General features: G+C 60.8%; 46 protein-coding genes (1 of these 46 running past the window's edge). 28 read left to right on the plus strand and 18 right to left on the minus strand.

Annotation, left to right across the window (positions count from 1 at the left end; all coding sequences use genetic code 11):
• Positions 1–473: 473 nt before the first annotated feature.
• Positions 474–2306 (plus strand): AAA family ATPase, encoded by a 1833-nt coding sequence (locus tag WG78_RS10090; protein WP_053937699.1) that lies wholly within the window; start codon positions 474–476, stop codon positions 2304–2306.
• Positions 2307–2514: 208 nt separating this feature from the next.
• On the opposite strand, the gene WG78_RS10095 is transcribed toward WG78_RS10090, so the two are convergent.
• On the minus strand, positions 2515–3267 hold the full coding sequence (locus tag WG78_RS10095) for an NAD-dependent protein deacylase (protein ID WP_053937700.1): 753 nt from the start codon (positions 3265–3267) through the stop codon (positions 2515–2517).
• Positions 3268–3398: 131 nt separating this feature from the next.
• Between WG78_RS10095 and WG78_RS10100 the strand changes: the two genes are divergently transcribed.
• Positions 3399–3869: a hotdog fold domain-containing protein gene (locus tag WG78_RS10100; RefSeq protein ID WP_236692015.1), complete on the plus strand. Its 471-nt coding sequence runs from the start codon at positions 3399–3401 to the stop codon at positions 3867–3869.
• 9 nt (positions 3870–3878) lie between these two features.
• On the opposite strand, the gene WG78_RS10105 is transcribed toward WG78_RS10100, so the two are convergent.
• The 4 genes from WG78_RS10105 to WG78_RS10120 form a co-directional block, all read right to left on the minus strand.
• Positions 3879–5069: an MFS transporter gene (locus WG78_RS10105; protein ID WP_053937953.1), complete on the minus strand. Its 1191-nt coding sequence runs from the start codon at positions 5067–5069 to the stop codon at positions 3879–3881.
• Positions 5070–5227: 158 nt separating this feature from the next.
• Entirely contained in the window at positions 5228–6871 is a 1644-nt protein-coding gene (locus WG78_RS10110; protein WP_083458941.1) for an isovaleryl-CoA dehydrogenase, read from the minus strand.
• Between the two features lie 74 nt (positions 6872–6945).
• The gene (locus WG78_RS10115) at positions 6946–7218 is read right to left on the minus strand and encodes a hypothetical protein (RefSeq protein ID WP_053937702.1); all 273 of its coding nucleotides are present in this window, start codon (positions 7216–7218) and stop codon (positions 6946–6948) included.
• Between the two features lie 137 nt (positions 7219–7355).
• Complete coding sequence (locus tag WG78_RS10120) at positions 7356–9374, minus strand: NADPH-dependent 2,4-dienoyl-CoA reductase (protein ID WP_053937703.1); 2019 nt, start codon at positions 9372–9374, stop codon at positions 7356–7358.
• Positions 9375–9796: 422 nt separating this feature from the next.
• Here WG78_RS10120 and WG78_RS10125 point away from each other — a divergent pair, with 422 nt between their 5' ends.
• From WG78_RS10125 to WG78_RS10155, 7 genes are all read left to right on the plus strand, one after another.
• Complete coding sequence (locus tag WG78_RS10125; protein ID WP_053937704.1) at positions 9797–11281, plus strand: efflux transporter outer membrane subunit; 1485 nt, start codon at positions 9797–9799, stop codon at positions 11279–11281.
• A 102-nt stretch (positions 11282–11383) separates the two neighbouring features.
• Positions 11384–12517, plus strand: a complete 1134-nt coding sequence (locus WG78_RS10130) for an efflux RND transporter periplasmic adaptor subunit (RefSeq protein WP_053937705.1) — start codon at positions 11384–11386, stop codon at positions 12515–12517.
• 107 nt (positions 12518–12624) lie between these two features.
• Positions 12625–15735 (plus strand): efflux RND transporter permease subunit, encoded by a 3111-nt coding sequence (locus tag WG78_RS10135; RefSeq protein ID WP_053937706.1) that lies wholly within the window; start codon positions 12625–12627, stop codon positions 15733–15735.
• Between the two features lie 148 nt (positions 15736–15883).
• Positions 15884–16711: an alpha/beta hydrolase gene (locus WG78_RS10140; protein WP_201782412.1), complete on the plus strand. Its 828-nt coding sequence runs from the start codon at positions 15884–15886 to the stop codon at positions 16709–16711.
• Positions 16712–16980: 269 nt separating this feature from the next.
• Entirely contained in the window at positions 16981–17712 is a 732-nt protein-coding gene (locus WG78_RS10145) for a glutathione peroxidase (protein WP_053937708.1), read from the plus strand.
• 162 nt (positions 17713–17874) lie between these two features.
• Positions 17875–19269, plus strand: coding sequence for a dihydrolipoyl dehydrogenase (locus tag WG78_RS10150; RefSeq protein ID WP_053937709.1), 1395 nt, complete (start codon positions 17875–17877; stop codon positions 19267–19269).
• Between the two features lie 252 nt (positions 19270–19521).
• Positions 19522–20367 carry a hypothetical protein gene (locus WG78_RS10155; protein ID WP_201782413.1) on the plus strand — a complete coding sequence of 282 codons (846 nt, stop codon included), beginning with the start codon at positions 19522–19524 and terminating at the stop codon, positions 20365–20367.
• A gap of 132 nt (positions 20368–20499) precedes the next feature.
• On the opposite strand, the gene WG78_RS10160 is transcribed toward WG78_RS10155, so the two are convergent.
• On the minus strand, positions 20500–22131 hold the full coding sequence (locus tag WG78_RS10160; protein WP_083458907.1) for a phospholipase D family protein: 1632 nt from the start codon (positions 22129–22131) through the stop codon (positions 20500–20502).
• Between the two features lie 306 nt (positions 22132–22437).
• On the opposite strand from WG78_RS10160, the gene WG78_RS10165 reads away from it, so the two are divergent.
• Both WG78_RS10165 and WG78_RS22070 read left to right on the plus strand, forming a co-directional pair.
• Positions 22438–24348 carry a DUF3857 domain-containing transglutaminase family protein gene (locus WG78_RS10165; protein WP_053937712.1) on the plus strand — a complete coding sequence of 637 codons (1911 nt, stop codon included), beginning with the start codon at positions 22438–22440 and terminating at the stop codon, positions 24346–24348.
• A 164-nt stretch (positions 24349–24512) separates the two neighbouring features.
• Positions 24513–26039, plus strand: a complete 1527-nt coding sequence (locus tag WG78_RS22070) for a sensor histidine kinase (protein WP_152969145.1) — start codon at positions 24513–24515, stop codon at positions 26037–26039.
• A gap of 495 nt (positions 26040–26534) precedes the next feature.
• Here the strand turns inward: WG78_RS22070 and metG are convergent, their stop codons facing one another.
• A complete protein-coding gene (metG, locus tag WG78_RS10175; protein WP_053937713.1) occupies positions 26535–28577 on the minus strand; it encodes a methionine--tRNA ligase in 2043 nt (680 codons plus the stop codon).
• 149 nt (positions 28578–28726) lie between these two features.
• On the opposite strand from metG, the gene WG78_RS10180 reads away from it, so the two are divergent.
• Both WG78_RS10180 and WG78_RS10185 read left to right on the plus strand, forming a co-directional pair.
• Positions 28727–29347, plus strand: a complete 621-nt coding sequence (locus WG78_RS10180) for a trimeric intracellular cation channel family protein (protein ID WP_053937714.1) — start codon at positions 28727–28729, stop codon at positions 29345–29347.
• Entirely contained in the window at positions 29344–29991 is a 648-nt protein-coding gene (locus tag WG78_RS10185; protein WP_053937715.1) for a CoA pyrophosphatase, read from the plus strand. Before WG78_RS10180 ends, WG78_RS10185 begins: the two co-directional genes overlap by 4 nt.
• A gap of 83 nt (positions 29992–30074) precedes the next feature.
• Here WG78_RS10185 and WG78_RS10190 read toward each other — a convergent pair whose 3' ends face one another.
• From WG78_RS10190 to WG78_RS10220, 7 genes are all read right to left on the minus strand, one after another.
• On the minus strand, positions 30075–32069 hold the full coding sequence (locus WG78_RS10190) for an outer membrane protein assembly factor BamB family protein (protein WP_161805094.1): 1995 nt from the start codon (positions 32067–32069) through the stop codon (positions 30075–30077).
• A gap of 49 nt (positions 32070–32118) precedes the next feature.
• The gene (locus WG78_RS10195; protein ID WP_053937717.1) at positions 32119–34191 is read right to left on the minus strand and encodes a PQQ-binding-like beta-propeller repeat protein; all 2073 of its coding nucleotides are present in this window, start codon (positions 34189–34191) and stop codon (positions 32119–32121) included.
• Positions 34192–34392: 201 nt separating this feature from the next.
• Positions 34393–36600 carry a xanthine dehydrogenase family protein molybdopterin-binding subunit gene (locus WG78_RS10200; RefSeq protein ID WP_053937718.1) on the minus strand — a complete coding sequence of 736 codons (2208 nt, stop codon included), beginning with the start codon at positions 36598–36600 and terminating at the stop codon, positions 34393–34395.
• 12 nt (positions 36601–36612) lie between these two features.
• Positions 36613–37590, minus strand: coding sequence for an FAD binding domain-containing protein (locus WG78_RS10205; protein ID WP_053937719.1), 978 nt, complete (start codon positions 37588–37590; stop codon positions 36613–36615).
• Positions 37587–38273, minus strand: a complete 687-nt coding sequence (paoA, locus tag WG78_RS10210) for an aldehyde dehydrogenase iron-sulfur subunit PaoA (protein ID WP_236692016.1) — start codon at positions 38271–38273, stop codon at positions 37587–37589. The genes WG78_RS10205 and paoA overlap by 4 nt, the downstream gene beginning before the upstream one ends.
• Positions 38270–38971, minus strand: a complete 702-nt coding sequence (locus WG78_RS10215; RefSeq protein WP_083458909.1) for a nucleotidyltransferase family protein — start codon at positions 38969–38971, stop codon at positions 38270–38272. Before WG78_RS10215 ends, paoA begins: the two co-directional genes overlap by 4 nt.
• Positions 38968–40107 (minus strand): XdhC family protein, encoded by a 1140-nt coding sequence (locus WG78_RS10220; protein ID WP_053937720.1) that lies wholly within the window; start codon positions 40105–40107, stop codon positions 38968–38970. The genes WG78_RS10215 and WG78_RS10220 overlap by 4 nt, the downstream gene beginning before the upstream one ends.
• A 398-nt stretch (positions 40108–40505) precedes the next feature.
• On the opposite strand from WG78_RS10220, the gene WG78_RS10225 reads away from it, so the two are divergent.
• The 14 genes from WG78_RS10225 (at position 40506) to WG78_RS10285 (ending at position 51780) form a co-directional block, all read left to right on the plus strand.
• A complete protein-coding gene (locus WG78_RS10225; RefSeq protein WP_053937721.1) occupies positions 40506–41156 on the plus strand; it encodes a hypothetical protein in 651 nt (216 codons plus the stop codon).
• A 105-nt stretch (positions 41157–41261) separates the two neighbouring features.
• The gene (locus WG78_RS10230; protein ID WP_053937722.1) at positions 41262–42125 is read left to right on the plus strand and encodes an ATP-binding protein; all 864 of its coding nucleotides are present in this window, start codon (positions 41262–41264) and stop codon (positions 42123–42125) included.
• Positions 42122–42805 (plus strand): response regulator, encoded by a 684-nt coding sequence (locus tag WG78_RS10235; protein ID WP_053937723.1) that lies wholly within the window; start codon positions 42122–42124, stop codon positions 42803–42805. Before WG78_RS10230 ends, WG78_RS10235 begins: the two co-directional genes overlap by 4 nt.
• Before the next feature lie 257 nt (positions 42806–43062).
• A complete protein-coding gene (locus tag WG78_RS10240; protein ID WP_161805095.1) occupies positions 43063–44076 on the plus strand; it encodes a fimbrial protein in 1014 nt (337 codons plus the stop codon).
• 173 nt (positions 44077–44249) lie between these two features.
• Positions 44250–45497 (plus strand): serine hydroxymethyltransferase, encoded by a 1248-nt coding sequence (gene glyA / locus WG78_RS10245; RefSeq protein WP_053937725.1) that lies wholly within the window; start codon positions 44250–44252, stop codon positions 45495–45497.
• Between the two features lie 247 nt (positions 45498–45744).
• The gene (gene nrdR, locus WG78_RS10250) at positions 45745–46197 is read left to right on the plus strand and encodes a transcriptional regulator NrdR (protein ID WP_053937726.1); all 453 of its coding nucleotides are present in this window, start codon (positions 45745–45747) and stop codon (positions 46195–46197) included.
• On the plus strand, positions 46198–47331 hold the full coding sequence (ribD, locus tag WG78_RS10255; protein ID WP_053937727.1) for a bifunctional diaminohydroxyphosphoribosylaminopyrimidine deaminase/5-amino-6-(5-phosphoribosylamino)uracil reductase RibD: 1134 nt from the start codon (positions 46198–46200) through the stop codon (positions 47329–47331).
• 4 nt (positions 47332–47335) lie between these two features.
• A complete protein-coding gene (locus tag WG78_RS23380; RefSeq protein ID WP_083458911.1) occupies positions 47336–47509 on the plus strand; it encodes a YfgJ family double zinc ribbon protein in 174 nt (57 codons plus the stop codon).
• Positions 47510–48121 carry a riboflavin synthase gene (locus WG78_RS10260; RefSeq protein WP_053937728.1) on the plus strand — a complete coding sequence of 204 codons (612 nt, stop codon included), beginning with the start codon at positions 47510–47512 and terminating at the stop codon, positions 48119–48121.
• On the plus strand, positions 48121–49227 hold the full coding sequence (gene ribBA / locus WG78_RS10265; protein ID WP_053937729.1) for a bifunctional 3,4-dihydroxy-2-butanone-4-phosphate synthase/GTP cyclohydrolase II: 1107 nt from the start codon (positions 48121–48123) through the stop codon (positions 49225–49227). The genes WG78_RS10260 and ribBA overlap by 1 nt, the downstream gene beginning before the upstream one ends.
• Positions 49228–49258: 31 nt before the next feature.
• Positions 49259–49732 (plus strand): 6,7-dimethyl-8-ribityllumazine synthase, encoded by a 474-nt coding sequence (gene ribH, locus WG78_RS10270; RefSeq protein WP_053937730.1) that lies wholly within the window; start codon positions 49259–49261, stop codon positions 49730–49732.
• The gene (gene nusB / locus WG78_RS10275) at positions 49729–50238 is read left to right on the plus strand and encodes a transcription antitermination factor NusB (RefSeq protein WP_053937731.1); all 510 of its coding nucleotides are present in this window, start codon (positions 49729–49731) and stop codon (positions 50236–50238) included. Before ribH ends, nusB begins: the two co-directional genes overlap by 4 nt.
• A gap of 11 nt (positions 50239–50249) precedes the next feature.
• Positions 50250–51203, plus strand: coding sequence for a thiamine-phosphate kinase (gene thiL / locus WG78_RS10280; RefSeq protein ID WP_053937732.1), 954 nt, complete (start codon positions 50250–50252; stop codon positions 51201–51203).
• 34 nt (positions 51204–51237) lie between these two features.
• On the plus strand, positions 51238–51780 hold the full coding sequence (locus WG78_RS10285; protein WP_053937733.1) for a phosphatidylglycerophosphatase A family protein: 543 nt from the start codon (positions 51238–51240) through the stop codon (positions 51778–51780).
• A gap of 69 nt (positions 51781–51849) precedes the next feature.
• Here the strand turns inward: WG78_RS10285 and bamC are convergent, their stop codons facing one another.
• The 3 genes from bamC to WG78_RS10300 all read right to left on the minus strand — a co-directional run bounded on the left by bamC (position 51850) and on the right by WG78_RS10300 (position 54285).
• Complete coding sequence (gene bamC / locus WG78_RS10290) at positions 51850–53031, minus strand: NlpB/DapX family lipoprotein (RefSeq protein ID WP_161805096.1); 1182 nt, start codon at positions 53029–53031, stop codon at positions 51850–51852.
• Positions 53032–53066: 35 nt separating this feature from the next.
• A complete protein-coding gene (gene dapA / locus WG78_RS10295) occupies positions 53067–53942 on the minus strand; it encodes a 4-hydroxy-tetrahydrodipicolinate synthase (protein ID WP_053937735.1) in 876 nt (291 codons plus the stop codon).
• 121 nt (positions 53943–54063) lie between these two features.
• A complete protein-coding gene (locus WG78_RS10300; protein ID WP_053937736.1) occupies positions 54064–54285 on the minus strand; it encodes a hypothetical protein in 222 nt (73 codons plus the stop codon).
• Positions 54286–54582: 297 nt separating this feature from the next.
• Here WG78_RS10300 and nagE point away from each other — a divergent pair, with 297 nt between their 5' ends.
• The gene (nagE, locus tag WG78_RS10305; protein WP_053937737.1) at positions 54583–56655 is read left to right on the plus strand and encodes an N-acetylglucosamine-specific PTS transporter subunit IIBC; all 2073 of its coding nucleotides are present in this window, start codon (positions 54583–54585) and stop codon (positions 56653–56655) included.
• Positions 56656–57229: 574 nt separating this feature from the next.
• Here the strand turns inward: nagE and WG78_RS10310 are convergent.
• Positions 57230–57671, minus strand: partial view of a malate dehydrogenase gene (locus WG78_RS10310; protein ID WP_053937738.1) — the end only. It continues 539 nt past the right edge of the window; only the last 442 of its 981 coding nucleotides appear in the window; its start codon lies beyond the right edge, outside the window — the gene reads right to left on this strand; it ends in the stop codon at positions 57230–57232.

Consider the following 57671-nt stretch of genomic DNA (forward strand, 5'->3'; position numbering starts at 1 on the left):
CCCAAACCCCCAAACCCCCAAACCTGCCCTCGCCACCCCCATACACTCTTCCCCCACCCGCAGCCCCACCCGCCGGATCACAACCATCCCCCGATAAAAAACTCCACCACATCCACCTCCAACAGCCGGAAAACGCAGTACCCCACTAGTAGACCACCGGGTTTTCACCCGCACGCCAAAGGCATACATTGCGTATCAGCACTTATCTGGGTGTGACGTAAGCAAGACACTGTCAGCGCTTTCCCACAACCGATAACCTCACTCGCAAAATGGCTTTCCAGCGCTGTTACGGAGCTGCCATTTTTTGCTCAAGCAGTTGATCACCAAAGTTACATGCCCTTGAAGTTAAAGCGTTTATGGTTCCGCCCATCGGTAAAACGTACATTTGGCCGGGAACCACTTCGACGTCAGAAAAATCTGAGGCATGGTGTAGGCGAAACGGCATCTGGTATGCCTGATCCACGAGGGTAAACATGGAAAGTCTGGAAAGTCTGAAAGAACAATGGAAGTTGATCCTGGCCGCAGTCGTAATTGGCGCCGCCGTGATCTTTGCGTTGGTGGCCGCGCCGTGGAAAGGCACGTCGGTCAGCACCACGGGCCAGTCGGTGGCGTTTGCGCAGATGCGCGACGAACCGGCGCTATGGACCGCCAATGAGCGCGATGTGTCCACACTGCTTAATGATATGGAATCGCACCAGATTGCCGCCGCCGGCGTCACCGCTGCCGGCATCCTGGTCAGCACCCAGGCCGGCGACCATTACTATGTGGCCGACAAGGCCGGTCGCTTTACCCCGGTGGTGCTCAATGCTTATGGCAAGGACGCGACTTTTCCGCTGATGTCGCTGGAAAAATCCACGTTCTGGAACTTCCAGTGGAGCGATCTGGCGGCGCTGGGCATTTTTGCCTTTATGGGCGTGGCGATTTACCGCCAGTTCCAGGGCGGCTTCAGGCTGCTGGGCAAAAAGACCGACGTGACGTTTGCCGATGTGATTGGCGCGGGCGAAGCCAAAGCCGCCTTCAACGATGTGATCAGCTACCTCAAAGATCCGGATTCGTTTGCTGAAATCGGTGCGCGTCCGCCCAAGGGCATCTTGTTGTCCGGCGCGCCCGGCACCGGTAAAACCCGGCTGGCGCAAGCGGTGGCAGGCGAGTGCGGCGTTAATTTTATCGCCACCACCGGCAGCGATTTCACCGCCATGTTCTACGGCGTGGGCGTGCAGCGTGTTAAATCGCTGTTTCGCAAAGCGCGCAAGAATGCACCGTGCGTGTTGTTCATCGATGAAATCGACGGTATCGGCAAACGCACCTCAACCGCCCATGGCGGCGCGGTGGAAGCCGAAGCCAACCGCATCATCAACGCAATCCTGGCCGAAATGGATGGCTTTGCGAACAACAGCGGCGTGATTGTGATTGGCGCGACCAACTTTGCCGATCATGTGGACGAAGCGCTGCGTCGCGAAGGCCGCTTTGACCGCAAGATTCAAGTGCGTCTGCCAGATCTGAAAGACCGTGAGGCGCTGTTTGATTTGTATTCGAAGAAAATCAAAGCCGCGCCGGAACTCGATTTCGCCCAGATGGCACGCCTGACCACCGGCCTGACGCCCGCTGCGATTGCCTATATCGTCAACCACAGCGCCCTGGTGGCGGCTCGCGCCAACAAGCATTCGGTTGAACAAGAACACATGATGGAAGCGCTGGAAGTGTGCCGTATCGGTGAAGACACCGGTGGCGGCGACGCGATGACGCCGGACGAGCGCGAACGCATTGCCGTGCACGAAGCGGGTCATGCCATCCTGGCCAAGGTGTTGAACACCGGCCGCCTGGAAAAAGTAACCATCCTGCCGCGTGGCCCGGCGCTGGGGATTACGCTGGTGACGCCGGAGCAAGACAAGCATCTGCATCGCCGCAGCGAGCTGGAAAACCGCATCAAGATGTTGCTGGGTGGGCGTTGTGCCGAGTTGCTGCTGGCACACGAAGCGTCCAGCGGTGCATCGTCCGATTTGAAAGAAGCCAGCAAACTGGCGCTGACCATGGTGGCCACGCTGGGCCTGGGCGATACCGGCCGCTTGCTGAATTACGAAGCCGTGGGCGAGATGCGCTTGCCGTTTAACAGCGACCGCGCGCTGGATGAAGCCAACGATCTGCTGGAACGCCTGCACGGCGAAACGGAAGCGCTGCTGCTGCATTACTCGGCGGCGCTGAAAGCGGTGACGCGGGAATTGCTGGAACATGAAACCATCGCAGGCGATGTGGTAATCCGCGCAGTTGAAGAAGTCGATGCCGGCGTAGAACTGCAAGCCGCCTGATGACCAGAGTGACGCTCACGCTGCGTTAGCAACAAAAATGGCACGCCACATGGCGTGCCATTTTGCTTTGCAAGGGCCAGGAAGCGGCCGCGTATAGGGTGGGTCATGACCCACCACTCAAAGCCCAGTAGCAAAACGCAATATGGGCGGGTCTCGTCATTGGCGTTGCCGGGCGGGTCGTCACTCACCCATGAAGCGGCTTTTACCGCTAATCCAGCGCCCCGAGCGCGCGCAGCTTGTCGCACGTTGCCCCAATGCGGTCGTGCACCAGCAGCTCAAACACATAATCCAGATGCGTGGGTTCAAGATTGATCAAGGCGCAGGTGACGCCAGCGCGTCGTGCTTCACGCGGGATCAGATTAACCGGGCCCACTTCCAGCGACGAACCCAGCACCAGCATCAGATCGGCTTGCACCGCCAGCTCAAAAGCGGGTTCCACCAGTGGCACCGCCTCGCCGTACAACACCACATCGGGCTTCAGAATCTCATCGCACTGACGGCATTGCGGCACGTCGTGTTGCTGCAGATAGTCCAGATCATGCGGCGTGCCGCATTGCAGGCAGGTGGCTTTAACCAGCGTGCCATGCAATTCCAGTACTTCCGAGCTACCGGCTTTATGGTGCAAACCATCGATGTTCTGCGTCAGCACACTGACGCGTTTGCCGCCTTGCTCCAGTTCGGCCAGAAAGCGGTGGCCGCCGTTGGGCTCGTAATTGCCCGCCAGCTTGAGCTTGAAAATCTCTTTAAACGCCGCCCAGAAGCCTGCCGGGTCGGCATAGAAATAATCGATATTCACCACATCGGCAAAGCTGCGGTCGCGCGTAAACAGCCCGTTGGCCGAGCGGAAATCCGGGATGCCCGATTCCGTGCTCATCCCCGCGCCGCTGAGCACGGCAATGTGTTGCGCTTGCTGGATGGTGTGGGCGAGGGCGGACAGGTGTTCGTGTGTGGTGGTCGTCATGGCGGGCTCGTGCAACGGCAAACAAAAGAGAGCGTTTTAAACGCTGGTCTGCGGGGCGGGCCTGATTGGGCAAACGCTGCAGCCCATGCGATGCTACAAGCCATTCAGCGATAAACCAAGGATGCAACACCGTGCCCCAGATTTCTCCCGTGTTGGCGCTGTGGCGCAAAACCAGCACGCTGCCCGTAGGCAAATGGATTTTTTCGAAAATGCTGTGCGCCAAAGCGCCGTATTTTGGCTCGATCAAACCGCGTTTTGAGGTGCTGGCCGCGGGCCGCTGCGAAGTGCGCATCGCCAAACGGCGCAGCGTGCAAAACCACATCGGCACCGTGCATGCGATTGCGATGTGCAATATGGCCGAACTGGCCGCGGGCACGATGACTGAAGTCACCATCCCCACCACGCACCGCTGGATACCCAAAGGCATGACTGTTGAATATCTGGCCAAAGCCAGTACTGATCTACGCGCGGTGGCGCTGTGGCCGGAGGTGGATTACAGCCGCGGCGCGCAAGCTGTAGTGGTGCCGGTAGATGTGATCGACACACAAAACACCGTGGTTTTTCGCGCGCAGATCAGCATGTGGGTGTCGCCAAAAAAATAAGCGGCGACGTCAGACCTCTTTAAGCCGGTACACGCAATACAGCGCACCGCTAACACTGCACAGCGCCACATAAAACACCGCGTGATAGCCCCACAGCTCGGCCACCGTACCGGCAATGGCGCCCGCTACAATCGAACCGGTGCGGGTGGTGGTGGCAAACAGCGTGGTGGCGGTGCCGATCTGGCCCGGCATCAGATCCTGAAAGTACAACATGCCGATCCCGGCAATGACGCCGATAAAGATGGCGTTGAGCAACTGCAGCGCCACCATCGCGTATTCGTTGGTGGCAAAGCAGGTGCCCAGATAAAACAGCACGCCGGCAAAGGTGGCAAAGCGCATCATCACGCGCTTGCCCAATGTGCGGCAGTAATAAGCGGCCACCAGCATGGCCGGGATTTCCAGCCCGGCCGCCGTGCCCATCAACAAGCCGACCGTGGTTTCGGGCAGATGCAGCACTTGCGTCACGTACAGCGGCATATTGATCAGATACATGCTGTTGCAGGTCCACATCAGCACCGATCCGATAAACAGCAAGCGTACTTGCGGGTCTCTCCACCACTGGATTCGGGGCAGATGCGCGGTTTCGTGATGCGGGCGCGGTGGCACCGTGGGCAGGGCGCGCCACACCAGCAACGCGCAGGCCACAAACGCCAGCCCGGCAATGCAATACATGGTGGGAAAGCCGAAACCGATGGCCAGCGCAAACGACAGCGGCGGGCCGATGACCCAGGCCAGCGACACTTGCGCGCGCATGATCGAATTGAACATCACCGCTTCGCGCTTGATGTGGTCGCCATGCTCGCGCGCATAGGCAAATACTTGTGGGTTGGCGGTGCCGCCAAAGCTGCCAAACAGCACGGCCAGCGTAATCAGCAGCCAGTACGAATGGCTGAACGCAAAGATCAGACAGCCCAGAGACCCCAGCACACAGCACACCACAATCAGTTTGCGGCGGTCATTGGCGGCTTTGTCGGAATGGTGCGCCAGCCATTGGCTAACGCCGATGCCGACCATGGCGCTGACGGTATAAAACAGGCCGACCATGATCGGCCGCGCGCCCACATGGCCGGTCAGATACAGGCTAAGGGTGGGCACTTGCAAAGACGCGGCCGCCCCCGTCAAAAACGCCACCACCAGAAAGGCGATGGCAGTCATGTCGGGGCGTTGCCGCAGGCGGGTACTCAAGGTCAGGGTAGGCATCACACAGTCCAGCCGCTGGGCCGGCATCGCGGGGCGAGCGGTCGGGCTTGTTGGTTGCAGCCGTGTATTTTAAGGAAAAGCAAACGTTTGCGTGGCTTGTTTTTATGCTGCGATTGTCACACCGGTCAGTCGGACGTCCAGCGTGGCCACGGCGGGGGCTAATGATCGTGATCGTCTTCGGGCCACACGCGTTGCAGCAACAAGGCCTGCGCGCCCGCCAGCGAGCGTGATCCGTATAAACCGCCCGCTTGCTCCAGCCGCGCCGCGCTCCAGGCGGTGGCCACCAGCTGCGGGCCGTGTGCCGTCAGCGTGGCGGCGGCGGCGATGTCGATCAAGCGTTCGGTCAGTACGCGCATATCGGCTTCGGCCGGGTTTTGCAGTTGCGCGGCCAGTGCTTGCCAGGCGCGCGCCAGCACCGGGTTGGCGGCGCAGGTCGGGGCCAGCCGTTCTTGCAATAGCGAAATCAATTCGGGGTCGCGCTCCAGTGCGCGGCGTACATCCAGCGCCATGATATTGCTGGAGCCTTCCCAGATCGCGTTGACCGGCATTTCGCGATACAGCCGCGGTAGGTCGTTTTCTTCGATATAGCCGTTGCCGCCCACCACCTGCATGCATTCGGCGACAAAGCCGATGCCGCGTTGGCACACCACATATTTGAAGGCGGGGGTGAGCAGGCGCGCCCAGCGTTGCTCGGCGTCGCTGGCTTGCGGTTCGCGCGCCTGGGCCAGATCCAGCGCCAGGGCCACCAGGCCTTCCATTTCCAATGCCAGATCGGCCAGCACCCGTTTCATCAGATCGTGTTCCACCAGCGGCTTGCCAAAGGTGTAGCGCGCTTGCGCGTGGTGCATTGCAATCGAGATTGCGCGCCGCATCATGCCCAGACTGCCCAGCGCGCAATCAAAGCGGGTATGGCCGCCCACTTGCAGGATGGTGGCGCCGCCGCGGCCTTCTTCGCCGATCAACCAGCCGCAAGCGTCATCAAATTCGACTTCGGCGCTGGCGTTGGAGCGATTGCCCAACTTGTCTTTCAGCCGCTCGATATAGATATCGTTGCGATTGCCATCGGGCAAACGGCGCGGCACCAGAAAACACGATAGCCCGCCTGGCGTTTGCGCCAGCACCAGATGCGCGTCGCTTTGCGGCACCGAATAAAACCACTTGTGCCCGTTCAGTCGATACATATGCCCTGGCCCGGCCAGCTGGTCGGGCGTGGCGGTGGTGGTGTTGCTGCGCACGTCCGAGCCGCCCTGGCGTTCGGTCATCCCCATGCCGATCAGCAAACCGCCTTTGGCCGAGCCGGGCAAATCACGCGGGTCATAATTGCCGCTGGCCAACGGCGTGCGCCAGCCATCAAACACGCCACCCTCAGTGACCAGCGATTGGGTCAGCACCGGATACGCGCCATAAGTCATGGTCATCGGACACAGCACGCCCGCTTCGACCTGCGCCACCAGCATAAAGCGCACGGCGCGCGAAACCGCCGAGTCTTCGTCATCCACCCACGGACCGTTATGCAAGCGCATATCGGCGGCCTGCATCATCAGCGCGTGCCAGGACGGGTGGAATTCGAGTTCGTCGATGCGCTCGCCATCGGGACCGTAGCGGCGCAATTCAGGCGGGTTGCGATTGGCGCTGCGGCCTAGCGCAAAGAAAGTGGGTTGGCCGATGGACTGGCCCACGCCCGCAAGGCGCTGGCCCATATCAGCGCCCACCACGCGCAAAGCGGCTTCGCGCAGCGGCGTGTCGTTATCCCACAGATTGTAGTGTTCCAGCGCGGGCGGCTGGTTGGATGGCGTCTGCATCAGGCTGGCCCCATAAAACATGAGATCTCAGCTTAGGCCAAAGCGTGCGCACTGGCAGCGCGCCGCAGGGGGGATCAGCGCGTTTGTAGATCTTTGGCGATGACCATGCCGTTGACCAGGCGCAGCGTGATGACGGTGCCTGCGTGTTCCCAGATGGCGGTTTCGCCGCTGATGCCCAGTGCCGAGCCGCTATCGGCTTTGTCGGGCTCGCCCAGCAGTTTGACCACATCGGCGCGCGCCATGCCGGTATCGATATGTTCGTAGTTTTCTTGCGTAACCTTGCTACAGGCGGCAAGTACGGCAACGGCAGCAAGCAGGGCAAGTACGGAGGCGCGCAGCGCAAACATGATGGGGATTTCCGGGTTGAGGTGGCGCGCAGTCTACCCGGCTGCGGGCGCGCTGTGCTGTGGCATAGGCACAGTGCGATCAGGAATCTTCCGATGGGGCGGGCGTACGCCCTTGTCGCGCGCGCCCGCCCTCGTTTTTACAGTGCCATGGCGATCTTCATGCCACCGGCAATGGCCCGACGGGCGTCGATTTCACGCGCCTCTTCGGCGCCACCGACCACATGCGCGGTTTTGCCCAGGGCGGCCAGTTCGACCACCAGACCGTTAACCGATTCCTGGCCTGCGCATAGCACCACGTGGTCGACCGCCAGACATTGGTCTTCGCCTTTAACGCGGATATGCAGACCCGCGTCGTCGATGCGCACGTATTCCACGCCACCCAGCAGATTGACCTTGCGATGCTGTAGCGTCAGCCGATGAATCCAGCCGGTGGTTTTGCCCGGGCCAGCGCCCGGTTTGCCGGCGCGGCGTTGCAACAACCAGATTTCGCGCTGCGGCACATGCGGCCGCGCCGGGGCCAGGCCGCCGGGCGTACTGATGCTGGCATCGATACCCCATTCGGCGCGATAGGCTGCGATGTCGTCTTCGCCGGGCGTGGCTGGGGGCTCGGACAAATACACCGCGGTATCGACGCCAATGCCCCCCGCGCCAATCAAGGCCACACGCTGGCCGACCGCCACCTCGCCACGTAGTACTTGCGGATAGCGCAACACCTTGGGATGGTCGATGCCTGCAATGTCCGGCTCGCGCGGGCGCACGCCGGTGGCGATGATGACGTCGTCAAATGCGGCCAGTTCTGCGGCGCTGGCGCAGTGGTTCAACCGCACGGTGACCTTATGCAGCGCAATCTGCCGCTCAAAATAACGCAGCGTTTCGTTGAATTCTTCTTTGCCCGGAATCCGGCTGGCGATGCGGAACTGGCCGCCCAGCGCGTCGCTGGCTTCAAACAACGTGACGGCGTGGCCGCGCTGCGCTGCTGTTACCGCAGTCGCCATCCCGGCCGGACCTGCCCCCACCACCGCCACGCGGCGTTGCGCGCTCACCGGGGTAATCACCCATTCCAGCTCACGGCAGGCGCGCGGGTTAACCAGGCAACTGGCCGGCTGGCCCTGGAACACCTGATCCAGACACGCCTGATTACAGGCAATACAGGTATTGATTTCGTCGGCTTTGCCCGCTGCGGCTTTGTTGACGAAATCGGCATCGGCCAGCATCGGACGCGCCAGCGACACCATGTCGGCAATGCCGCGCGCCAGAATGTCCTCGGCAATTTCAGGGGTGTTGATGCGGTTAACCGCAATCAGCGGCACTTTAACGTGCGGGCGGATTTGTTCAGTTACCCACGCAAACGCGGCGCGGGGCACGGCAGCGGCAATGGTCGGGATGCGCGCCTCGTGCCAGCCGATGCCGGTGTTGATCAGCGTTACGCCTGCGGCTTCCAGCGCTTGCGCCAGCTGGATGGCTTCTTCCAGTGTGCTGCCGTCCTGCACCAGATCGAGCATCGACAGCCGGAAAATCACAATAAAGGCCGGGCCAACGCGTGTGCGCACGGCTTTTACAATCTCCACCGCCAGCCGCATGCGGTTGGCAAAGGCGCCGCCCCAGGCGTCGTCGCGCTGGTTGGCGTGCAGGCTTAAAAACTGGTTAATCAGATAGCCTTCCGAGCCCATGATTTCGACGCCGTCATAGCCGGCTTCGCGCGCCAGCTCGGCGGTGCGGGCGAAGTCTTCGATGGTTTGCAGAATCTCGGCTTCAGTCAGCGGCCGTGGGGTATACGGCGAAATCGGCGCGACGATGGCGCTGGCGCCTACCGCATCGGCATGACCGGCATAGCGGCCGGCATGCAAAATCTGCAGGCAGATGCGGCTGTCGTGTTGGTGCACGGCGTCGGTTACGGCACGATGGCGCGCGACCGCGGCGGCATCATTCAGCATGGCCGCGCCCGCATAAATGCGGCCCTCCGGATTAGGCGCAATCCCGCCCGTGACGATCAGCCCGACGCCACCCGCCGCGCGTTCGGCATAAAACGCCGCCAGCGCGCCCAGACTGTCTTCTTGTTCTTCCAGCCCCGTGTGCATGGAACCCATCAGCACGCGATTGCGCAGCGTTACAAAGCCCAGATCCAGCGGTGCCAGCAGGTGAGGGTAGGCGGACATGTAGTGCTCCTCCACGGGTTTTAAACAAGTGTTTGAAAGTGCCCCACATCATACAAAAATCCTGCGCGCCACCAGTAGGGGATTTCCAGAGCGCCGCTGTTTGATGTGGTTTTTGTTGGCGCATATGACACAGAACGCTCGTTCCGTTTGTCTGCTCATCAAACTGCTGTCCGCAAGCTTTCCCCAGCAAAACAGGCACTTGACTGCGTGGATAGTTCAACTTCTAATAGTTGTTGGATTTAACAGTCTAGACGGCTGGACGGACGTTCTATTAATATGCCGCCCAGACAAGCTTTCATTTGCGCGCGCGGCTTTCAAACGCCAGGACGCAAAGTGGGCGCTTGCCAGCCCTCACAGCGCGTCAATGTTCAGCCTTGCGGCGCGCGGCAAAGACTTCATCGCAATGATCGGGATCAAGAATAATGCGCGTTGCACCGTTCGTATTGCTTCCTCTATCCGTCCTTATCGCCGGTTGCGCGGTAGGCCCGGATTTCAAAACACCTGACGCGCCCGTCGCGCAGAATTACACCGCCTCGGCCCCGGCCGCACAAACTGCCCAGGCAGATACCCAGCTGGGCGCGGCGCAAACCATCGCCCAGGGCGCCACCGTGCAGCCAGACTGGTGGACCCTGTTCGGCTCGGCTTCGCTCAACAGCCTGGTTGACGAAGGCCTGCGCAACAGTCCCAATGTGGCATCAATGCGCGCAGCGTTGCGCCAGTCGCAAGAAAACTACAACGCCCAATATGGCTCGACCGTGTATCCGCGCGTGGATGGCTCGCTGGGCGCCTCGCGCCAGAAAATCAGCCCGGGCGACGGCTTTGGCGCGGAGTTGTACAACACCTACAACGTGGGCCTGACCGTCTCGTACACGTTTGATGCGTTTGGCGGCAACAAGCGCGCGCTGGAAAACCTGGCCGCGCAAGTGGATTACCAGCAATACGAACTGCAAGGCGCACGGCTGACGCTGGCCGCCAATATCGTGCTGGCAGCCATCAACGAGGCGTCGCTGCGCAAACAGGTCGAGGTAACGCAAGACCTGGTCGACCTGCAGCAGCATCAGCTCGACATTCTGCAAAAGCAGTTTGAGCTGGGCGCGGCGTCGCAAGCCGATGTGTCCACCCAGTTGGCGCAAGTGGCAGGCGTACGCGCCACGCTGCCGGGCCTGAACAAGAGTCTGGCGCAAGCGCGCAACCAACTGGCTGTATTGCTGGGCCGCACGCCGGATCGCGAAACCCCGGCCATTACGCTCGATGATCTGAAACTGCCCGCGACGCTGCCGGTGAGCCTGCCGTCACAACTGGTGCGCCAGCGCCCGGATATCCGCGCCGCGGAGGCGCTGTTGCATGCGTCCAGCGCACGCGTGGGTGTGGCCACCGCCAATCTGTATCCGCAAATTACTTTGTCGGCCACCGGTGGTTATACCTCGTACGGCAGCAGCGGCATGAGCTTTGATGATCTCAACGTCTGGAGTCTGGGCGCCAAGCTGTTGCAGCCGATCTTTAACGGCGGTTCGCTGCAAGCGCAAAAGCGCGCGGCCGAAGCGGGGCTGGAACAAAGCTGGGCGCAATATCAGCAGACCGTGCTGACCGCGTTCCAGAACGTGGCCGATAGCCTGCAAGCCGTGCAGCAAGACGCTAATGAACTGAACGCGCGGGTGGATGCGGCCAAGGCGGCGCAACGTTCGCTCAACTTTACCGAAGCGCGCTACAAGCTGGGCGGGACGTCGTTTACCGCCTTGCTGATCGCGCAGGTGCAGTACCAGCAAACGCAGCTCAACCTGTGGCAAGCCAGCGCGGCGCGCTTGTCCGATAGCGCCACGTTGTTTCAGGCGGTGGGCGGCGGTTTGACGGCAGACAGCGTCAGCGCGGCCACAGCGTCGGCCGTGGCCGCAGCGCCCGCCAGCTAACGCGCGCATCCAGAGGCTTGTGGCTGCACCGCATTACCGAATCCGAATCACTGTAATCATCCAGAAGTTGGTCTGCAGACCAACACCACGGGGAGAGTTTGTATGGCCAAGCGCATGATCATCATGCTGATCGTTGTTGGTGTGATCTTTGGGGGCATCTTTGGCTTCCAGATTTTCAAGGGCCAGATGATCAAGAAATACCTGGCAAACCAGCACGCGCCAGCCGAAACCGTGACCGCCACGCATGTGGGCTTTGCCGACTGGCAACCGACCTTGTCGGCGGTGGGCACGTTGCGCGCGGTACGCGGCGTGGATCTGTCCAGCGAAGTGGCAGGCCAGGTGCGCGAAGTGCTGCTGAAGTCGGGCACCACGGTGAAAGCCGGCGAAGTGCTGGTGCGGCTGAATGACGATACCGAAGTGGCGCAACTGCGTTCGCTGCAAGCGGCCGCCGAGCTGTCCAACACCACGCTCAAACGCGACAAGGCGCAGCTGGAAGCGCAAGCGATTTCGCAAGCCGTGGTCGATGCCGACATTGCCGACCTGAACAGCAAAAACGCCCTGGTGGCACAGCAACAAGCCGTGATCGCCAAAAAGACCATCCGCGCGCCGTTCTCGGGCAAGGTGGGCATCACCACGGTTAACCCGGGCCAGTACATCAACCCGGGCGACAAGCTGGCGTCGCTGCAAACCGTGGACCCGATCCTGGTGGACTTTCTGGTACCGCAACAGGCGCTGAGCCAGCTGAAGATCGGCCAGACCGTGCAGATCAAGAGCGACGCCAATCCCAACGCGCACTACCAGGGCAAGATCACCGCGGTGGATGCCAAAGTGGATAGCGCCACGCGCAACATCCAGGTGGAAGCCGCTGTGGCCAATCCGAAAGGCGATTTGCTGGCCGGTATGTTTGCCACTGCGCAAGTGTCCACCACCGCGCCGATCAAGTATCTGACGCTGCCCCAAACGGCTGTCGCCTTCAATCCGTATGGCGAAGTGGTGTTTCTGATCAGCAATGGTCCGAAAGACGACAAGGGCAATGTCACGCAAGTGGTCAAGCAAACCTTCGTGACCGCAGGCCAGACCCGCGGCGATCAGGTGGCGATTACCGCGGGCCTGAAAGAAGGCGATTACGTGGTCACCAATGGCCAGCACAAGCTCAAGAACGGCAGCACGATTGTGGTCAACAACAAGGTGGCGCCGTCCGATAGTGCCAACCCTGTGGTCGGCAACGAAGACTAAGCCGGGCTCAGCCCGGGCGGCCGGTTCAATTCTGGCCGCACTACACACAAGACAGGCAGAAACACTGGCGTGGGGCCTGGCCCCGCGCGCACTACGAGGTTAGCCAGATGCGCTTTACCGATATTTTTATTCGCCGCCCTGTGCTGGCGACGACGCTGTCCCTGCTGATACTGGTGCTGGGTTTGCGTTCTTTGCAGATGTTGCCGATCCGGCAATATCCGAAGACCGAAAACGCCGTGATCAATATCAACACCACCTACACGGGCGCTGACCCCGAGCTGGTGGCGGGCTTTATCACCACGCCGCTGGAGAATTCCATCGCGCAGGCGGAGGGCATTGATTACATGACCTCCACCAGCACGCAAGGCAGCTCCAGCATCAGCGCCACGCTGCGGCTTAACTACGACGGCAACAAGGCGCTGACCGAAATCACCTCCAAGGTGAATGCGGTGCTGAACCAGTTGCCGCCCGAATCGCAGCAGCCGGTGATTTCGATCTCGGTGGGTGACACCATCGATTCGATGTATATCGGCTTCTATAGCAAGGCCTTGCCGCCTAACAAGATCACCGATTATCTGATCCGCGTGGTGCAGCCCAAGCTGCAAGCGGTGGATGGCGTGCAGCAGGCCGAAATCCTGGGCGAACGCCGCTTTGCTATGCGCATCTGGATCGATCCGAAGAAGCTGGCGGCCTATGGCGTCACGGCGGCGGATGTGTCGGCGGCGCTGGCTAACAACAACTTCATCTCGGCGGTAGGTCGCACCGACGGCAATATGGTGACGGTTAACCTGACCGCGGATACCGGCCTGCATTCGGCCGATGAGTTCGACAAACTGATCGTCAAGCAGAAAGACGGCGCGATTGTGCGTCTGTCCGATGTGGCCAACGTGTCCCTGGGTTCCGAGGACTACAACACGCAAGTGGGCTTTGATGGCGTGCAGGCGGTGTACGTCGGTATCAAGGTGGCGCCGAACGCCAACTTGCTGACCGTCATCGATAACGTGCGCAAGACCATGCCCGAAGTCCAGGCGCAATTGCCGTCGGGCCTGCAAGGCACGGTGGTGTATGACGCCACCAAGTACGTCAACAGCGCCATTCACGAAGTAATCTGGACACTGGGCGAAGCGCTGCTGATCGTGACCGTGGTGATCTTCTTGTTCCTCGGTTCGTTGCGCTCGGTGATCATTCCGGTGATTGCCATGCCGCTGTCGCTGATCGGCGCGTTCGCGATCATGCTGGCGCTGGGTTACACCATCAACTTGCTGACCTTGCTGGCGCTGGTACTGGCGATTGGTCTGGTGGTGGATGACGCCATCATCGTGGTGGAAAACGTGCACCGCCATATCGAAGAAGGGCTGTCGCCGTTCCAGGCCGCCATCCGTGGCGCGCGTGAACTGGCTGGCCCGATTATCGCCATCTCGGTGGTGTTGATTGCGGTGTATGTGCCGATCGGCTTTATGGGCGGCCTGACCGGTGCGCTGTTTACCGAGTTTGCATTTACGCTGGCCGGTGCGGTGGGCGTGTCGGCGATTATCGCGCTGACGCTGTCGCCGATGATGACCGCCAAGTTTCTGCGCGCACCTGATCCTGCGCATCCGGAAAAACTGGCCAAGTGGCTGGATAAGCAGTTCGACAAGTTGCGCGTGCGCTATGAGCGCTCACTGACGGGCTCGCTCAACTATCTGCCGGTGGTGGGCGTGTTTGCGCTGATCGTGCTGGTGAGCATTTACTTCCTGTTTATTACTTCGAAGAGCGAACTGGCCCCGCAAGAAGATCAGGGCATCGTGCTGAGCATGAGCACGGGCGCGCCTAATGCTTCGCTGAAGCAAAGCCAGTCCGATGCCAAACAGGTGTTCGACGTGTTCAAGTCGTTCCCGGAAACCGATCACGTGTTTCAGTTAACCGGGGTATCGGGCCTGAACAGCAGTATCGGCGGCATGGTGCTGAAGCCGTGGGACGAGCGCACCGTGACCTCCAATACGCTGCAGCCGCAAGTGCAGGCCAAGATGGCGGGCATTGCCGGTGCGCAAGCGGTGTCGTTCCAGCCGCCGCCGTTGCCAGGTGGCGGTGGTGGTCTGCCGGTGCAGTTTGTCATCAACACCACCAACAACTTCCAGCAACTTAACGAAGTGGTGCAGGAACTGCGCGCCAAGGCGCTGCAACGCGGCATCTTTATCTATTCCGACATCGACTTGAAGTACGACAAGCCGCAAACCGAAATCACGTTTGATCGGGACAAGGCCTCGCAGCTGGGTCTGTCGATGAAGGATCTGGGTAATGCGCTGGGTTCGGCGTTGGGTGGCGGTTACGTCAACTACTTCAGCCTGGCGGGGCGCTCGTACAAGGTGATCCCGCAAGTGGGGCGCGAAGATCGTTTGAACCCGGACCAGTTGCTGGATTATCAGATTACGACCGGTGCCGGCACGGTGATTCCGCTGTCCACCGTGGCCAAGGTCAAAACCACGGTTATCCCGCAACAGTTGAACCACTTCCAGCAAATGAACTCCGCCACGATTTCGGGTGTGCCGATGATCGGGGTGACGCTGGGCGAGACCATCACCACGCTGCAAGAGATCGCCAAAGACACGCTGCCGCAGGGCTATACGGTGGATTACGCGGGCCAGTCACGCCAGTTTGTGCAGGAAAGCTCGGCGCTGATCGTGACCTTTGTGTTTGCGCTGATCATCATTTTCCTGGCGCTGGCGGCGCAGTTTGAAAGCTTCCGCGATCCGCTGATTGTGATGGTATCGGTGCCGATGTCGATTTGTGGCGCCATGATCTTTGTGTCGTTGGGCCTGGGCGGGGCCAGTCTGAATATCTATTCGGAAGTCGGCCTGGTAACGCTGATTGGCCTGATCGCCAAGCACGGTATTCTGATTGTGGAATTTGCCAACCAGCAGCAAAAGCTGGGCCATAGCAAACGCAAGTCCATCGAAGACGCCGCCGGCATTCGTCTGCGCCCGATTCTGATGACCACCGCCGCCATGGTGCTGGGCGTGATGCCGCTGATTCTGTCCTCGGGTGCGGGTGCGCTGGGCCGCTTTAACATGGGTCTGGTGATTGCCACCGGTATCTCGATCGGCACGCTGTTTACGCTGTATGTGGTGCCTGCGGTGTACATGATGCTGGCCGCCGACCATAACGCCAGCGCGCACGCGGCAGAAGACGCCGAAATGCGCGCGCTGGACGAGCTGCCCGACAGCCACGGCGCGCATTAAGGCGGTGTTGATTTTCTTGTGACACTGGCGGTGACGGTTACCCCAAACCCCGGCTTCGGCTGGGGTTTTTTATTGCGCAGCGCTGGACGTGGCGTGGGTGGGGGCAATTAAAACGGCGGCGCAGTGGCGACCTCTCTACAATGCCCGTGTGACTGCCCCGACTTCTCCTTCTTTATATCTGCGCGACTGGCCCGTGGCCGCGCCACGCCATGCCGTTTTGCTGGTGCACGGCCTGGGCGAACATAGCGGCCGATATGACGCGCTGGCGCAATGGTTTAATGCACGCGGTTACGCTGTGCGCGCCTATGACCATTGGGGCCACGGTCAGAGCCCCGGCGCGCGCGGCAGCCTGCGCCGCAGCGCGGTATTGCTGGACGATCTGGCACGCGTGTTTGCGCAATATCGGGCCGAACTCGGGTTTACGCCGCTGTTGTTGGGCCACAGCATGGGTGGCGCGGTGTGCGCACGCGCGGTTACCGCCGGCCGCGTCACGCCCAGCGGGCTGATTCTGTCGTCACCGGCGCTGCGGCCGCGCGCGCCGCGCTATCTGCAGAATCTGGCGCGCGTGCTGGCGCTGGCAGTGCCGCACAAAGCCCTGCCACCGCGCACGCCGTCGCTGAAGTTGTCGCATGACCCAGCCGTGCACGACCGCTTCGTGGCTGATCCGCTGCGCCACGGCCGCATCACGCCGCGCCTGGCCGCATTTATTGTCAGTGCGGGCAGGGCGGCGATCCGCGATGCGCGCAAGCTCAGCGTGCCGACCTTGTTGCTGGCGGCGGGCGATGACGATCTGGTCGACCCCAGCGGCAGTCTGGAATTCGCGTTTCGAGCGCCGCCCGATCTGATCACCTTCCAGTATTTTGATGAGCTGTACCACGAGCTCTTCAACGAAGCCGAACCCGCCCGCAGCGCCGTGTTGGGCGCGGTGGATGCCTGGTTATGGCGGCAGCCGTTACCGTCTTCGGTACCGCTGTAAGCCACAACCTATTTCAATAAATTGCCGCATAAATTGCATGGCAAGGCACTTTTGCGCCTTCCATCGTCCCCGTTTTCACGCCGCCGGCTACTAGGCCGAACCACATTGCGTCCCTATTTACTAAGCTTGAACCGACGCGCGCGCGCGCGCCCATCCACTATTTGTTTTTACTATCGATATGTAAAAAACAATAAATTGGATCAATCTGGATGCCGCCCGCATAATCGCCTCACTGAATTTTTGCTTAACCCCCTCAAGGAGCTACACCCATGCTGCAATCCCGTGAAGGTCAACGCGTTCCTAACGTCACTTTCCGCATTCGCGAAGGCAACGACTGGAAAGACGTCACCACCGACGAACTGTTCAAGGGCAAAAACGTGGTGTTGTTCTCGCTGCCGGGCGCTTTCACCCCGACGTGTTCGAGCACCCACTTGCCGCGTTACAACGAACTGGCTCCGGCGTTCAAGCAACACGGCATCGACGCCATCCTGTGCGTTTCGGTCAACGATACCTTTGTGATGAACGAATGGGCCAAGGATCAAGAATCCGCCAACATCACCATGATCCCCGACGGCAATGGCGAATTTACTGAAGGCATGGGCATGCTGGTGGACAAGGCTGGCCTGGGCTTCGGCAAGCGCAGCTGGCGCTATTCGATGCTGGTGAAAGACGGCGTGGTCGACAAGATGTTTATCGAACCGGAAAAAGACGGCGACCCGTTTGAAGTGTCCGACGCCGACACCATGCTCGACTACGTGGCGCCGGGCGCCAAGAAGCCGGATCAAGTGGTTGTGTTTACCAAGGTAGGTTGCGGCTTCTGCGCCAAGGCCAAAGAACAACTGTCCGCTGCCGGTTACGACTTTGTTGAAGTGCCGCTGGATAACAAGGTGCGCGGCAAGGTACTGGGCGCATTGGCTGGCAAGGTCACCGCACCGCAAGTGTTTGTTAACGGCAAGCTGATTGGCGGCTCCGAAGAAGTGGCGAAGTTTGTTGCCGCTTAAGTAATAAGCAACAAGGCATCGACTGAATGATGCAAGGCGGCGGGTGCATAGCCCGCCGCCGTTATGCTGATGCAACAACTCATCCAGTCACCGAACCTGATCATGTGCGCGGCGCATGATCAGGTTCAGTGATTGTTCGAAACAGGACTCAGGAATACCGCCATGACAAAAACGATTGAAATTGATGTTGCCGTGATCGGCGCGGGCACTGCAGGTCTGGCCGCGTATCGCGCCGCCAGAATGAATGGCAAAAGCGCCGTGGTCATCGAAGGTGGCCCCTACGGCACCACGTGTGCCCGCGTTGGCTGCATGCCGTCCAAGTTGTTGATCGCTGCCGCCGAAGCCGCGCACGAACTGCGCCATACCGCCGCCTTTGGCGTGCACGTGGATGGCCAGATCCGCATTGACGGCCGCGAAGTGATGGACCGCGTCAAACGCGAACGCGATCGCTTTGTCGGGTTTGTGGTGCGTGGCGTTGAGAATATTCCGGCTGAAGATAAAGTCGTTGGCTACGCGCGCTTTGTCGACAACACCACCTTGCTGGTTAACGAAGACATCACCATCAAGGCCTCGCGCGTGGTAATCGCCACCGGGTCCAGCCCGGCCGTACCGGAAGCCTTCCATGTGTTTGGCGATCGTTTGATCGTTAACGATGACGTGTTTGCCTGGGATGATCTGCCGGGCAGCGTGGCCGTCTTCGGCCCCGGCGTTATCGGTCTGGAACTGGGCCAGGCCTTATCGCGCCTGGGCGTTAAAGTGCGCTTGTTTGGCGTACGTGGCGGCGTTGGCCCCTTATCTGATCCGGCCATCCGTAGCTATGCCAAGAAAGTATTTGCAGAAGAATTCCACTTCGACCCCGATGCCAAAATCATCAAGATGGGCCGTGAAGGCGATAAAGCCTGCATCACCTACGTCAATCTGCAGGGTGAAGAGGTCACCGAGCATTTCGATTACGTGCTCAGCGCCGCGGGCCGTACTCCCAACGTGGGCAAGCTGGGTCTGGAAAACACCGGCATCGAACTGAATGCGCGCGGCGTGCCTGTTTTTGATGCGGAAACCCTGCAATGCGGCACTTCGCCGATCTTTATTGCGGGCGACGCCAACAACGTTTTGCCGCTGCTGCACGAAGCTGCGGATGAAGGCAAAACTGCCGGGACCAACGCCGCGTTGTATCCACATGTGGTGCCGGGTTTGCGCCGCGCCACCATCGGCGTGGTGTTCTCCGATCCGCAAATTGCCATGGTCGGCAAACGCTTTATCGATTTGCGTGAAGGCAGCTTTGTGACGGGCGAAGTGAGCTTTGAAGACCAGGGCCGCAGCCGCGTCATGCTTAAAAACAAAGGCCTGATGCATGTGTACGCGGATGCCGATACCGGTATGTTCCTTGGCGCAGAATGGATCGGCCCGCGCGCTGAAAACATTGCCCACACGCTGGCCTGGTCGTTGCAGCAAGGGCTGACCATCGGCGAGATGCTCGATATGCCGTTCTACCATCCGGTGATCGAAGAAGGCCTGCGCACCGCTTTGCGCGATGCATTTGCCAAGCTCAACGCTTAAGCCATCCCAGGCAGCCAGACAGAAGGGCAGGACGATTCCTGCCCTTTTTTACGTCTATGCCTTGCACCGCGTCGTCCTTCCGGGTGACGGCAAAAGCGTGCGCTTGCCACTATCCTGTAGCCATGCCGCAACGTGCGTCGCCCCCGCGCGCTGCGCATCCCTGTTGAGCCGCCGCGCTCAATGGATTTCGCCAGATAGCCAGCCAAGCCGCCATCGCAGCGGTCCAGTCAACCCGGGGCGCCGGAGTCGATCTTGAAGCCTTTTTCCCGAATTTTGCTTGCGCTGACCGCCGTATTGGCGTTGGCCAACATCGCCCACGCCGATGACGCTGGCCCGGCGCTTAAAGCCAAATACCAGACGCTCACCGATAAATTGCAGCACAACGCGTTTAACCAGCCGGTGTATCTGGAATCGGTGCAGACGTCCAGCAACCTCAAGGGCGATGTCTACGCGGTGGTCGATCAGCCGTTCGCCACGTTTGCCAGTGCGGTTAACAAGCCGGAAAACTGGTGCGACATCCTGATCCTGCATCTGAATATCAAATACTGCCGCGCGGGTTCTTCGGCCACGGATTTACTGGTCTACTCGGGCCGCAAGATTGAACAGCCGCTCAAGGATGCCTACAAGCTGCAGTTTGCCTGGCATAGCGATGCCAGCAGCGCCGATTATTCCAAGGTCAGCCTGCAAGCGGGCGCGGGCCCAATGGGCACCAAGGATTATCACATCGTGCTGGAATCGGTGCCGGTGGACGCCAGCCACACGTTTATCCATCTTTCTTATGCCTACGGCTTTGGCGTGAGCGCACGCCTGGCGATGCAGACTTATCTCAGCACGGTGGGTAGTGATAAGGAAGGCTTTACCGAAGTGGATGGCAAGCCGGTCGGCGGCGTGCGCGGTCTGGTCGAACGCAATACCATGCGCTATTACCTGGCAATTGCGGCCTATCTCAAATATCCGACCTCGCCCGAGAAGCGCGACGCGTGGTGGTTTGACGCGACCGAGCATTACCCCGATCAACTGCATGAAGTCGAAAAAGACGACTACATGACCATGAAACGCAACGAGTACAAACGCCAACAATCCGCGCCCGACGCGTAAACGTTGCATAGGGTGGGTCGAGACCCACCCTTCAAAGCGATATCTCGGCGCAGTGATCTTGGCATACCACTTTGGAGGGTGGGTCTTGACCCACCCTATGCGTCGCGCCACCGCAGTTGCTTGCGTCTGCGCTTAAAGCTCGCCATCCGCGGGCAGCCAACTCACAAAGCGACTGATAAAGCGCCGGCTGAAGCCCGCATCCGGATCGCTGCCCCAAGTCTTGGGCTGCCCTTTATCATCCGTCGCCGTCCACACCAGCGCGCTTTTTGCGCTGGTTTTGCCATCGGCATCGGGCTTTAAAGTGACGTGATAGCTGTATTGCGGCAAGGTCGCCTTGTCATAAAGCGCGGCCACTTGCCCCGCCAGCTGCGGGCTGTTGATTAGCACCGCCTGTTCGGTATTCAGGTTCACCGAGCGCGGATCCAGGTTAAACGAGCCGATCATCAAATACTTGCGATCGACCACATAAGCCTTGGTATGCAGGCTGGCGCGCGAGGAGCCTTTGCTGAACCCCGCACCCGACGGCTCGCCGCCAACGGGTTTGAACTCATAGATATCCACGCCGCTAGCCAGCAGCGCCTTACGATAATGGCGATAGCCTGCATGCACTGCCGCTACGTCGGTCGAGGCCAGCGAATTGGTCAGCACTTTCACTTTAACGCCGTGTTGCGACATTTCATTGAGCTTGGCCGTGCCGCCATCCTGCGGCACAAAGTAGGCCGAGATAATGATGAATTCTTTATGCGCGCGGTCCAGCATGGTCGCCAGGCCCTTGCCCGGCTTGCTGGGCGTGTCGGGCTCGTCCGGGTCCACCTTGTTGGGGTTATCTACAGCCAGCCATGCATTGGCCCAGATCAGTTGCTGGCTGGCACGCGCCAGCAATGCATTGGAACTGGCCGCATCCGGGATCGGCAACGCGCCTTTTTCCGCTTCCTTGCCGCCTTTGGGGTCTTCGGCCGCGTAAGCCGCTTGCGGATTGGCCTTCCACGCTTTCAACACCTCGGGCGAGGGCGGGCGATTGGCGACGGCCGCCACGGGGTACGACTCTTTGCTGTTCCAGTAATGGTCAAAACTGCGCGAAGCATGATCGGGTAGCGCGCCGGCAATCAGAATATCAAGATCGCGAAAATTAACGTCGCTGTTCACACCAAAATACTGATCCGCCAGATTGCGCCCGCCCAGAATCGCAAACGCGTTATCGGCGATCAGCGACTTGTTGTGCATGCGCCGTTCCAGATGATCGAAATCGCTAAACATTGCCGAAGCCCGCGCCAGCGCTGAGCGTCCACCGGTCGTCACCGGGTTGAACACGCGCGCCTCGAAATTGGGTTCGGTGGCGGCCAGTGCCACCACGTTGTCGGGATTCTTGATATTCATATCGTCCAGCAACAGCCGCACGCGCACCCCGCGCCGTGCGGCCGCCACCAGCGCATCCATAATCGCATGGCCGGTACGGTCTTCCATTGCCGCGTAATACTGCAAATCCAGCGATTTTTGCGCCTGCTGGATCAACGCCATGCGCGCTTCAAACGCCTCTTTGCCCGATACCAACAGGTAAAAGCCCGACTGACCCGGATGGGCCGAGACCTGCGACGCCACACTTTGCGCCAGGGCGCTGGCGGCGGGCGTGGGCAGATAGGTGCTGGGCGGACGCGGATATTGCGTGATATCGGCGCGCGTGGCGCAGGCAGTCAACAGCACGCCGGCAAGCAGAATCACAGCGGAAGACTTTGCGGGAAGGGGCATCAAACGGATAGCGGCCATGAGAATCCTTATGGATTTCTGCTGTGAAAATGTTGTTTTGTTTGAAGCCAGAACGCCGTTCTGGCGGCTTTCATGATGCTAGCGCGCGGGCGCAAAAAGTTCTGTCGGCGACGTTAGCCGCCCGCTGTAAGACCCCTTCCGATAAAGGGTCTTGCCCGATGCATGAAGCTTTGGTTACATGACAGGGCCCCAGCCGATTCTTACCGGTAGCACTCCTGGTGTCAGCAATGACAGTCGGCTCGCATAATCCAGCACAGATGCATTCGTTTATTTATTTCAGCACCCCCTGCCGCTGGAGTCACTTTAGTGAACAAATCTGCTTTTCGCGTTGCCACGCTCGCCTTGCTCAGCGCCTTGTCGGGCCATAGTTTTGCCGAAGGCCAAGGCCATGTCCGCGTGGTATGGGAAAAACACGATGTGGTGATCAATGCCGATCACACTTACACCGATACGGTCGACCTTAAATTCCAGGCCGTCGACCAGGGCGGTGCGTCGTCGCTGGGCCAGCAATATCTCAGCTACCAGCGCGGGCGCCAGGCGCTCGATATTCTGGCGGCCGAAACCGTACATGCCGACGGCAGTGTGGTGGCCGTGCCCGAACAAGGTTTCAAAACCCAGGACGGCATGCTCGGCGGTGTTTCGATGCCGGAAAACCAGCTGATCCAGATTACCTTTCCGCGCGTCAGCCCCGGCGACGCGGTGCATTACCGCTATCGCTTTACCCGCAAAGAAACCGATCTGCCCAATGGCATGAGCATGCAACTGGGCTTTGACGATGCCGTGGTACACGACAACGTCAGCGTACGCATTGATTACCCGGCCGAACTGGCGCTGCAGACCGATGTGGTGGCGATGCAGCCGCATCAGGAAAGCGCCGAACCCGGCCGCAAGCGCATCAGTTTTAGCTATGCCAACAAAACCACCGTCACCCGCGAAGGCGGCGAGACCGATGGCTGGCAACAAACGCCGCACGTTTATCTGACTACGTTTGCTGACTGGAAAGCCGTGGCCGACGCGTATCAATCGCGCGCCAACGAAAAAGCCGCAGTCACGCCCGAAGTGCAGAAACTGGCCGACGACATCACCAGTGGCGTGACCGGTCAGCGCCAGCAAGCCAGCGCGCTGTACGACTGGGTGCGTCGCAATATCCGTTATATCGCCGTGTATGTAGGCGCGGGCGGCATGGTGCCGCACGACACTGCCACCATCCTGGCCAACCATTATGGCGACTGCAAAGACCACGCCACGCTGCTGGAAGCGCTGCTGCGCGCCAAGGGCATCGAATCGTCGCAGGTGCTGATTACTGCCGATACGCGCACCTATAAATTGCCGTCGGTGCCGGTGGCGGGCTGGTTTAACCACGACATCAACTATGTGCCGTCGTTGGGCTTGTTCCTTGATTCGACGGCTGATCTGGCGCCGTTTGGCGTGCTGCCCGAAACCGACTTGTCCAAGCCGGTGCTGATTACGCGAGATTTCAACGGCGTGCGCAATACGCCGGTGGGTTCGCCGCTGCGTGATCGCGTGGTGCGGCGCACCACCATCAAGATTGCCCCGGACGGATCGGCCACGCGCGCCACCGACATCATTGGCTTTGGTATTGCGGGTATGACCAACCGCCAGTTTCTGGACAGCATCGGCGGCGACAAGCTGCACGAGTGGGCCAGTCGCAATCTGGCCGAGAGCGGCATGGAAGGCGACGCCAATCTGGAACTGCTGCCGCAAACGCATGCTGATGAGAGCGGCTATCGCTTGACGCAACACATCGCCAACTACGTCGATCAGCCCGAAGCCGGCACGCTGGGTTTTGTCAGCGCGCGCGAAGGCCCGATTTCGCTGGGCAATATCCTCACTCGCTTTCAACTGCCGCAACGCACGCGCAACTTTGCCTGCTCGGGCTTTGGCGTGGATGACGAAGTGCAGATCGAACTGCCCAACACCATGCACGTGGTCTATCTGCCGCGCGATGTTGAAATCCAGCGCGATGCGGTCTCGATGAGCGCGCGCTACAGCCAGACGGGCAACACGGTCAAACTGGTGCGCCACTTTGCCCTCGATACCCCGGGCGCGTCGTGTTCGCCAGCCGAATTTGCCGCGCTGAAGCCGGTGATGAAAGATGTTGAACGCGCCACGCATGGTCGCCTGGTTTACGTTAGCGGCGATGCGGCGGCGGCCGAAGCGATGCGCAGCGGCAAGTCGGCGGTGGCCTCGCGCTAGGCGTGCAACACTGCGGCGGTTGGCGCTGACAACACCCCACGGGCGGATAGCATTCCGCCCGTTGTGCATTGCAGGCGTATGCATGGCGCGACACCTGCTATGCGCACGGCATATCGGCAACGGCTTTGGGCTAGGATAGAGCGACCTTTCTACGGGACGCACACGTGCACAGCATTCGGTCTCGTCTTAACTTGCTGGTGCTGGCCATCGTCACCACGGTGCTCAGCATCTCCGGCATCGTGTCGTGGTTCCAGAGCCGCGATAACGCCGAATTGCAGTTCGGCCTGATGGCGCAGTCGCTGCAGAGCCGGCTGCAGACCGTGCTGCCTGGCATCTTGTGGAATTTTGACGAAGCGCAATTGCAGCGCGTGCTCGACGCCGAAATGCAATCCACCGATCTGGCCTATGTGGGCGTGCAAACCACCGAAGGCTTGCAGGCAGTACGTCGCCGCGACGGCAGTCTGGTGGTGGATCACGGCCTGCCCGACGACAACGACGGCATCAGCCGCGACTTTAGCCTTAACTATCACAGCAACGATGGCGATCACCCGATCGGCAAAGTGCACGTGGTGCTCACCCGCCAGCGTATTACCGACCGGCTTAACCGACTGATTGTGACCAAGCTGATCGAAATTCTGGTGCTCGATACCATCATGGTGCTGGCGCTGATGACCAGCTACAGCCGCGTGCTGCTGCGACCGTTATCGGCGCTGCGCAACGCGCTTAACCGCGCGGCCGATACCCCCGCGTTTTCGCTGAATGATCTGCGTTTGCCCGGTCGCCGCGATGACGAGGTGGGCCAGGTGGCTGATGGCGTCGAACGCATCGCACGCCGTTTGCTGACTGAACTGGAAGAGCGCAAGGCCGCCGAAATCGCCATCCGCCAGGCCAAAGAACGGACCGACGAAGCCTATCGCGTGCTCAAAGACACGCAAGCCAGCTTGGTGCAGGCGGAAAAGATGGCGTCACTGGGCGGCCTGGTGGCGGGGGTGGCGCATGAAATCAACACCCCGGTGGGCGTGATTCTGACCAGTGCCTCGGTGCTGGCTGAGGAGACCGCCACCTTTAACGCCAATGTCGAAAGCGGCAGCGTGCGCAAATCCGATCTGCTGCGTTACACCGAAACCGCCGGGCAATCCGCGCAATTGATCTTGTCCAATGCGGGCCGCGCGGCCGAGCTGATCCACAGCTTTAAACAAGTGGCGGTCGACCAGACCTCCGAGGCGCGCCGTGCGTTTGGCTTGTGCGAATACCTGCACGAAGTGATCACCAGCCTGAGCCCCAAGTTGAAGCGCACCGCCATCGAGGTGCAACTGGAATGCCCGGAACATATCCGCATGGATGGCTACCCGGGCGCGCTGTCGCAGGTGTTTACCAACTTTGTGACCAACGCGCTGACGCACGCGTTTGATGAAGGCGCGGCGGGACTGATTACGATCAACGTCACCGCCGACGGCCCGGACCACGCGGTGCTGCAGTTCCGCGACAACGGCAAAGGTATCGCGCCCGAACATCTGGGGCGAATTTTCGATCCGTTCTACACCACGCGCCGCGGCAGTGGCGGCAGCGGGCTGGGGCTGAACGTGGTGTACAACCTGGTTACGCAAACGCTGGGCGGCGTCATCGACGTGCAAAGTACGCTGGGGCAGGGCACTACATTCACGCTGCGCTTGCCCCTCACCGTTGCATAAACCCATAGGGTGGGTCGTGACCCACCACCCAAAGCCGCGAAGAAGCGCGCAACTGGTCGCGTGCTGGCACAACACTTTGAACGGTGGGTCTTGACCCACCCTATGCCTTGGGCGGCGTCATCGACGTGCAAAGCACGCTGGGGCAGGGCACTACATTCACGCTGCGCTTACCCCTCACCGTTGCATAAACCCATAGGGTGGGTCGTGACCCACCACCCAAAGCCGCCAAGAAGCGCGCAACCGGTCGCTTGCTGGTACAACACTTTGATGGGTGGGTCTTGACGGGCATGCCGAGTCCCACTCTATGCGGTGCCATCACCCGGAGGGCAACGCACTTTTCGGTTATGCCGTGGATGCCGGATGGCCCCGCATGGGGCCGGGGCCGTTGGCCCCCAATGTGCGTTGCCCCCAAAAACCCGGGGGTAACGCACCCTACGCGTCGAAAAAAAGCCGCGCCTTCAAAGGCGCGGCTTTCTGGTTAAGCAATACGTTGGCTTATTTCACCCGCATGCCCGGCTTGGCGCCCAGGTCCGGCGTCAGCACATACAAGCCGCCATCGCCGCCTGCCGCCAGCACCATGCCTTCCGACATGCCGAACTTCATCTTGCGCGGCGCCAGGTTGGCCACCATCACGGTATGACGGCCGATCAGGTCTTCCGGTTTGTACGCCGATTTGATGCCCGCAAACACATTGCGCGTTTCGGTGCCGATATCCAGCGTCAGTTGCAGCAACTTCTCTGCGCCTTCCACATGTTTGGCATCGACAATCTTCGCCACGCGCAAGTCGATCTTCATAAAGTCATCAATGCTGATGGTCGGCTCGATTTCGGGAATCTCGTAATCGGGCTTGGCCACTTCGGCCACCGGGGCCAGGCTTTGTTTGTTTTCTTCGATCATGGCTTCGATATTCTTACCGTCTACGCGCGTCATCAGATGCTGGTAGGTGTTGATGGAATGGCGGGTCAGCAGCGTGCCGGCGTCTTGCCAGGTCAGCGGGCCCACGTTGAGGAAAGCCTCCACATCGGCCGCCAGTTTCGGCAGCACCGGCTTCAGATAAATCGTCAGAATGCGGAAGGCGTTAATCAATACCGAGCACACGCGTTGCAGCTCGGCGTCCTGGCCTTCCTGCTTGGCGATTTCCCACGGCTTGTGTGCATCCACGTACTGGTTAACCAGATCGGTCAACGCCATGATGTCGCGCACGGCGCGGCTGTATTCGCGGTTTTCCCACTGCGCGGCAATGCCTTCAGCCGCATTCTGCAATTCGGCCAGAGGGCCTGCGTCGCCCAGATCAGCCGCCAGCGTATTGTTAAAGCGCTTGCTGATAAAACCGGCGGCACGGCTGGCGATATTGACGTATTTGCCAATCAGATCGCTATTAACGCGCGCCACAAAGTCATCCAGATTCAAATCCAGATCTTCAATGGCGCTATTGAGCTTGGCGGCAAAGTAATAACGCAGCCATTCCGGGTTCAAATGGCGCAGATAAGATTCAGCGGTAATAAACGTACCGCGACTCTTGGACATCTTCTGGCCATCCACGGTTAAAAAACCATGCGCATTGATGCCGGTCGGGGTGCGATAACCAGCATATTCCAGCATCGCCGGCCAGAACAGCGCGTGGAAATACAGAATATCCTTGCCGATATGGTGATACAGCTCGGCGTTGCTATCCTTGTTCCAGTAGCTGTCAAAATCCAGGCCCAGGCGTTGGCACAATTGCTTGTGGCTGGCCATATAGCCCACCGGCGCGTCCAGCCAGACATAAAAATATTTGCCCGGTGCATCGGGGATTTCAAAGCCGAAATAGGGCGCATCGCGGCTGATATCCCAATCATTCAGGCCCGCTTCAAACCATTCATTCAGCTTGTTGGCCGCGCCTTCCTGCAAACGCGGACGCTCGCCGCCATTGACTGTGGCGGTGCCGGTGGTCCAGCCGCGCAAAAACGCTTCGCAATCGCCCAGCTTGAAAAAATAATGTTCCGAATCACGCAATTCCGGCGTCGCACCAGAAACCGCTGAATACGGGTTGATCAAATCGGTAGGCGAATAGGTGGTGCCACAGACTTCGCAATTATCGCCATATTGGTCTTTGGAATGACACTTGGGGCATTCGCCTTTCACAAAGCGATCCGGCAAAAACATGTTTTTTTGCGGATCATACAATTGGCTGATCGTGCGATTGGCGATCTTGCCGTTGGCTTTCAGCGCGTTATAAATGCGATAAGAAAACTCGCGGTTTTCTTCCGAATGCGTGCTGCCGTAATTGTCGTAATTAACGTAAAAGCCTTCGAAATCGCGCACATGCTCTTTGGCCACGCCAGCAATCAGTTGCTCGGGCGTAATGCCTTCTTTCTCGGCACGCAGCATGATGGGCGTGCCATGGGTATCATCCGCACACACGCTGTGGCATTCATGGCCCCGCATCTTCTGAAAGCGCACCCAGATGTCGGTCTGGATATGCTCCACCATATGGCCAAGGTGGATGGCACCGTTGGCATAAGGCAGGGCGGAGGTTACGAGTATCTTGCGCTTCATGGGGGCGGGGATCCGTAGGGTGATCAGAACTGCGGATTATACCGCACATGCCCATCCCCGCGTTTTACGGCCTGGCCGCGCGCCATTGCCCCCCGATTTTACTAACCGCAATCCCCGGCTTTGCCCGGTTCTGGCCTATATAAAACAACATGCAAACGCTTCTGCACTTTGACTGGATCTATAACATCGGCACCGTCGCCTTTACGGTCGCGGGCTATCTGGTGGGCGTGCGCAAGCGGCTTGATCTGCTGGGTATCGTCATCGTGGCGCTGCTCACCGCCATTGGCGGCGGCATTATCCGCGACGTGCTGCTTAGCCGTACGCCACGCGTGTTTCTGGATGCCACGCCCATCTTTTTGATCAGCACCGCGTTGCTGGCGTCGTTATTGCTTAAATTGCAGACGCGTAATACCGGCGTGCTTAATCGATTGTTTATCGTCGCCGATTCGATCGGGCTGGTGGCGTTTAGCCTGGCCGGTGCGCAAGTGGGCATCGACGCGCATCTCAACCTGTTTGGCGTGGCGTTTCTTGGCTTTGTCACGGCCGTCGGCGGCGGCCTGGTGCGCGACATGATGGTGAACGAAGTGCCGTTTATCCTGCATGAAGATTTTTACGGCACCGTGGCGCTGATCGTGGCCGTGGCGCTGTACGGCGCGCGTACTGCAGGCGTGGTCGGCGAAGGCGTGGGTTGGGCGTTACTGGTGGTGGGGCTGTTATTAAGATTGATCGCGCACACGCGCGAATTCCGTTTACCCAGGGTAGAAGAATGAACTCACGTGCGCCTGTGCAATGGCCCGCAACGGGCGATATCGCTGGCTGGAAAAACTGGTTAAAGCAAAGGCTGGCGCAGGCGCAACAACAACCGGCGGGTGATATGTCGGACCACCACGGCCAACGCCCCGCCGCGGTGCTGATTGCACTGGTGCCGTACCCCGATGGCACCCGCATCATCCTGACCGAGCGCTCGCACGCGCTGTCCAATCACGCAGGCCAGATCAGTTTTCCGGGCGGGCGCATCGACCCGGAAGACGCCGACGCCACCGCCGCCGCCATCCGCGAATCATGGGAAGAAATTGCGCTGCCGCCTGATAGCGTGCAGGTGGTGGGCCAGTTGGGCGTTTATCACACCGTCACCGGCTTTGTGATTACGCCGATTGTCGCGGTCATCACCCCCGGCGCCGCGCTGGCCGCCGCGCCGTCCGAAGTCGCCGAAATCTTTGAACTACCCGCCCAGACGCTACTCGACCCGACGCGGTTTCAACGCCGCTGGATAGAACGTCGCGGCGTGCGCGGCCGCACTTTGTTTGTCGAAAGCGAAGGCGTGGTGGTGTGGGGTGCGACGGCGGGCATGCTGATGCTGCTGGCGCGCGCACTGGGCGTGGGCGGGGAGCCGCAGGATCAGACGGTTAGCTAGTCAACGCTGCGGTTTGGGTGGTTGCGCCCGATACAACAACGCCCCGGCATGCGGGGCGTTGTTGTTTGCGCACAAGGTGTCGATCAATGCAGGTTGAAGGCCGCCAGCGTGGCGCGTGCCCCGTTCTGCAGCGTGGAGTCTGTCCACGTCGGCTTGTAGATATAAAGTATGCCGTTGGCCGACATCGACAGCTTGCCGGCATACAGCGCGCTCCATACCTGCTGATGGCTTTGTAGATCAAACGCGTAAGTGGTGGTTTTGCTGCTGACGAACACGAGATTGTTGGTCACCAGCGGGCTGCCGACCGCGCTGCCAATGGGGGCTGACCACACCAGCGTGCCGGTGGCTTCGTCCAGCACATCCAGCGTGCCGCGTTCGCCATCGGCCAGATAGACCAGACCCTGCGCCACGGCAGGCGCGCCCGTGCAACGGCACAGATGTCGCCAGTTCACGTTGCCGGTTTGCGTATTGATGCTGAGTAGATCGTTGCTGCGGTAGTTCACTCCATCCGCAGGCGCCGAGGTGGCCATCAGCACCTCTTGCAAACTGCCCACCACCGGCGGGATGCCTTGCGTCGACGCCGCAGCGGTCAGGTTGTGGATGGCGTAGCTGCGAGGCGTGGCCGCGGAGTTTTTATTGGCAATGTTCAAGATCCCCACGTTATCGCGCGCGTTGTTGGCGATGCCTGGCGGTGCGTAATCGCCCCAGATATAAACATTCTGCGCATCGGCGGCCACATTACCCCATGCCTCGTTACCGCCCCAAGTGAAGCCCGCGGCGCCGGTCTGCAGGTTGTAGGGCCGGGTGAACGAGCCCACGTTGGCATACAAACCACTGCCATCCACAACCGGCGCGTCGCTATCGGTATCGCCGGAGTCCTGGGTTTGCCACACGGGTTGGCCCGTTGCGCTATCCAGCGCGCGGACTTGCGCGATGGCGCCGATCAACTGGCTGCGGGTATAAAACAGCCGGCCATTTTGATACGCCGCCGCCGACACGCCCGTCATGGTCTTGTCATCGGTGACGCTCCACAACGTCGCACCACGCTCTTCCGACAGCGCCACCAGGTATTGGTTATATCGCAAATACACGGCGCCATTGCCTGTTACCACGCCGCTATCGGTGACGTTGCCGCCGATGTCGTTTTGCCACAGCCAGCGAGTGGAAAAGGCTGCTGGATCGAGCGTCACCGGCACGTAGCCGGTGTGCTGCGCGTTGCCATTGGTGTTGTCCCAGTCAGGCGTACCCGCCAGTGGCCTGAGCGCGGACAACGTCGGATGTGCAGTCGCGCGCCACGGGATTTCCAGATCGGGCCCGTAGTGCCGGGTGCAGCCGCCGTCGAGGCAAACTGCGATATTGAGTTTGCCCTGCAGCGGGTTGAGTGAGCCCAGATCGGCGGGAATCTGCACGCTGACATGGCTCGTGCGGCGGTCGGCCGCCAGCGTGATACGTCCGGCCACCGTGGGTGCCGTGCTGAACACTTGCAGCCAGGCTTCGGTGGGCAGGGTAATGCCGCTGCTGACGTCAAATTCCAGGCTCCCTGCTGTGGCAGGCAAAAACTCAAAACTGAGGCTCTGCGTGGCGCTGCTTAATACGCTGACGCCATTGGCGGGCACGCTCGGCGCCACATGCACTGTATAAGGCAGCGTCGCGCTGACTCCCGTCACGTCTTGTGAACAATCCTCCACCGCGCACAGATGTAATCGCACCGAGCCGCTGTAGTCACCGGCAGGTACGGTCTGCAACGGCAGCGTGGCGCTGAACGTGCCGTCGGATTTGACGCTAAACCGCGTCGCGCCAAACAGCTGATTGTTATCCAGTTCTTCCAGCCTGATGGCGTGGCTGGACGAGTTGACGATTTTGCCGTTCAGGCTCAGTGCCGGTGTGACGCCCGAGATGGCGTCGCCATTGAGCGCGGCGTCATCGGTAGTCAGCGCCGCTTTGGCATTGGGGTCGACGACGCCGGTGCCGGGTGCTGCGCCAGAGCCCGTGTCGTTGCCGCCACCTCCACCGCCGCACGCCGCCAGGCTTGCCGCAAGAATTGTCGTCGCGGCCAGCCGCGCCAGTTTGCTGTTCATTGTGTATTCCAGATTCATGTTTTTGTTCGAGTCCTGTCAGCGCCTTCGATCAATGCAGATTGAAGGCCGCGACCGTGGCCACCTGATTGGGCGTGTCGGCGTAGCCCACGCCGGTGGTGATATACAAGGTGCCGTTGGCGGACAGCGACAACATGCCCTGCAGCGGGGTGGACCAGACCGGCAGATGTGTGGTCTGGCTGATGGTGTAGGTACCGCTGTCGGTGCCCACAAACACCAGGTTGTTGGTGACGATCAGGTTGCCGCTAAAGCGGCCGTACGGGCGCGGCGGCTGCCAGCTCCATAACATGGCGCCCGTCATTTCATCGCGCGCTTCCAGGCGATACGGCGTGCTGCGCGCGACGAACACCACACCATTGCCCACGGCGGGTGCGGGCTGATCGGCGAGCAAGCTGGGCATATACAACGACCAACGCACACTGTTGCTGGCTTTATCGATCACCGCGAGCGAACTGCCTGTTACCAACAACGAGCGGTCGCTGGCGATTACGGTGTGGTCTTCGGTATTGCCCAACTGCAGCGCGCTCGGGAGATGCAGCGCTCGCACCAGCGCGCCGCTGCGCCGGTCCAGCGTCTGCAAATCCATGCCCTCCGTCGTGAAACTGAACATGCCATTCAGTTGATACACATATTGCGCATCAACCGCCGGGCTCCACGACGTGGTCTGGCCAGTCAACGCGGCGTCGAACAGGACGCTGTTACTGGTCGGGTCGATGGCGCGTACACCGCCTGCGTGGCCGGCGGGCACATACAGGGTCTGGTCGTAAAACACCGGGGACTGCGGATTGAAGGCGGTGGTGGACGGGTTACGCGCCCACGTCAGCGCGTTGCTGCCGGCAAGCAGATTACCGCTTGCGTCATAGGCTGCCCAGGTGCCCTGGTTGTTGCCCAGCGTGGGCGCGCCATAAGCCGCGCCGTTGTGCGTCGCCAGCCCACTGACCTGGCTGCCCGTCCAGCGATGGGCAGTTTCGCTACCGTCGTATTCAGACAGCGCCACGATGGTTTGCGTCGCCGCCACCCAAGCTGTGTTCTGCGCGGTGACCACGGCGTTTTGTGGGGTGAGGGATTCGCCCGTGCGCGTTTGCCACATCCAGCGCGGGGCAAAGCGGGCCGGATCGAGCGTGACCGGCACAAAGCTGGCATGCGTCGCAGAGCCAAATGTCGCGGACCAGTCGGCCGCGCCCGGCAAAGCAGTCAGCGCCGCTGGCGCCACCCGCGCGCCCACGTCGATCTGGTAGGGCAGATCAAGCCTGGCCGCGTTATCCACCCGGGCGCAGAACAGATCCATACACACATCGATTTGCAACACGCCGCTATAGCTGTTCGGTAGCAAGTTGGGGTCGAACATCACCGTTGCGGTCGCGCCCATGCGGTCGGTATCCACCAGCACCTGGGTGAACACCGGGTTCAGCCAGTGATTGTTGGGGCTGGTCAGCCGGATTTTGTGGTGGTCAGTCAGCGCTTGCGAAAAGCGTAGATGGACCGTCTGCGGCACCGCGACACCCGCAGCATAACTGGCGTGCAACTGGTTGATATCGGCGCTGAGTGTGCCGGCGGACGGTTTGACGGGGGTGAGGTTCAGCGCATAGGGCACGGTCACCGCCTGTGTGCCCGCCATGCTGCTGCAGTTGGTATTGGCGCACACGTTGATGGCCAGGTTGCCCTGATACTGGTTGGTGACCAGATCGTTGTCGACCAGTAGTCGCAACGTAAATGTTTTGCCGTCGGCCGAAAGGGTAAACAGAGGGGGATCGCGGAAGTGGATCAGCGCGGTGTTGCTGTCCGTAATCTGCACTTGAGCATCGTCAGCGACGGGTGTGTTGAGCGTGCCGGTCAGCACGATGGGCACACTGACGTCTTCTTCGGCATTGACCGAAATCTGCTGCTGATCAAATTGCAGCGCAAATTTAACGTTGGCGGCCGGGGCGGGCGTTGGGGTTGCCGCAGGTGTTGGCGTGGGTGCGCCCGTGGGCGTGGCCGCGGTGCCAGCGCCACCCTTGTTGGCGCTGCTACTGCCATCACCACCGCCCCCACCGCCGCACGCCACCAACAGCGTAGCCAGCCCCAGCGCGCCGCACGCGCGTGCCCATTTGATATTCTTCACCTGATGTCCGTCCCGGAAAAATCGTTGTTATTAAATCGTTGGGACGGAATGCTAATGACATCTGTCAGTCAAGGTAAGCCTGACGTACCTGAGTGTGTCTTTTTGTATCGTGAGTGGCGAAAGCGGGCCGGGGGCGGCCGGACAAGCAAACGCCCCGGCATGCGGGGCGTTGTTCAGACTCTTTGATGGCCGAGGCTTTGATCACGCCGCCTGCGCGGGCAAGCCACCCAACAACTTATCCAGCGTCATCGGGTAATCACGCACCCGCACGCCGCACGCGTTATAGATGGCATTGGCTACGGCCGCGCCCGCGCCGCAGATGCCGAGTTCGCCGATGCCTTTAATCTTGAGCGGATTGGCCTTGTCATCCACCTCGGGCAAAAACACCACTTCCAGCGCGGGCACATCGGCGTTGGTGGCGACGTGGTATTCGGCCAGATCGTGGTTGGCGAACAGGCCCAGTTGCTCGTCCACCACCAGTTCTTCGGTGAGTGCCGCGCCGATGCCAAAGGTCATGCCGCCCAAGGCCTGCGAGCGTGCGGTTTTCTCGTTAAGGATGCGGCCAGCGGCAAACACGCCCAGCATGCGGCGGATGCGCACTTCGCCGGTGTCCATGTCCACGCCCACTTCAACAAAGTGCGCGCCGTAGGCTTGTTGCGAGAATTGCTTCAGCGTCGCGCCCGGTTTGATTTCGCCTTCGGCCTCCAGCCCCGCGCCGACCAGCTCGACCAGGGGTTTGCTCTGGCCGCCATCGCTGATCTGGCCGTTGGCAAAGAGGGCGCTGTCGGCGTTGAAGCCAGCGGCGCTGGCCAGTTTGCCGCGCAAGGCCATGCAGGCGTCGTACAGGCCCGAACCCGCACTGGCCGCGCCAAACGATCCGCCCGAACCCGCCGCAGCGGGGAACTCGGTGTCGCCCAGCAGCATGCGTACCCGTTGCGGGGGCAGGCCCAGCATTTCGGCGGCGATCTGGGTAAAGATGGTGTAGCTGCCGGTGCCGATATCAGTCATGCCCATGCGCACGGTCAGGATGCCGTCGCCGTCCAGCCGCGCTGACGCCTTGGACGGGCGCAAGAAATTGCCGCGGCTGGCGGCGGCCATGCCGTGGCCGATCAACCAGCGGCCGTCGCGCACCTGGCCGGGTTTGGGGTTGCGTTTATTCCAGCCAAAGCGGCGCGCGCCTTCTTCCATGCACGGCACCAATTGGCGCGTGGAGTAGGGCACGTGTTTGGTCGGATCTTGTGAGGGCTCGTTGCGTTTACGCAGTTCGATCGGGTCGAGATTGAGCTTTTCGGCCAGCTCGTCCATCGCGCATTCGATGGCCAGCAAACCCACGGCTTCGCCCGGCGCGCGCATTGACGACGCCACTGGCAAATCCAGCGTGCTCAGCCGATGCGCAATCTTGCGATTGGCCCCGGCGTACAAAGACCGCGTCTGGTCGGCGGCCGATTCGTAAAAGTCTTCGCCCGCAGTATTGCCGGACCAGCTTTCATGCGCGATGGCCTGGATATGGCCGTCTTTGTCGGTGCCGAGGCGGATGCGTTGTTCGGTGGCGGTGCGGTGCGTGGTCACATGAAAAACCTGCGGCCGCGCCAGCGCCAGCTTGACCGGTCGGCCCAGCTTTTTTGCGGCCGCGGCGGCAAGGATGGCATCGGCCTGGATGGCCAGTTTGGCGCCAAAGCCACCGCCCACATACCGGCTGATGATGCGCACCTGTGTCGGTTGCAATTGCAGCGTTTTTGCCACCGCGCCTTGTGCTTGCGCCAGCATCTGGTTGGAGGTGTACAGCGTCAGATGGTCGCCATTCCACAAAGCCAGCGTGGCATGCGGTTCCATCATCGCGTGCGACTGATGTGGCGTGGTGTAGGTGACGTCCAGTTGCACTGGCGCGGCCACAAACGCGGCTTCGAATTCGCCTTCGGTGGCGTCGGGCGCTTGCTGGTTGGGCGGCGGCACGCGGGCGTGCACTTTGGCTTTGTTCAGATTGAATTCGCCCGCGTCTTGTTGATAGCGCACGTTGACCAATGCCGCGCCTGCGCGCGCTTGTTCAAAGCTGCTGGCCACCACCAATGCTACCGGTTGGCCAAAATGCGTGATCTTCTCGTCGTGTAATTGCGGGCTGCTTTCTTTGGTTTTGGGGCCCTGCGCGATCATGTTTTTGTAGGTCAGCACCAGTTGCACGCCGGGCGCGCGCTCGGCGGCGGCGCTGTCGATGCTGATGATCGAACCCTTGGCGATCGTGCTTTGCACGATATAGGCATAACTGGCCTGGCCGCCTTCGTTGTATTCATAGGCATAAGTGGCGCGGCCGGTGACTTTAAGGCGGCCGTCCACGCGATCCAGTGGTTTGCCGATCAACCCCTGGCGGTTATCGTCCAGCGCATTGTGGCCAGCCGGTTTAGACATTTCCATAACGCGGCCTCCTCAGGCGGTGGGTGTCAGCACGGCGTTCAGGGTGCGGCGCGCCAGCGTAATCTTGAAATCATTGTGGCCGTAGCCCACTGCGCCTTGCAGCACGGCATCGGCCGCATGGTGGTAGGCGGCGGGGCGGTCGGGGGTATCGCGTAAGGCTTGCTCGGCCGCATTAACGCGCCAGGGCTTATGCGCCAGCCCGCCAAACGCCAGCCGCGCGCTATGAATCTGGCCACCGCTGCGTTCCACAATCGCGGCCACCGAGACCAGCGCGAATGCATACGACGCACGATCGCGCACCTTGCGGTAGATGTGTTCGCCTTTAACCGGCGGCGGCAAGGTGACGGCGGTAATCAGTTCACCGCTTTGCAAGGTGTTGTCTTGTTGCGGCGTGTTGCCGGGCAGGCGATGGAAATCGGCAATCGGAATAATGCGGCGCTGGCCCTGGCCATTGATGGTTTCGACTTGCGCATCCAGCACGCGCATCGCCACCGCCATATCGGACGGGTGCGTGGCAATACAGGCTTCGCTAGCGCCCACAATCGCATGCATACGATTAAAGCCCTGCAGCGCCGAACAGCCACTGCCCGGTTCGCGCTTGTTACAGGGCAAACCGGGCGTATAAAAGTAGTAGCAGCGCGTGCGTTGCAGCAAGTTGCCGCCGGTGGTGGCCATATTGCGCAACTGCGCCGACGCACCCGCCAGCAAAGCGCGGCTTAGCACCGCGTAGTCTTTGCGGATGCGCGGGTCGGCCGCCAGATCGGCATTGCGCACCATCGCGCCGATCCGCACGCCACCGTCGGGCGTGGCTTCGATGCGGTTGAGCGGCAAATGCGTGATGTCGATTAAATGCTGCGGCTTTTCGATTTGCAGCTTCATCAAATCCAGCAGATTGGTGCCACCGGCGATGAATTTGCTATTGGGCGTGCTGGCGGCGGCACGCGCGGCGGCGGCTTCGTCCTGGGCGCGTTCATAAGTAAACGGAATCATGAGCGTTGCCCCGCTGCCTGCTGGATCGCCTGCACGATATTCGGGTACGCCGAGCAGCGACAGATATTGCCCGCCATGCGCTCGCGGATTTCCGCCTCGCTGAGCAAGGGCTTGGCTTGCAGATCAGCGCTGACGTGGCTGGGCATGCCCTGGCGCACTTCAGCCAGCATGCCGACGGCCGAACAGATCTGGCCCGAGGTGCAATAGCCACACTGAAAACCGTCGTGTTGCAGAAACGCCTGTTGCATCGGATGCAGCTGGTCGTCGTGCGCCAGGCCTTCGATGGTGGTGATCTGCGCGCCTTCGTGCATCACCGCCAAAGTCAGACAGCTGTTGATGCGCCGGCCGTCGACCAGCACCGTACAGGCGCCGCACTGGCCGTGGTCACAGCCTTTTTTGGTGCCCGTTAGATGCGCGTGTTCGCGCAGCGCATCCAGCAAGGTGGTGCGCGGGTCCAGCGTGGCGTCAAAGCGGTGGCCATTGATATTGAGATGCGTGGCCAGGCCGGGTACGGCGGGCGTGGCGGCGTTGGCTGCGGCCGCATCGGCCTGCGCGCTGGCGCTGCTGACCGCCAGCGCGGCGGGTACGCCTCCGGCCACCAGCGCGGCGCTGGCTTTCAACATCGAGCGCCGGCTGATGCCGTGCTGTTCGTGTTCGTGGTGCTGATCGGTGATAGAGCTCATCGCACATAACCTCCGGAATGCTGACGCGCGTTGCGTTCGGTCAGCGTGCGTTCGGGTTTCCACAGGCCGTTGCGCATCAGCGCGCCGCTGGCGTCGTGGCGCGCCAGATCGTCCAGTGTGTCGATGTCGATATGGATGCCGGCATCGCGCACCGGCACAAACTGCGCGGGCGTGGCGTCGCGCTCGATGATGGCGCGGGCGCCTTCGTCTCCGCTTAGCTCGGCCAACTGGTTGTAGTAATAGCTGGCAAAGCCCACCGGATGACCACGGCGGCCTTCATAGGTCGGCACCGCCAGGGCGCTGCCGCCCGCCAGCCGACGCATCACTTGCTTAATGGTGTTGGGCTGAATAAATGGCATGTCGGCCAGCGCCACCACCCAGCCCGCTGCATGCGGCGTGTGGCGCACGGCGTAGGCCAGGCTCTCGCCCATTCCCAGTTCGGCCGAGGCGCAGGTCAGCACTTGCAGGCCCGCCGCTTCCAGCAACGATTTAAGCAAGGGCCGCTGCGGCGATACCACCGCCACCGCCCACGGCAGGGCTTCGATCAGATTCAGCGCGCTTTTAACGCCCAGCCGCGTGCCGTCATCCAGCGGATGCAACAATTTGGGCGTACCAAAGCGGCTGGATGACCCGGCCGCTAACAGCACGCCCACAATGCCTTGCCGATTGGCAGGCTGGTTTAACAGGATATCGCTCATGAGTTTTCTCCCGCTGCGGGCGCCTGGTGGATCGACCCGCCGCGTTGGCTCAACTTGCCAGCGGGATGGCCGCTGGTGGTTGCTTTGATTTCGGCCAGGATGGCCAGGGCCACTTCTTCGGGCGCGTCGGCGCCCAGATCAAGGCCAATCGGATAATGCAGAATGCCGGCCTGCTGTAATGCGGCGGCTTTTTCTCGCGCGCCGATCTCACCGAGCATGCGTTCGGTGCGGCTGCGCGGGCCTAACTGGCCGATATAGCGCGGTTTGAATTCAAGCAATTGCGCCAGGATGCGCTGGTCTTGTTCGTAGCTGTGCGTCATCACCACGGCCACGCTGTCATGGCCGATGCCGGTGGCGGGCAGGGCGTCGGCCAGATCAAGCACGCACACCTGGTCGGCCATCGGGTAGCGATCGCGCCGGGCAAAATGGGCGCGGCCGTCGGCAATCGTCACGCGCCAGCCCAGGCTTTTGGCCATCTGCGCCAACGGCACGGCATCGTGGCCCGCGCCAAAGATCACCAGATCGGTGGGCGGTTTCAGCACTTCCAGAAATACTTCGACGTCGCCATTGCCCACCGGATAACGGTGCAAGGCCGAGCCGCCGTTTTTTAACGCTTCGGTCAGATCGCGGCGGATGGCTTGCGTCAAGGATGGTTCGGCCAGTTCGCCGTGCGTGCTGCCATCGGGATCAATAAACACGCGCTGGCCAACGTCGACATTGCCCACGCCGCTGCGGCCGATGACCACCGCACATGCGCCGGGGCGGCGCTGCTGGGCGATGCGTTCCAGCCATAGCAATTGCGGCGAATCTTTGCGGATATGTTCCAGCAGAATATGCACCGCGCCATTGCAGCCCAGGCCAAAAGTCCATTCGGCGTCTTCGCCCGCGCCGGTGTCATAGCGGCACACCACGGGCGCGCCGCCGGAGGTAAGCCACCACGCTTTGCGCACAATTTCGCCTTCCAGACAGCCCCCGCTGACGGTGCCGCTGTGTTGCCCATCGGCGCAAACCAGCATGCGCGCGCCGGGGCGGCGATACGCCGAATCTTCGACCTTGACCACGGTGGCTAACACCGCATCGGCATGCTCCGCCAGCGTGGCGTGCAACGACTGCACCAACGTATTTACGGTATTCACAAACGGCCCCCGCGCATTGCAACAACTGAAGTCTGGTGCAGCGCGCGCAACATCGCTGCAAGCGGCGAACGTCTCTTGCTGTAGGAATGATTCCGTTAGGGTTCTTGCCTGGATGCACCGTCGCGGCCAAACGAAGATTTCACTGTCCCTACGCCATGCTTTCAAAAGGGCGGCGTATGTGTCTGGTTTGTTTCGCTGGGTAAGGCCACGCCAGGGTGGCCGGTTTTGACATGGTTCGCTACACATGCGCCCTGGCGCGTCTCATTAGTTCTTGCATAATCCAGCCCGGATGGCAGCCCGACGGACGCCGACGCGAAGGCGGTAGACCTGCGTCTGGACAAGCGCCGCGGTCAGTAAGCTTAGGGGCGTTTATGCGATTACGACATTCATCCGCGTGCATGCTGCGTGCACTGCTGCGCCGCAGTCTGATTCTGGCGTGTGGCGCCATCGGCGGCGGCATTCTGGCGTGTTGGGCGGGCATGAGTGATCTGCGCAGCGACACCGCCGACTTTCGCTACGAACAAATGGCGGAACGCGTGGGCTTGCTGGTGCGCATTCTTAACGCCACGCCGGGGCCGGAGCGCACAGCGCTGGCCAATGCCGCCAGCGGCGGCGGGCTGGACGTGGCGCTGGGCGAACACGGCGCGCTGGAAGTCAGCCCCGATGCCACGCTGGCGCTGGAAGTGTCGGTGCGCGTGGCCAGCGGCAACAGCGTAAAAGGCGCGGGCGTGAGCGCCAGTTGCCCGCTGGACGCCGTGGTCCCCGAACTTGATCCGTGGCGCACGCATGAACCTGCCTGCGCCGCGGTCGACGTTGTACTAACCGATGGCACCCCGTTGCGCGTGGCCTTTGCCGACAACCTGGCGATGGCGCGACCGGGCGCTTTTGCGCTGGCTAAACATCAGGCGGGCATTGCGGCTGCGGCATTGGCGGGCGCGCTGAGTTTGTTGCTGGCGGCCTATATATGGCGCGGCGCGGAACGACGCATGGCGCGCACCGGCCGGCGCAATCGCAGATTGGCCGCGGCGGGTGGGGTGGCCAAGGGTTAGCGCGCTGATCGGGTCTGCGCCGCGCCCGGCGAACAATCAGAACATCAATTTTTAAGAAAGAGTGCAATCGTGGCTGTAATACATCGTGGGGCAGGGGCCGTCAGTATGGCCCTGGCAGCGCCAGGCTGGGCGGGCGCAACCTGGCCGATCAACGCGGGGGCAGTCGACCTGATGTGGATGGGCTTGCTGTTTCTGGCCTGCATGCTGGGCGCGGGCGGCATTCTGTTTATGCCCCGCCGCCGCGTTCCGAGACCCGCGCTGCCGCTGCAACCGCCTGCGCGACCGTTGCAGGACGGCATCGCCGATCTGGTGCATGAAATCCGCGCGCCGTTGAGCGTGATCAGCGGCGAAATCGAAGCGGCGCAATGTGGCCTGCGCGCCATCGACGCGCAGACGCTGGACGCGCTGGCGGTCGAATCGGCCCGGCTGGCGCGCTTGCTGCGTGATCTGGAAGGGCTGACGTCGTGCACGAGCAGCGCGACAGGGGCTGCGGTGTATCAGTTTGGCGCGCTGGCGCTGGATACCTGGTTGCAACGCTGGTTGCGCCATCGCAATACACAGCTGGCCGGCGCGGGCATTGCGCTGCATTTGCAGATTGAAACCCGCGGCGCGGTGTTGATCCAGGCCGACGAGCAACGGCTGGCTCAACTGTTCGACAACCTGTTGCAAAACACGCTGCGCTACACCGATGCGCCGGGCACGTTGCGCGTAGCGCTGACGCGTTCGGCGCACGGCTGGCCGCATATCCGTTGGGAAGACAGCGCGCCGGGCGTGCCGCCGGAGCAGATGTCGGCGCTGCGGCTGCGCCATTGGCGCGGCGATCACACCGTGCAAGGCAGCGGGCTGGGGCTGGATATCGCCAGCCGCATCGCCGCCGCGCATCACGCGCGCTTTGAGGCCTCGCCCAGCCAACTGGGTGGGCTGTGCTGGTCCCTTGAATTTGTACAACTGGACGGAGAACGCGGATGAAGCCCCATGTGCTGCTGGTGGAGGACGAAGCGGGTCTGGCGCATGTGCTGGGCGATTATCTGCAAGCCGATGGCTTTGACGTGACCTGGCGCGAGCGTGGCGCGGATGCCTTGCAATGGCTGTCGGGCAATGCGGCCGATTTGATGTTGCTGGACCTGGGCCTGCCGGATTTGCCCGGCATGGAAATCTGTCGGCGCGTGCGGGCGCGCTCGGCGCTGCCCATCATCATGCTGAGCGGGCGCAGCAGCGAAATCGACCGCGTGCTGGGGCTGGAAACCGGCGCGGATGATTTTGTCGGCAAGCCCTACAGCCTGCGCGAAGTGGCGGCACGCGTACGCACTGTGCTGCGGCGGCAACGCAGCTTTGCCCCGGCTGAAGCGCGTGCGCCGGAGATCTCGTTTGACGACAACGCCTGCCGCGTCTGGATTGATGGCGCCGATGCGGCGCTGACGCTGATCGAATACCAGTTGCTGCGGCAAATGGCGCAACGCCCCGGCTTTTTGATGTCGCGCGCGCAATTGATGGATGGCATGTATAACGACGGCCGCATCGTCACCGAACGCACGATTGACAGTCATATCAAAAAGATCCGGCAAAAGCTGACGCTGGCCGCGCCGTCGATGCGCTATGTGCATTCGGTGTATGGCGGCGGCTATCGCTATGAGGCCTTGCCGGCCTGAAGTGTGGGTTCGAACTTGCATGCCATGCAGGCAGATCGCAATGCCCAGCCGCAGATCCGGCGCTGTTTAATGCTGTGGTGAAGTCCGCGGAGCGCTACGGGTGATCAGGTCGGAGATACCGTTGCGTACTGCGCAAGCGCATAGCCGGCGGAGAGAATCGTCCTATGTGGTAGGCGGAATGGCGCTGGCAAAGTGCATCCTTTTTTGCCGATTTCCCGGCGTTTCTGGCCGGCGAAGCAATCAGGATGAGGCCCACCATGAAGAACAAACTTGCCAGGTTGATCTGGGTGTCGGGGATGTGTCTGTTGTTTTCAGCAAAACCGGCCCTGGCTTTGATATGCGGCTTCGAAAGCCGCTACACCGAATATACCCAGGAGATTAATGAGCAGATGAAGGGGATGGCGGTGCTGGACGCTCTGCCCTCCGGCACCGAACTCTGGCGCTCGCCCATGTACCATGTGCCCCTCATTTGCACTGAGTCGTTCGCCCAGGATTCCGATGACGTCGTTATCTATGCCAATCCAGAGCGAGTGACGCCAATACCGGGGGTTCAGTTCGGCATCGTTTATCGGGGTAAAACTTATTGGGGAGGAACGGGCGAGCAGAACAGTTACGGCGAGATGATCATGACTTACATCTATACGAATTGGCAGCCACAACAAGCCAATAGCGTCTTTCAGGTGGGCATGACGCTGGACTTTCAGGTGATCATGCGAAAAAACGCGGCAATGATCGGCGCGGCTGTCGTGGACAAGTACGATGTTTTCTCGCTAGGGGGGCGCCGTTACGGTTTTCACTCCAGTACGTTCGGACAGGTGCGCAAGTACACCTTTACCTACCGGTTGATCGGGCTTAACGGCACCAAGCCAAGCACCTGCGTGCCCACAGTCAAAACTACGCCTGCTGTCATCACGTTCAAAGCCATCGCAAAACCTGCTCTGGAAGCCGGTAAACAACGCGTGGTGCCGTTTTCGCTGGATTTTTCTGCACAGAGCTGCAGTGCGCCTCTAACGGTTGATGTGGTTTTTTCGAGCCCGAATACCGACACGACCAAAACCATCATTATCCCCACAGACAACACCTCGGTGGGCATCACCGTCCGCGAGGCGGGCAAGGGCAATATCGTAATGGATACGCCCATTACGATGCTTGAGGACTGGAGTGGCAACGTCATAAGCCGTCCGCTGGAAGCGGTGCTGTCGAAGCAAACCAGCCCGGTTTCTGTCGGCGCCTTCAATGCCGTCGCAACAGTGACGATGCAGTACCGCTAAGCGGCCCAGGTTCGCCGTACACTGTGCTGTTCTCCTTCCTGTACACCGCAGCCCCATATCCTGGGGCGGCGGTATGAATCTGGCTCACGCGGCCCGGTAAGAACTTTGCCGCAAACAACCACCGCGCCCGTGTTAAAATCGCCGACTTCCCCGACCTTCAGGACACGCCGCACATGTTCTCCCGCTCCCGGACTATTGCTCAGTACGACCCCGATCTCGCTGCCGCCATTCAAGGCGAAGTGGTACGCCAGCACGAACATATCGAGCTGATCGCCAGCGAAAACTACACCAGCCCGGCCGTGATGGAAGCGCAGGGTTCGCAGCTGACCAACAAGTACGCCGAAGGTTATCCGGGCAAACGTTTTTACGGCGGTTGCGAGCATGTAGACGTGCTGGAGCAACTGGCCATCGACCGCGTCAAGCAACTGTTTGGCGCTGAATACGCCAACGTGCAGCCGCATTCGGGTTCGCAAGCCAACCAGGCGGTGTACTTTGCCGTGCTGAAGCCGGGCGACACCATCATGGGTATGAACCTGGGCCACGGCGGTCACCTGACCCATGGCTCGCCCGCCAACCTGAGCGGCAAGCTGTTCAATATCGTGCCGTACGGTCTGAACGATAAAGAAGAAATCGATTACGACGAGATGGAACGCATCGCCATCGAAGCCAAGCCCAAGCTGATTATCGGCGGCGCTTCGGCTTATGCATTGCGCTTTGACTTTGAGCGCATGGCCGCCATCGCCAAGAAGGTGGGCGCGTACTTTATGGTCGACATGGCGCATTACGCCGGTCTGATCGCTGCTGGCCTGTATCCGAACCCAGTGCCGCACGCTGACTTTGTGACCTCAACCACGCACAAGACGCTGCGCGGCCCGCGCGGTGGCCTGATCCTGGCCAAGGCGGAATTTGAAAAAGTGCTGAATTCCAGCGTGTTCCCGGCGCTGCAAGGCGGCCCACTGATGCACGTGATCGCCGGCAAGGCGGTGGCGTTTAAAGAAGCGGCACAACCTGAATTCAAGACTTACCAGCAACAAGTAATCAAGAACGCGCAAGCGATGGCCGCAGCGCTGACCGAACGCGGTCTGCGCATTATCTCGGGCCATACCGAATCGCATCTGTTCCTGGTGGATCTGCGTCCCAAAGGCCTGACCGGCAAGGCCGCCGATGCGGCGCTGGGCAAGGCGCATATCACCGTTAACAAGAATTCGATTCCCAACGATCCGGAAAGCCCGTTTGTGACGTCCGGCATCCGCATCGGCAGCCCGGCCATCACCACGCGCGGCTTTAAAGAAGCTGAAGCGGCGCAAGTGGCTAATCTGATTGCCGACGTGCTGGATAATCCGGATGACGAAGCCAATCTGGCTGCGGTGGCGGAGAAGGTCAAAGCACTGACCGCCCGCTTCCCGGTTTACGGCGAGTAAACGCATAGGGTGGGACTCGGCGTCCCCGTCAAGACCCACCATTCAAAGCCATTGAGAAATGCACGAAGGCTCATATTCCTCTTCGTTGTGACGGCTTTGATGGGTGGGTCATGACCCACCCTATGGATGGTGCAATTTGTAGTTGATGTGCTAGCTTGACGCTCTTTGATTGGCCCGCCGCCGCTGTATGCGCCGGCGGGCTGTTTTGCCTGTACAGGCTTGCTCTTTGAACCCCCGGAGGCTTCGCATGAAGTGTCCATTCTGCGGCTCACCCGATACCCAAGTGGTGGATAGCCGCGTCTCTGACGAAGGCGATACCGTACGCCGGCGTCGTCGTTGCAATGTGTGCGACAAACGCTTTACCACGTTCGAAACCGCCGAAGTGCGGTTGCCGCAAGTGGTCAAGGCCAATGGCCAGCGCGCCGAGTTTGATCGCGACCGCATCCGCACCAGTTTCCAGCGCGCACTGCACAAGCGCCCCGTGCCCACCCAACTGGTGGACGAAGCCATTTCGCGCATCATCCAGCGTGTGCTTACCGTCGGCGAGCGCGAAATCATGTCGCGCCAGATTGGCGAAATGGTGATGTCCGAGCTGGCCAAGCTCGACAAGGTGGCTTATATCCGCTTTGCCTCGGTGTATCGCTCGTTTTCTGACGTCGATGATTTCCGCGACGTCATCCGTGAAGTGACCAAACAATAAATGACCGAAGTGGCCCGCTACAGCGCTGCCGACTACGCCCATATGCAGCATGCATTGGCGCTGGCGGCGCGCGGCCGTTACATCACGCCGCCCAACCCCAGCGTGGGTTGTGTGCTGGTGCGCGATGGCGGGGTCGTGGGTGAAGGCCACAGCCAGCCCACCGGCCACGCGCATGCCGAAGTGATGGCGATGCGCATGGCCGGCGAGCAAGCGCGTGGCGCGACGGCTTATGTGACGCTGGAACCGTGTAGCCATCACGGCCGTACGCCGCCGTGTGCGGATGGCCTGATCGCGGCGGGCGTCAGCCGCGTGGTGGTGGCTTTGCGTGACCCCAATCCGCTGGTGGCGGGGCAGGGCCTGGCGCGCTTGCGTGCGGCCGGTATCGAAGTCAGCCACGGATTGCTGGCCAATGAAGCCGCCGAACATCATCGTGGATTTCTCAGTCGCATGATCCGGCACCGGCCGTGGTTGCGGGTCAAGATCGCGACGTCGCTGGATGGCCGCACCGCGCTGGCCAATGGCGAATCGCAATGGATTACCGGCCCGGCCGCGCGCGCCGATGTGCAAGCATTGCGCGCGCGTTCCAGCGCCATGATCACCGGCATTGGCACTGTGCTGGCCGACGATGCGGCACTGACCGTGCGTGATCCGGTGTTTGCCGATATCGGCCGCCAGCCTTTGCGGGTGGTGCTTGATGGCCGCCTGCGCACGCCGCCCTCGGCGCGAATCTTGCAAACGCCGGGCGTACTGATTGTGTGCGCGGTGCTTGATGGCGCGCGTGAAGCCGCTTTGCGCGATGCGGGCGCTGAGGTAATCAGCCTGCCTGATGCCGACGGTCGTATCGATCTGCCCGCATTGAGTGCCGAACTGGCGCAGCGCGGCTGCAATGAAGTGACGGTGGAAGCGGGCGCGATCCTGAACGGCGCGTTTTTGCGCAGCGGTCTGGTGGATGAAATCATCTGGTATCAGGCGCCGGTCATTATTGGTGAACCGGGCCGGGGCGCAGCCGAACTCGATCTGTCCCAACTGGCCGCCCGCCTGGCTCCGCGCGTGCTGTCTCGGCGCATGGTGGGCGTTGATCAAAGGCTGGACTTGCGATTTACCGATCCGGCTCTATTTGTGACGCAGGAGTAACGCGATGACATCCGCCCCCGCCCTCGCATGTCCCGATTGTGGCCAGCCGCTTGAAGTATTGGTGGCGTGCGGCGCGCGCAGTTATTTCTGCAACGGCTGCAACGAACTCAAGTCTTCGCAACGCGTACGCCAGTCCAATCCAGCCCAATTCGCAGATCAAAACAAGGAAACCCCCTGAATGTTTACCGGTATTGTGCAAGGCCTCGGCACGATCGAAAAAGTCGAGCCATTTGAAGGTGGCGTCAGCCTGGTGGTGCATGCGCCCGAGCTGGATTTATCGGACGTGGCGCTGGGCGACAGCATTTCGCATAACGGTGCGTGCATGACGGTGGTGGATTTGCAGCCCGATGCGCGCTATCGCATTGATGTGTCGGAAGAATCGCTGCGCGTGACGGTGGGTCTGCAGGATCAGGGCCGCAAGGTAAACCTCGAAAAAGCCATGCGTCTGTCCGACCGTCTGGGTGGCCATCTGGTGTCGGGCCATGTGGATGGCGTGGGCGAAGTGATCAGCTTTGAGCCGGTGGGCGACAACCGCGAACTGATCATCCGCGCGCCGCAATCGCTGAAAAAATATCTGGCTGTCAAAGGCTCGGTGGTGGTGAACGGCGTGTCGCTGACCACCAACTGGGTGCGCGATGCCGCTGAGGGCGTGGAGTTTTCGATCAACCTGATTCCGCACACGCTCACCGTCACCACGCTGGGCGAACTGCACGCGGGCGCCAGGGTAAACCTGGAAGTCGATCTGATCGCCCGCTACGTCGAGCGCATGCTGGCGGCGGGAGCAATCTGATGGCAAGCATCGCACCAATCAAAGACATCATCGCCGACATTCGCGCCGGCAAGATGGTGATCCTGGTGGACGAAGAAGATCGCGAAAACGAAGGCGATCTGGTGTTGGCGGCCGATTATGTCACGCCCGAAATCATTAACTTTATGGCGAAGTACGGCCGCGGGCTGATCTGCCTGACGCTGAGCGCCGACCGCTGCAAGCAGCTGAATCTGCCGTTGATGGTCAACAACAATGGCTCCAGTCACGGCACCAATTTCACCGTGTCGATCGAAGCCGCTGAAGGCGTCAGCACGGGCATCTCGGCCGCCGACCGCGCGCTGACCATCCGCCGCGCGGTGGCGTTTGATGCCAAGCCGGGCGATCTGGTGTCGCCGGGCCATGTATTCCCCTTGCTGGCGCAGCCCGGTGGCGTGCTGGTGCGCGCGGGTCATACCGAGGCCGGCTCTGATCTGGCGATGCTGGCCGGTTTGTCGCCGGCGTCGGTGATTTGCGAAATCATGAACGACGACGGCAGCATGGCGCGTTTGCCCGAGCTGCTGGAGTTTGCCGAGCAACACCAGATCAAGATCGGCACCATCGCCGACCTGATCCACTATCGCAGCCAGACCGAATCGCTGGTCGAGACCAAAGGCGTGCGCACCGTCGAGACCTTTGCCGGTGAGTTCAAACTGCATGTGTTCCGCGACACGCTGACCAGCACCACGCATCTGGCGCTGGTGCATGGCGAACCCACGCCGGGCGAAGAGACGCTGGTGCGCGTGCACGAGCCACTGAGCGTGATGGACTGGCTGGATCTGGCGCACAGCGCGCATTCGTGGAATGTGCGCGAATCGCTCGAAGCCATTGCACGCGCCGAGCGTGGCGTAGTCATCCTGTTGCACCGCACTGAAAACGGCGACGATCTGCTGGCGCGCGCCTTGCCCGAGCTGAAGCTGGAGCAGCCGCGCAAATGGGATATGCGTACCTATGGCATCGGTGCGCAAATGCTCAAATCGTTGGGCGTGGGCAAGATGCGGTTGCTGTCGCCCGAACGCAAAATGCCGAGCATGACCGGTTTTGGTCTCGAAATTACCGGCTTTGAATTACCGCGCTGCGCGGAAAAGTAATACGTAACACGTAATCCACGAAGGAAGCATCATGACATTGAGCAAGAATATCCAGTTTATCGCGCCCGATATGAACGGCGCGGGCCTGCGCATTGCGTTGGTTTACAGCCGCTTTAACACGCCGGTGTGCGAAGGTCTGCGCGACGCCGCGCTGGACGAACTGAACAAGCTGGGCGTGAAGGAATCCGACCTGCTGGTGACCAGTGTGCCGGGCGCGCTGGAGATCCCGCTGGTGCTGCAAACGCTGGCCAAGAGCCGTCGCTTTGACGCGCTGATTGGCCTCGGCGCCGTCATCCGCGGCGAGACTTATCACTTCGAACTGGTTTCCAACGAATCGGGCGCTGGCGTAACGCAAGTAACGCTGGACCACGGCGTGCCGATCGCCAACGCCATCCTGACCACCGAAACCGACGAGCAAGCTGAAGTGCGCGTGGATGAGAAGGGTCGGGATGCCGCCAAAGTGGCCGTCGAAATGGCCAATCTGCAAAAGGTATTGAAAGCATGAGCGACACGAACCAGTCGGGCGCAGCCGCGCCGGGTGCAGACGCACCCAAAAAAGCACCACCCAAGTCGGCCCGCCGCCGCGCCCGCGAGTTCGCGATGCAAGGTATTTATCAGTGGCAACTGACCAATGATTCGGTCACGTCGATTGAGAAGTTTCTGCGCGAAAGCAGCACATCGTTTGTGAAGGCCGACGAGGCGCTGTTTCGCAATCTGCTGGTGGGCGCGCTGGGTGGCCAGGCGCATCTGACCGAAGCGCTGCGTCCGCACGTGGACCGCGACCTGGCGGAAGTCAGCCCGGTGGAACGCGCAATTTTGCTGGTGGGCGCGCAAGAAATCATCAACATGCCCGAAACGCCATATCCGGTGATCATCAACGAAGCCATCGAGCTGGCCAAAACCTTTGGCGGCGCCGATGGCCACAAGTTTGTGAACGGCGTGCTCGACCAACTGGCCGCCGTGGTGCGTCCGGCTGAAGTCGAAGCGATTCGCGCCAAACGGCAACGTTAAGCGACCGCAGCTTGAACGAATTCGATCTGATTGCCCGCTATTTTCATCGGCCGGGCACGGTGGCCGATCTGGGCGTGGGCGATGACGCTGCTTTGTTGACGCCTGCGCCCGGCCAGCAGTTGGCCATTTCAGTGGACATGCTGGTGGCGGGCCGCCATTTCTTTGAAGACGTCGACCCGTTTACGCTGGGCCACAAGAGCCTGGCGGTTAATTTGTCCGATCTGGCCGCCATGGGTGCGACGCCGCGCTGGTTTACCCTGGCGCTGGCGTTGCCACACGCTGATGCGGCATGGCTGGAAGCGTTTAGCCGCGGCATGTTCGCGCTGGCCGAAGCGCATGGCCTCGAACTGGTGGGTGGTGATACCACGCGCGGGCCGTTGACCATCAGTATCCAGATCGCGGGCGAAGTGCCGAAGGGCAGCGCGTTGTTGCGCGGCGGCGCGCAAGCGGATGACGACATCTGGGTGTCGGGCCAGCTAGGCGCTGCGGCGGCCGCGGTGGCGCAGCGGCTGGAAGGCTTGCCGTTATCGGCCGGCGCGCTGGCGCAGTGCTTGCCGCGGCTACAACAGCCGACGCCACGCGTGGCGTTGGGGCAGGGCCTGCGCGGGCTGGCACACGCGTGTCTGGATATTTCCGATGGTTTGCTGGGTGATCTGGCGCATATCTGCCAACGCTCGGGTTTAAGCGCGCAATTGCGCGCGGCGACCATCCCGGTGGCCGATGCGCTGGCCGAGCTGGACCACGTCACGGCTTTGCAACTGGCGCTGGCGGGTGGCGACGATTACGAATTGTGTTTCTGTGCACCCGCAGCAGCACGCCAGGCGATCGTCGATCTGGCCGCGCAATGCGATGTGCCCGTCACGCGTGTCGGTCGCATGGCGGCAGGCGATGCGGTAGTGGTGGTGCTGGATGCGCAGGGCTTGCCGTTACCGACTTCGCGCAAAGCCTACGATCATTTCCGCTAAACGCCGTAACCCCCTTAACGATTAGCGAATTTTTATGTCTGCATCCAAACGTGGGCTGATCCAGCCCGATCTGCGTTTCTTGTTCAGCAAACCGGCGCACTTTATTGCCTTGGGTTTTGGCAGCGGTTTGCCGCGCAAAGCGCCGGGCACATTTGGCACGCTGGCGGCCTTGCCGCTGTATGCCTTGATGCTGTGGCTGGGTCTGGGCGTTAACGCCATCCTCGCCGTGTGCGCGGTGACCTTTTTGATTGGCTGGTGGGCAGCGCACGTTACTGGCCATGATCTGGGCGTGCATGACCACGGCGGCATCGTCATCGACGAGATCGTGGCGATGTGGCTGGTGCTGTTACTGGTGCCGACGCCTGGCGCTGGCAGCATGCCGCTGGCCGAGATCGCGCTGTGGTGGGGCATCGCCTTTGCCGCGTTCCGCTTGTTTGATATCTGGAAACCGTGGCCGATCCGCTTTTTTGATGCGCGCGTGCCCGGCGGTTTTGGGGTGATGCTCGATGACATCCTGGCCGCGGTGTACGCGGGTTTGCTGGTGTGGTTGCTGCAAGCGGCGGCGCCACTGGTTTAAAAGCATGTATCAGCGGCAATAAAAAAACGGACCTCGCGAGGTCCGTTTTTATTTGCCCAATCCGCCCGATTACTTGAGCTGTTGTTGCAGCGTGCTGAGGATCGGGTAGGCCGTCTTGCTGTCGACCGCCGCGCCGCTCTTGTCGGTGACCACCAGCTTGATGCCGTTGACTTCCTGCTTCAACTGCACGTGATATTCAATTTGTTCGGCCGGCTTGTCGGCAGGCTTCGATTTCCAGAAGGCCAGCTTGCTGAATACGCTGTCCGACTTCTCGCCGCTGATATCGTTGGCGGCCTGGTGCACAAAGTAGATGCCCTTGCTGCGATCGCGATCGAACACCTGATAGCCGCTGCGATCCAGCGCCAGGCCAACGCGACGCCATGCGCGATCGAAGCTGTCGTTGATGGCCAGCGACTGGTTGTTGTCGGTCAGCGTTGCGCCGTCCGGCAGCTTGACTGGCGCGGCGACGGTGGCTTGCGCCTGTTCCGGCGTCATGCCAAAGCGGTTCAGCATCATGGCCAGCATTTGCGCTTCCAGCTCCGGATCTTCCGGGCGCGGGGTCCAGATGGTTTGCGTGCCCTGGTTACCGGTGGCGTTGCTGCCAATGCGCTGATCCGAGCTGCCGTTGTCTTTGTAGACTTCCTGCATGCCCTGATGCGACAGATAGATTTCGGTGGTGCCCGGCGCCGCACCGCGTTCGACGCGAGTACGGAACTTGTCCAGCAGGCCGGTGGAAATGGCGCCATCGGCAATCTTGCGCAACAGCTTGGTGACGATGTCTTGCGGCAGATTGGCACGGTTTTCTTGCCAATCAGTTTCCATGATGCCGATCTGCGGATTGTCGGTGGTCAGCAGAAAGCCGTTATCCAGCCAGAACTGACGGATATCGGGCCACAGCTTTTCCGGATCGCCCTTGATCACCAGCCAGCGTTGCGCGCCGGCTTGCACCAGTTGTGCGCGTTGTTCCGGGGCCAGCGCTGGCGTTGCGGCTTGCGCCGGGGCGGTGGTGGTCGCTGCCGCAGCGGCCGGGGCTGAAGCGCCAGCGGCCAGCACCGATTTGCCCGGCACGATATAACCGTTGTTAACGTTGGGCGAAGTCAGATCGGGCGGGATTTCGAGCGAGTTGCGCGACAGGTTATCGCTGCCGGAGCGGTAATCGACCTTGCTCTGAAACGGCATCTGGTCAACAGAAGTACAACCGGCGGCCACCAGCACGGCAGCAACAGGCATCAGGCGGAACAGGTTTTTCATGTTTGTTTTCTGCATCAGGCTAGATTATTCGGGGATTACAGCAGGCCGGCGGCTTGCAGCGCGCGACGTACCACGGGTTGAGCGCCCTCGGACAGGGCAGTCAGCGGCAAGCGGATACCGGCGCCGATGTGCCCCATAGCCTGCAGGGCCCATTTGACGGGAATCGGGTTGGCTTCGACGAACAGATTCTTGTGCAGATCCTGCAGCTTGTCGTTGATCTGACGCGCAACGGGGATATTACCTGCGGCGGCTTCGCGGCATAGCTGGCTCATCGCGTGCGGGGCCACGTTGGCGGTCACCGAAATCACGCCATGGCCGCCCAACAACAAAAAGGCCAGCGAAGACGCGTCGTCACCGCTATACAAAGCAAAGTCAGCGGGCGCGCGTTTGATCAGATCGGCTGCGCGTTCCAGGTTGCCGGTGGCGTCTTTCAGACCGACGATGCCGGGCAGTTCGGCCAGGCGCAAAACGGTGTCGTTGGCCAGATCGGCCACGGTGCGGCCCGGTACGTTATACAGGATGGTGGGCAGACCACTGCTTTCGGCAATGGTCTTGAAATGCAGGTACAGGCCTTCTTGCGTGGGCCGGTTGTAGTAGGGCACCACCGACAGGCCATAGGCAGCGCCGACTTCTTTGGCGCGGCGCGAAAGGTGTACGGCTTCGCGGGTGGAGTTGGCGCCGGTGCCTGCGATAACAGGCACACGGCCCGCCGCATGTTCGACGCAGAAACGGATCAGCTCAACGTGTTCTTCGACATCGACTGTGGGGGATTCACCGGTGGTGCCCACTGCAACGATGCCGTCAGTGCCTTGCTCGATATGCCAGTCAACCAGTTTTTTCAAGCGTTCGAAATCAAGGGCGCCGTCATCCTTCATCGGCGTGACGATCGCAACCAGACTACCTGTCAGCATGGAGCTATACCTTGTTCAGACTATCAAATCCGGCGGCTATAAAGACAAGGCCGCAGACGCATAAACCGGCATTCTAACCGAACCAGGCAAGCCGCGGAAACCGGATAAGTTGCTGCAGGTATCAAAGGCAGAAAGCAGCGCGCGGCCGTTGTAAGGCCGAGCGGGCCAGACCAGCGGACTTGTGGGTGCCGGGCTCGCAAAAAACTGCGCCAGGATTGCGCTGATGTTTGCGCAGCGCAAAGAAGCCAGGCAGCTTGATCGAGTAACGCGCGGGCGAATAACCCGGTTGGCCGCCTGCGGCCAGATGCGAAATCACGTATACCACCGCGTTAAGCAAAAGCATTGAATGCCGCACTTTGGTGCCGAATCCGCTGCACATACCGTTACGGATTTGCAAGGACTGGAGGGCCGATGGAATAATCGGCCCAGGTTTACAGTGCCACGGCCACAGATTACAACTTTGAGTGCGACCTAACGCACACAAAGTCAGGCCGAGTTATGAGTGCAGTTGATAGTAAACAGGAGGCCGTCAGCCCCACGCACTATTTTTGCGACAGGGCGAGCGGCAGTCTTGCCAGACCAGCAATCCGGTTTTAGCGGCGCGCTGGCGCGGCCATTTGAGGAAGGGCGGAGACTAAACATGCTTGGATATTTACAAAAAATCGGCCGCGCGCTGATGTTGCCTGTGGCGACATTGCCTGCAGCAGCCATTCTGATGGGTGTAGGTTATTGGCTAGACCCGACCGGTTGGGGCTCCAATAGCGCCCTTGCTGCGTTCCTGATCAAATCAGGCGCGGCCATTATCGACAACATGTCTATCCTGTTTGCTGTGGGCGTGGCCTACGGCATGTCCGAAGACCGCGACGGCGCTGCTGCGCTGGCAGGCCTGGTGGGCTTCTATGTACTGACCACGCTGTGCTCGCCCGGTGCGGTGGCCCAGATCCAGGGTCTCGATCCCAAGGCCGTTCCGGCCGCGTTTGGCAAGATCAATAACCAGTTCGTCGGTATTCTGACGGGCGTTATTTCGGCCGAACTGTATAACCGCTTCCACCGCGTTGAACTGCACAAAGCGTTCTCGTTCTTCAGTGGACGCCGCCTGGTGCCGATCATCACGTCGTTTGTGATGATTTTCGTCGCCTTCATCATGATGTGGGTCTGGCCGATCATCTTTAATGGCCTGGTTCACTTTGGCGAAAGCGTCAAGGATATGGGCGCGGTGGGCGCCGGTATCTATGCGTTCTTCAACCGTCTGCTGATCCCGGTGGGTCTGCATCACGCGCTGAACTCGGTGTTCTGGTTTGACGTCGCTGGCATCAACGACATTCCCAACTTCCTGGGCGGCGCCAAGTCGCTGGCGGAAGGCAAGGCTGTTGTGGGCGTCACCGGTATGTACCAGGCGGGTTTCTTCCCGGTGATGATGTTCGGTCTGCCTGGCGCTGCGCTGGCGATCTATCAAACCGCCAAGCCCGCCAACAAGACCCGCGTTGCATCGATCATGATCGCTGCTGCTTTCGCGTCGTTCTTTACCGGTATTACCGAGCCGCTTGAATTCTCGTTCATGTTTGTGGCGCCGCCGCTGTACCTGCTGCACGCGTTCCTGACCGGTGTGTCGGTGTTTATCGCCGCCAAGATGCAGTGGATTGCCGGCTTCGGCTTCTCGGCAGGTCTGGTCGATATGGTGCTGTCCACCAAGAACCCGCTGGCTAAAGACTGGTTCATGCTGCTGGTGCAGGGCGTCGTGTTCTTCTTCATCTACTACCTGGCCTTCCGTGGCGCGATCTCCGCGTTCAACCTGAAGACCCCGGGCCGCGAAGATGACGACGTCAATGCCGCTCCGGCTGCTGGCGCCAATGTTGACGCTTCTTCCGACATCAACACCCTGGCCGCTGGCTACGTGAATGTGATCGGTGGTGCGGCCAACGTGGTTGCCATTGATGCGTGTATCACTCGCCTGCGTCTGACGCTGGCTGATACGGCCAATGTGGATGAAGCCGCCGCCAAGCGCCTGGGCGCTTCGGGCCTGATCCGTCTGAACAAGCAAAACGTGCAGATCATTGTTGGGCCGCGCGCCGAACTGATCGCTGATGGCATGCGTGCTGTGCTGGGTCGTCCGGCTGCTGCAGTGCCGGCACCGGCTCCGGTTGCGCCTCGCCCGGTGGCCGCTCCGGCTCCGGTGGCTGCGCCTGTCGCTGCGCCGGCCGTTGCACCCGCTGCGGTTGCACCCGCTGCTACCGTCGTACCGACCTCGCCCAAGGGCCTGGTGCTGGTTGCGCCGATGAGCGGCAACATTGTTCCGCTGGATCAAGTGCCGGACGCTGCATTTGCCAGCAAGGCAGTGGGTGACGGCATCGCTATCCAGCCGACCGGCAAGTTTGTGGTTGCCCCGGCTAGCGGCACCATCGCCAAGATCTTCAACAGCAACCACGCCTTTGCACTGGTCGCTGACAATGGCGCGGAAATCATCGTTCACATCGGTATCGAAACCGTCAAGCTGGGCGGCCAGGGCTTTACCCGTCTGGCTACGCAAGGTGCGCATGTGAACGCGGGTGATCCGGTGCTGGAACTTGATCTGGAATACCTGGGCCAGCACGCACAATCGCTGATCAGCCCGGTGGTCATCAGCAATTCCGACCAGTTTGCTGGCCTGGCCGATGCGGCCACCGGCGCGGTCGAAGCGGGCAAGACGCCGCTGTACGTGCTGCTGAACAAGTAATTGCGTTGCTGCCAGGGCTTCGGCTCTGGCGATAAAAAAGCGGACGGCTGCGGCCTTCCGCTTTTTTTGTGCCCAACCACCGATGGGCAAGTCGCATAGGGTGGGTCTAGACCCACCACTCAAAGCCATTTGCCATATCAACCGCGTTTTGCGTTTAACTTGCGGTGTGTTCTGCAATCTGCTGCCAAACCCGTCACCGGACGCGTATGCCGGCCGCGGTGCAGGTGGCTTGCGGCTTTGAATGGTGGGTCTGGACCCACCCTATAAAGCAAAAAAAGCAGACTGCTGGGTCCGCTTTTTATTTCAACTGCCTGCGCCGAAATCGCATAGGGTGGGTCAAGACCCACCACTCAGAGCCATTCGCCAGGTCAACCGCGTTTTGCGTCCAATGTTCGGTCCGTGTTCTGTAATGCCATTTATAGCGATAGAGCGAGTCAAACTTGTCCGGACGGGTGTGTCGGTCGCGGTGGGCCTGGCTTGCGGCCTTGTGTGGTGGGTCTAGACCCACCCTATAAAGCGTAAAAAAAAGCGGACCGCTGGGTCCGCTTTTTAATCTCAACTGCCTGCGTTGGGATCAGCCCAGCAGATGCTTCACCGCATCGCGCTCTTCCGATAGTTCCTTGGCCGATGCATCGATGCGGCCGCGGCTGAATTCGCTCACGTCCAGGCCTTCGACGATAGTGTACTTGCCGTCTTTGCAGGTCACCGGGTAGCCGAAGATCAGATCGCTGATGCCGTATTCGCCATTGGCCGGTACGCCCATAGTCACCCAGTCGCCTTCCGGCGTGCCCAGTACCCAGTTACGGATGTGGTCGATGGCGGCGTTGGCGGCCGATGCGGCCGACGACAAACCGCGCGCCTTGATAATGGCGGCGCCGCGTTGTTGCACGGTGGGGATGAATTCGGTTTCCAGCCACTTCTGATCGTTAACCAGTTGCGCGGCGTTCTGGCCTTTGATTTCAGCGTGGAAGATATCCGGATACTGCGTGCTGGAGTGGTTACCCCAGATGATCATC

The sequence above is a fragment of the Amantichitinum ursilacus genome (assembly GCF_001294205.1).
Taxonomy (GTDB): domain Bacteria; phylum Pseudomonadota; class Gammaproteobacteria; order Burkholderiales; family Chitinibacteraceae; genus Amantichitinum; species Amantichitinum ursilacus.

Bases quoted from the DNA above. Each gene is read 5' to 3' on its own strand.
- WG78_RS10215 (WP_083458909.1), bottom strand. From the start codon at position 38,971: ATGAGCGATATCCTGTTAAACCAGCCTGCCAATCGGCAAGGCATTGTG.
- WG78_RS10110 (WP_083458941.1), bottom strand. From the start codon at position 6,871: ATGCAGACGCCATCCAACCAGCCGCCCGCGCTGGAACACTACAATCTG.
- glyA (WP_053937725.1), top strand. From the start codon at position 44,250: ATGTTCTCCCGCTCCCGGACTATTGCTCAGTACGACCCCGATCTCGCT.
- WG78_RS10190 (WP_161805094.1), bottom strand. From the start codon at position 32,069: ATGAACAGCAAACTGGCGCGGCTGGCCGCGACGACAATTCTTGCGGCA.
- WG78_RS10230 (WP_053937722.1), top strand. From the start codon at position 41,262: ATGGCCCTGGCAGCGCCAGGCTGGGCGGGCGCAACCTGGCCGATCAAC.
- ribBA (WP_053937729.1), top strand. From the start codon at position 48,121: ATGGCAAGCATCGCACCAATCAAAGACATCATCGCCGACATTCGCGCC.
- WG78_RS10120 (WP_053937703.1), bottom strand. From the start codon at position 9,374: ATGTCCGCCTACCCTCACCTGCTGGCACCGCTGGATCTGGGCTTTGTA.
- WG78_RS10150 (WP_053937709.1), top strand. From the start codon at position 17,875: ATGACAAAAACGATTGAAATTGATGTTGCCGTGATCGGCGCGGGCACT.
- nusB (WP_053937731.1), top strand. From the start codon at position 49,729: ATGAGCGACACGAACCAGTCGGGCGCAGCCGCGCCGGGTGCAGACGCA.
- paoA (WP_236692016.1), bottom strand. From the start codon at position 38,273: ATGAGCTCTATCACCGATCAGCACCACGAACACGAACAGCACGGCATC.
- WG78_RS10180 (WP_053937714.1), top strand. From the start codon at position 28,727: ATGCAAACGCTTCTGCACTTTGACTGGATCTATAACATCGGCACCGTC.
- WG78_RS10260 (WP_053937728.1), top strand. From the start codon at position 47,510: ATGTTTACCGGTATTGTGCAAGGCCTCGGCACGATCGAAAAAGTCGAG.
- WG78_RS10240 (WP_161805095.1), top strand. From the start codon at position 43,063: ATGAAGAACAAACTTGCCAGGTTGATCTGGGTGTCGGGGATGTGTCTG.
- WG78_RS10225 (WP_053937721.1), top strand. From the start codon at position 40,506: ATGCTGCGTGCACTGCTGCGCCGCAGTCTGATTCTGGCGTGTGGCGCC.
- ribD (WP_053937727.1), top strand. From the start codon at position 46,198: ATGACCGAAGTGGCCCGCTACAGCGCTGCCGACTACGCCCATATGCAG.
- WG78_RS10200 (WP_053937718.1), bottom strand. From the start codon at position 36,600: ATGGAAATGTCTAAACCGGCTGGCCACAATGCGCTGGACGATAACCGC.
- WG78_RS10135 (WP_053937706.1), top strand. From the start codon at position 12,625: ATGCGCTTTACCGATATTTTTATTCGCCGCCCTGTGCTGGCGACGACG.
- WG78_RS10285 (WP_053937733.1), top strand. From the start codon at position 51,238: ATGTCTGCATCCAAACGTGGGCTGATCCAGCCCGATCTGCGTTTCTTG.
- nrdR (WP_053937726.1), top strand. From the start codon at position 45,745: ATGAAGTGTCCATTCTGCGGCTCACCCGATACCCAAGTGGTGGATAGC.
- WG78_RS23380 (WP_083458911.1), top strand. From the start codon at position 47,336: ATGACATCCGCCCCCGCCCTCGCATGTCCCGATTGTGGCCAGCCGCTT.
- WG78_RS10125 (WP_053937704.1), top strand. From the start codon at position 9,797: ATGCGCGTTGCACCGTTCGTATTGCTTCCTCTATCCGTCCTTATCGCC.
- WG78_RS10235 (WP_053937723.1), top strand. From the start codon at position 42,122: ATGAAGCCCCATGTGCTGCTGGTGGAGGACGAAGCGGGTCTGGCGCAT.
- WG78_RS10095 (WP_053937700.1), bottom strand. From the start codon at position 3,267: ATGACGACCACCACACACGAACACCTGTCCGCCCTCGCCCACACCATC.
- WG78_RS10300 (WP_053937736.1), bottom strand. From the start codon at position 54,285: ATGCTTTTGCTTAACGCGGTGGTATACGTGATTTCGCATCTGGCCGCA.
- metG (WP_053937713.1), bottom strand. From the start codon at position 28,577: ATGAAGCGCAAGATACTCGTAACCTCCGCCCTGCCTTATGCCAACGGT.
- dapA (WP_053937735.1), bottom strand. From the start codon at position 53,942: ATGCTGACAGGTAGTCTGGTTGCGATCGTCACGCCGATGAAGGATGAC.
- WG78_RS10145 (WP_053937708.1), top strand. From the start codon at position 16,981: ATGCTGCAATCCCGTGAAGGTCAACGCGTTCCTAACGTCACTTTCCGC.
- WG78_RS10130 (WP_053937705.1), top strand. From the start codon at position 11,384: ATGGCCAAGCGCATGATCATCATGCTGATCGTTGTTGGTGTGATCTTT.
- nagE (WP_053937737.1), top strand. From the start codon at position 54,583: ATGCTTGGATATTTACAAAAAATCGGCCGCGCGCTGATGTTGCCTGTG.
- WG78_RS10090 (WP_053937699.1), top strand. From the start codon at position 474: ATGGAAAGTCTGGAAAGTCTGAAAGAACAATGGAAGTTGATCCTGGCC.
- WG78_RS10160 (WP_083458907.1), bottom strand. From the start codon at position 22,131: ATGGCCGCTATCCGTTTGATGCCCCTTCCCGCAAAGTCTTCCGCTGTG.
- ribH (WP_053937730.1), top strand. From the start codon at position 49,259: ATGACATTGAGCAAGAATATCCAGTTTATCGCGCCCGATATGAACGGC.
- WG78_RS10115 (WP_053937702.1), bottom strand. From the start codon at position 7,218: ATGTTTGCGCTGCGCGCCTCCGTACTTGCCCTGCTTGCTGCCGTTGCC.
- WG78_RS10105 (WP_053937953.1), bottom strand. From the start codon at position 5,069: ATGCCTACCCTGACCTTGAGTACCCGCCTGCGGCAACGCCCCGACATG.
- WG78_RS10185 (WP_053937715.1), top strand. From the start codon at position 29,344: ATGAACTCACGTGCGCCTGTGCAATGGCCCGCAACGGGCGATATCGCT.
- bamC (WP_161805096.1), bottom strand. From the start codon at position 53,031: ATGAAAAACCTGTTCCGCCTGATGCCTGTTGCTGCCGTGCTGGTGGCC.
- WG78_RS10205 (WP_053937719.1), bottom strand. From the start codon at position 37,590: ATGATTCCGTTTACTTATGAACGCGCCCAGGACGAAGCCGCCGCCGCG.